The organism is Streptomyces sp. NPDC088745, from assembly GCF_044751045.1.
Classification (GTDB): Bacteria; Actinomycetota; Actinomycetes; order Streptomycetales; family Streptomycetaceae; genus Streptomyces; species Streptomyces cremeus.
On record NZ_JBIVLB010000003.1, the window covers coordinates 682,389 to 737,701 of the forward strand.

Annotated in this window: 54 protein-coding genes and 2 pseudogenes (1 of these 56 only partly in view); 31 read left to right on the forward strand and 25 right to left on the reverse strand. The window is 73.4% G+C overall.

Annotation, left to right across the window (positions count from 1 at the left end; genetic code table 11):
- The first annotated feature begins 13 nt into the window (after positions 1-13).
- The 3 genes from ACIP93_RS12290 (at position 14) to ACIP93_RS12300 (ending at position 2,585) form a co-directional block, all read left to right on the forward strand.
- Positions 14-964 (forward strand): heme o synthase, encoded by a 951-nt coding sequence (locus tag ACIP93_RS12290; protein ID WP_345224133.1) that lies wholly within the window; start codon positions 14-16, stop codon positions 962-964.
- Between the two features lie 92 nt (positions 965-1,056).
- Entirely contained in the window at positions 1,057-1,410 is a 354-nt protein-coding gene (locus tag ACIP93_RS12295) for a hypothetical protein (protein WP_345224135.1), read from the forward strand.
- A 95-nt stretch (positions 1,411-1,505) separates the two neighbouring features.
- A complete protein-coding gene (locus ACIP93_RS12300; RefSeq protein WP_345224137.1) occupies positions 1,506-2,585 on the forward strand; it encodes an amidohydrolase in 1,080 nt (359 codons plus the stop codon).
- Between the two features lie 65 nt (positions 2,586-2,650).
- Here the strand turns inward: ACIP93_RS12300 and ACIP93_RS12305 are convergent, their stop codons facing one another.
- From ACIP93_RS12305 to ACIP93_RS12320, 4 genes are all read right to left on the reverse strand, one after another.
- On the reverse strand, positions 2,651-3,625 hold the full coding sequence (locus ACIP93_RS12305; RefSeq protein WP_345224139.1) for a COX15/CtaA family protein: 975 nt from the start codon (positions 3,623-3,625) through the stop codon (positions 2,651-2,653).
- A 76-nt stretch (positions 3,626-3,701) separates the two neighbouring features.
- Positions 3,702-4,484 carry an ABC transporter permease gene (locus ACIP93_RS12310; RefSeq protein WP_345224141.1) on the reverse strand — a complete coding sequence of 261 codons (783 nt, stop codon included), beginning with the start codon at positions 4,482-4,484 and terminating at the stop codon, positions 3,702-3,704.
- Complete coding sequence (locus tag ACIP93_RS12315) at positions 4,481-5,407, reverse strand: ABC transporter ATP-binding protein (protein WP_401757778.1); 927 nt, start codon at positions 5,405-5,407, stop codon at positions 4,481-4,483. Before ACIP93_RS12315 ends, ACIP93_RS12310 begins: the two co-directional genes overlap by 4 nt.
- A 105-nt stretch (positions 5,408-5,512) precedes the next feature.
- Entirely contained in the window at positions 5,513-6,313 is an 801-nt protein-coding gene (locus ACIP93_RS12320) for an aminoglycoside N(3)-acetyltransferase (RefSeq protein WP_401757780.1), read from the reverse strand.
- Between the two features lie 160 nt (positions 6,314-6,473).
- Between ACIP93_RS12320 and ACIP93_RS12325 the strand changes: the two genes are divergently transcribed.
- The 8 genes from ACIP93_RS12325 to ACIP93_RS12360 all read left to right on the forward strand — a co-directional run bounded on the left by ACIP93_RS12325 (position 6,474) and on the right by ACIP93_RS12360 (position 13,019).
- Positions 6,474-7,199, forward strand: coding sequence for a helix-turn-helix transcriptional regulator (locus ACIP93_RS12325; protein WP_401757782.1), 726 nt, complete (start codon positions 6,474-6,476; stop codon positions 7,197-7,199).
- Positions 7,196-8,620: a Fe-S cluster assembly protein SufB gene (gene sufB / locus ACIP93_RS12330; RefSeq protein ID WP_345224149.1), complete on the forward strand. Its 1,425-nt coding sequence runs from the start codon at positions 7,196-7,198 to the stop codon at positions 8,618-8,620. Before ACIP93_RS12325 ends, sufB begins: the two co-directional genes overlap by 4 nt.
- Before the next feature lie 66 nt (positions 8,621-8,686).
- Positions 8,687-9,865 carry a Fe-S cluster assembly protein SufD gene (sufD, locus tag ACIP93_RS12335; RefSeq protein WP_345224152.1) on the forward strand — a complete coding sequence of 393 codons (1,179 nt, stop codon included), beginning with the start codon at positions 8,687-8,689 and terminating at the stop codon, positions 9,863-9,865.
- A complete protein-coding gene (locus ACIP93_RS12340; protein WP_189821526.1) occupies positions 9,865-10,182 on the forward strand; it encodes a non-heme iron oxygenase ferredoxin subunit in 318 nt (105 codons plus the stop codon). Before sufD ends, ACIP93_RS12340 begins: the two co-directional genes overlap by 1 nt.
- Positions 10,183-10,189: 7 nt before the next feature.
- The gene (gene sufC, locus ACIP93_RS12345) at positions 10,190-10,954 is read left to right on the forward strand and encodes a Fe-S cluster assembly ATPase SufC (protein ID WP_345224156.1); all 765 of its coding nucleotides are present in this window, start codon (positions 10,190-10,192) and stop codon (positions 10,952-10,954) included.
- Complete coding sequence (locus ACIP93_RS12350) at positions 10,951-12,207, forward strand: cysteine desulfurase (protein WP_345224158.1); 1,257 nt, start codon at positions 10,951-10,953, stop codon at positions 12,205-12,207. The genes sufC and ACIP93_RS12350 overlap by 4 nt, the downstream gene beginning before the upstream one ends.
- 12 nt (positions 12,208-12,219) lie before the next feature.
- Positions 12,220-12,687, forward strand: a complete 468-nt coding sequence (gene sufU / locus ACIP93_RS12355; RefSeq protein WP_345224160.1) for a Fe-S cluster assembly sulfur transfer protein SufU — start codon at positions 12,220-12,222, stop codon at positions 12,685-12,687.
- Positions 12,684-13,019: a metal-sulfur cluster assembly factor gene (locus ACIP93_RS12360; RefSeq protein ID WP_189821522.1), complete on the forward strand. Its 336-nt coding sequence runs from the start codon at positions 12,684-12,686 to the stop codon at positions 13,017-13,019. Before sufU ends, ACIP93_RS12360 begins: the two co-directional genes overlap by 4 nt.
- 75 nt (positions 13,020-13,094) lie before the next feature.
- On the opposite strand, the gene ACIP93_RS12365 is transcribed toward ACIP93_RS12360, so the two are convergent.
- Entirely contained in the window at positions 13,095-14,108 is a 1,014-nt protein-coding gene (locus tag ACIP93_RS12365) for a hypothetical protein (protein ID WP_401757786.1), read from the reverse strand.
- 362 nt (positions 14,109-14,470) lie between these two features.
- On the opposite strand from ACIP93_RS12365, the gene ACIP93_RS12370 reads away from it, so the two are divergent.
- The 3 genes from ACIP93_RS12370 (at position 14,471) to ACIP93_RS12380 (ending at position 16,226) form a co-directional block, all read left to right on the forward strand.
- On the forward strand, positions 14,471-14,791 hold the full coding sequence (locus tag ACIP93_RS12370; RefSeq protein WP_345224167.1) for a multidrug efflux SMR transporter: 321 nt from the start codon (positions 14,471-14,473) through the stop codon (positions 14,789-14,791).
- 116 nt (positions 14,792-14,907) lie between these two features.
- Complete coding sequence (gene dapD / locus ACIP93_RS12375) at positions 14,908-15,912, forward strand: 2,3,4,5-tetrahydropyridine-2,6-dicarboxylate N-succinyltransferase (protein ID WP_401757788.1); 1,005 nt, start codon at positions 14,908-14,910, stop codon at positions 15,910-15,912.
- Between the two features lie 77 nt (positions 15,913-15,989).
- Positions 15,990-16,226 (forward strand): hypothetical protein, encoded by a 237-nt coding sequence (locus ACIP93_RS12380; protein WP_345224172.1) that lies wholly within the window; start codon positions 15,990-15,992, stop codon positions 16,224-16,226.
- Here the strand turns inward: ACIP93_RS12380 and dapA are convergent.
- Entirely contained in the window at positions 16,217-17,116 is a 900-nt protein-coding gene (dapA, locus tag ACIP93_RS12385) for a 4-hydroxy-tetrahydrodipicolinate synthase (protein ID WP_401757791.1), read from the reverse strand. The genes ACIP93_RS12380 and dapA overlap by 10 nt on opposite strands.
- Positions 17,117-17,265: 149 nt before the next feature.
- Here dapA and ACIP93_RS12390 point away from each other — a divergent pair, with 149 nt between their 5' ends.
- Both ACIP93_RS12390 and ACIP93_RS12395 read left to right on the forward strand, forming a co-directional pair.
- Positions 17,266-17,922, forward strand: a complete 657-nt coding sequence (locus ACIP93_RS12390) for a DUF4232 domain-containing protein (protein WP_345224176.1) — start codon at positions 17,266-17,268, stop codon at positions 17,920-17,922.
- Positions 17,923-18,031: 109 nt separating this feature from the next.
- The gene (locus ACIP93_RS12395; protein ID WP_401757793.1) at positions 18,032-18,733 is read left to right on the forward strand and encodes an antibiotic biosynthesis monooxygenase; all 702 of its coding nucleotides are present in this window, start codon (positions 18,032-18,034) and stop codon (positions 18,731-18,733) included.
- A 96-nt stretch (positions 18,734-18,829) separates the two neighbouring features.
- Here ACIP93_RS12395 and ACIP93_RS12400 read toward each other — a convergent pair whose 3' ends face one another.
- Positions 18,830-20,695 (reverse strand): endonuclease/exonuclease/phosphatase family protein, encoded by a 1,866-nt coding sequence (locus tag ACIP93_RS12400; RefSeq protein WP_401757795.1) that lies wholly within the window; start codon positions 20,693-20,695, stop codon positions 18,830-18,832.
- Positions 20,696-20,938: 243 nt separating this feature from the next.
- Between ACIP93_RS12400 and ACIP93_RS12405 the strand changes: the two genes are divergently transcribed.
- Both ACIP93_RS12405 and ACIP93_RS12410 read left to right on the forward strand, forming a co-directional pair.
- Complete coding sequence (locus ACIP93_RS12405) at positions 20,939-22,426, forward strand: hypothetical protein (RefSeq protein WP_401757797.1); 1,488 nt, start codon at positions 20,939-20,941, stop codon at positions 22,424-22,426.
- 452 nt (positions 22,427-22,878) lie between these two features.
- Positions 22,879-25,086 (forward strand): methyltransferase domain-containing protein, encoded by a 2,208-nt coding sequence (locus tag ACIP93_RS12410; protein ID WP_401757799.1) that lies wholly within the window; start codon positions 22,879-22,881, stop codon positions 25,084-25,086.
- A 313-nt stretch (positions 25,087-25,399) separates the two neighbouring features.
- Here the strand turns inward: ACIP93_RS12410 and ACIP93_RS12415 are convergent, their stop codons facing one another.
- On the reverse strand, positions 25,400-27,787 hold the full coding sequence (locus tag ACIP93_RS12415) for a PQQ-binding-like beta-propeller repeat protein (RefSeq protein ID WP_401757801.1): 2,388 nt from the start codon (positions 27,785-27,787) through the stop codon (positions 25,400-25,402).
- Between the two features lie 247 nt (positions 27,788-28,034).
- On the opposite strand from ACIP93_RS12415, the gene ACIP93_RS12420 reads away from it, so the two are divergent.
- Complete coding sequence (locus ACIP93_RS12420; RefSeq protein WP_185025425.1) at positions 28,035-28,262, forward strand: hypothetical protein; 228 nt, start codon at positions 28,035-28,037, stop codon at positions 28,260-28,262.
- Positions 28,263-28,381: 119 nt separating this feature from the next.
- Here ACIP93_RS12420 and ACIP93_RS12425 read toward each other — a convergent pair whose 3' ends face one another.
- From ACIP93_RS12425 to ACIP93_RS12435, 3 genes are all read right to left on the reverse strand, one after another.
- The gene (locus tag ACIP93_RS12425; protein WP_345224189.1) at positions 28,382-28,591 is read right to left on the reverse strand and encodes a hypothetical protein; all 210 of its coding nucleotides are present in this window, start codon (positions 28,589-28,591) and stop codon (positions 28,382-28,384) included.
- Between the two features lie 98 nt (positions 28,592-28,689).
- Positions 28,690-29,925 (reverse strand): TerD family protein, encoded by a 1,236-nt coding sequence (locus tag ACIP93_RS12430; RefSeq protein WP_345224190.1) that lies wholly within the window; start codon positions 29,923-29,925, stop codon positions 28,690-28,692.
- Between the two features lie 144 nt (positions 29,926-30,069).
- On the reverse strand, positions 30,070-30,288 hold the full coding sequence (locus ACIP93_RS12435; protein WP_401757804.1) for a hypothetical protein: 219 nt from the start codon (positions 30,286-30,288) through the stop codon (positions 30,070-30,072).
- A gap of 95 nt (positions 30,289-30,383) precedes the next feature.
- Between ACIP93_RS12435 and ACIP93_RS12440 the strand changes: the two genes are divergently transcribed.
- The gene (locus ACIP93_RS12440; RefSeq protein WP_345224192.1) at positions 30,384-31,424 is read left to right on the forward strand and encodes an AraC family transcriptional regulator; all 1,041 of its coding nucleotides are present in this window, start codon (positions 30,384-30,386) and stop codon (positions 31,422-31,424) included.
- A 201-nt stretch (positions 31,425-31,625) separates the two neighbouring features.
- Here ACIP93_RS12440 and ACIP93_RS12445 read toward each other — a convergent pair whose 3' ends face one another.
- Both ACIP93_RS12445 and ACIP93_RS12450 read right to left on the reverse strand, forming a co-directional pair.
- Positions 31,626-32,438: an NAD(P)-dependent oxidoreductase gene (locus ACIP93_RS12445; RefSeq protein ID WP_345224193.1), complete on the reverse strand. Its 813-nt coding sequence runs from the start codon at positions 32,436-32,438 to the stop codon at positions 31,626-31,628.
- 84 nt (positions 32,439-32,522) lie between these two features.
- Entirely contained in the window at positions 32,523-33,728 is a 1,206-nt protein-coding gene (locus ACIP93_RS12450) for an MFS transporter (protein WP_401757807.1), read from the reverse strand.
- A 294-nt stretch (positions 33,729-34,022) separates the two neighbouring features.
- Between ACIP93_RS12450 and ACIP93_RS12455 the strand changes: the two genes are divergently transcribed.
- Positions 34,023-34,616, forward strand: coding sequence for a TIGR03086 family metal-binding protein (locus tag ACIP93_RS12455; protein ID WP_345224195.1), 594 nt, complete (start codon positions 34,023-34,025; stop codon positions 34,614-34,616).
- 145 nt (positions 34,617-34,761) lie between these two features.
- A complete protein-coding gene (locus ACIP93_RS12460) occupies positions 34,762-36,099 on the forward strand; it encodes a S28 family serine protease (RefSeq protein ID WP_345224196.1) in 1,338 nt (445 codons plus the stop codon).
- Positions 36,100-36,192: 93 nt separating this feature from the next.
- Here the strand turns inward: ACIP93_RS12460 and ACIP93_RS12465 are convergent, their stop codons facing one another.
- From ACIP93_RS12465 to ACIP93_RS12490, 6 genes and pseudogenes are all read right to left on the reverse strand, one after another.
- The gene (locus ACIP93_RS12465) at positions 36,193-37,653 is read right to left on the reverse strand and encodes a peptidoglycan D,D-transpeptidase FtsI family protein (protein WP_401757810.1); all 1,461 of its coding nucleotides are present in this window, start codon (positions 37,651-37,653) and stop codon (positions 36,193-36,195) included.
- 118 nt (positions 37,654-37,771) lie between these two features.
- Positions 37,772-38,239, reverse strand: a pseudogene (locus ACIP93_RS12470) (LuxR C-terminal-related transcriptional regulator); the annotation flags it as partial.
- 151 nt (positions 38,240-38,390) lie between these two features.
- Positions 38,391-38,615: pseudogene (locus tag ACIP93_RS12475) on the reverse strand (response regulator transcription factor); the annotation flags it as partial.
- Positions 38,612-39,907 (reverse strand): sensor histidine kinase, encoded by a 1,296-nt coding sequence (locus ACIP93_RS12480; RefSeq protein WP_401757812.1) that lies wholly within the window; start codon positions 39,905-39,907, stop codon positions 38,612-38,614. The pseudogene ACIP93_RS12475 and the gene ACIP93_RS12480, both read right to left, overlap by 4 nt.
- Entirely contained in the window at positions 39,904-40,875 is a 972-nt protein-coding gene (locus ACIP93_RS12485) for a hypothetical protein (protein ID WP_401757814.1), read from the reverse strand. Before ACIP93_RS12485 ends, ACIP93_RS12480 begins: the two co-directional genes overlap by 4 nt.
- A gap of 131 nt (positions 40,876-41,006) precedes the next feature.
- Positions 41,007-41,495, reverse strand: a complete 489-nt coding sequence (locus ACIP93_RS12490; RefSeq protein WP_345226580.1) for a GNAT family N-acetyltransferase — start codon at positions 41,493-41,495, stop codon at positions 41,007-41,009.
- Positions 41,496-41,689: 194 nt separating this feature from the next.
- On the opposite strand from ACIP93_RS12490, the gene ACIP93_RS12495 reads away from it, so the two are divergent.
- On the forward strand, positions 41,690-42,388 hold the full coding sequence (locus tag ACIP93_RS12495) for a DsbA family oxidoreductase (RefSeq protein WP_401757958.1): 699 nt from the start codon (positions 41,690-41,692) through the stop codon (positions 42,386-42,388).
- Between the two features lie 172 nt (positions 42,389-42,560).
- Positions 42,561-43,538, forward strand: a complete 978-nt coding sequence (locus ACIP93_RS12500) for an aminotransferase class V-fold PLP-dependent enzyme (protein ID WP_401757960.1) — start codon at positions 42,561-42,563, stop codon at positions 43,536-43,538.
- Between the two features lie 49 nt (positions 43,539-43,587).
- On the opposite strand, the gene ACIP93_RS12505 is transcribed toward ACIP93_RS12500, so the two are convergent.
- Both ACIP93_RS12505 and ACIP93_RS12510 read right to left on the reverse strand, forming a co-directional pair.
- Complete coding sequence (locus ACIP93_RS12505) at positions 43,588-44,484, reverse strand: SCO1860 family LAETG-anchored protein (protein ID WP_401757816.1); 897 nt, start codon at positions 44,482-44,484, stop codon at positions 43,588-43,590.
- A gap of 381 nt (positions 44,485-44,865) precedes the next feature.
- Positions 44,866-45,963, reverse strand: coding sequence for an amidohydrolase family protein (locus tag ACIP93_RS12510; RefSeq protein WP_401757818.1), 1,098 nt, complete (start codon positions 45,961-45,963; stop codon positions 44,866-44,868).
- Between the two features lie 129 nt (positions 45,964-46,092).
- Here ACIP93_RS12510 and ACIP93_RS12515 point away from each other — a divergent pair, with 129 nt between their 5' ends.
- The 5 genes from ACIP93_RS12515 (at position 46,093) to thpD (ending at position 50,969) form a co-directional block, all read left to right on the forward strand.
- On the forward strand, positions 46,093-47,202 hold the full coding sequence (locus ACIP93_RS12515) for an aminotransferase class V-fold PLP-dependent enzyme (protein ID WP_345224204.1): 1,110 nt from the start codon (positions 46,093-46,095) through the stop codon (positions 47,200-47,202).
- Positions 47,203-47,538: 336 nt separating this feature from the next.
- Positions 47,539-48,075 carry a diaminobutyrate acetyltransferase gene (gene ectA, locus ACIP93_RS12520; protein ID WP_345224207.1) on the forward strand — a complete coding sequence of 179 codons (537 nt, stop codon included), beginning with the start codon at positions 47,539-47,541 and terminating at the stop codon, positions 48,073-48,075.
- 255 nt (positions 48,076-48,330) lie between these two features.
- Positions 48,331-49,599, forward strand: coding sequence for a diaminobutyrate--2-oxoglutarate transaminase (ectB, locus tag ACIP93_RS12525; RefSeq protein ID WP_345224209.1), 1,269 nt, complete (start codon positions 48,331-48,333; stop codon positions 49,597-49,599).
- A 50-nt stretch (positions 49,600-49,649) separates the two neighbouring features.
- The gene (locus ACIP93_RS12530; RefSeq protein WP_345224211.1) at positions 49,650-50,048 is read left to right on the forward strand and encodes an ectoine synthase; all 399 of its coding nucleotides are present in this window, start codon (positions 49,650-49,652) and stop codon (positions 50,046-50,048) included.
- A 6-nt stretch (positions 50,049-50,054) separates the two neighbouring features.
- Entirely contained in the window at positions 50,055-50,969 is a 915-nt protein-coding gene (gene thpD / locus ACIP93_RS12535) for an ectoine hydroxylase (protein ID WP_401757821.1), read from the forward strand.
- Positions 50,970-51,039: 70 nt separating this feature from the next.
- Here the strand turns inward: thpD and ACIP93_RS12540 are convergent, their stop codons facing one another.
- On the reverse strand, positions 51,040-52,119 hold the full coding sequence (locus ACIP93_RS12540; RefSeq protein WP_401757823.1) for an alkene reductase: 1,080 nt from the start codon (positions 52,117-52,119) through the stop codon (positions 51,040-51,042).
- A gap of 127 nt (positions 52,120-52,246) precedes the next feature.
- Here ACIP93_RS12540 and ACIP93_RS12545 point away from each other — a divergent pair, with 127 nt between their 5' ends.
- Entirely contained in the window at positions 52,247-52,714 is a 468-nt protein-coding gene (locus ACIP93_RS12545; RefSeq protein ID WP_345224217.1) for a MarR family winged helix-turn-helix transcriptional regulator, read from the forward strand.
- A 127-nt stretch (positions 52,715-52,841) separates the two neighbouring features.
- On the opposite strand, the gene cobC is transcribed toward ACIP93_RS12545, so the two are convergent.
- Both cobC and ACIP93_RS12555 read right to left on the reverse strand, forming a co-directional pair.
- On the reverse strand, positions 52,842-53,885 hold the full coding sequence (cobC, locus tag ACIP93_RS12550; protein WP_345224220.1) for an Rv2231c family pyridoxal phosphate-dependent protein CobC: 1,044 nt from the start codon (positions 53,883-53,885) through the stop codon (positions 52,842-52,844).
- Positions 53,875-54,300, reverse strand: coding sequence for a cobalamin biosynthesis protein (locus ACIP93_RS12555; RefSeq protein ID WP_401757825.1), 426 nt, complete (start codon positions 54,298-54,300; stop codon positions 53,875-53,877). The genes cobC and ACIP93_RS12555 overlap by 11 nt, the downstream gene beginning before the upstream one ends.
- Positions 54,301-54,383: 83 nt before the next feature.
- Here ACIP93_RS12555 and ACIP93_RS12560 point away from each other — a divergent pair, with 83 nt between their 5' ends.
- Positions 54,384-55,112: a ZIP family metal transporter gene (locus ACIP93_RS12560; protein ID WP_345226587.1), complete on the forward strand. Its 729-nt coding sequence runs from the start codon at positions 54,384-54,386 to the stop codon at positions 55,110-55,112.
- Between the two features lie 8 nt (positions 55,113-55,120).
- Here ACIP93_RS12560 and ACIP93_RS12565 read toward each other — a convergent pair whose 3' ends face one another.
- Positions 55,121-55,313: the 3' end of a cobyrinate a,c-diamide synthase gene (locus ACIP93_RS12565; protein WP_401757827.1), read on the reverse strand. 1,205 nt of this gene lie beyond the right edge of the window; 193 of the gene's 1,398 nt are visible here — the last part of the coding sequence; its start codon lies beyond the right edge, outside the window — the gene reads right to left on this strand; it ends in the stop codon at positions 55,121-55,123.

Sequence of the window (55,313 nt, forward strand, 5' to 3'; positions counted from 1 at the left end):
GTCAGGGGTGTGCGTGACGGCCGTCGAGTCCCGACCCGCAGGGGTCGCTTCGACTCCCAGCCCGGGGGGCCATCGGCCGTTCGGAGCCCGGGTCAAGGCGTTTGTTGCACTGACCAAGCCGAGGATCATCGAACTCCTGCTGATCACCACCGTCCCGGTGATGTTCCTGGCGGAGCAGGGTGTCCCCGACCTGTGGCTGGTGCTGGCCACCTGTCTCGGCGGGTATCTCTCCGCCGGTGGCGCGAACGCGCTCAACATGTACATCGACCGCGACATCGACGCGCTGATGGACCGCACGTCGCAGCGTCCGCTGGTCACCGGGATGGTCAGTCCGCGCGAGTGCCTGGTCTTCGGCATCTCGCTCGCGGTGATCTCCACGCTCTGGTTCGGACTGCTGGTCAACTGGCTGTCCGCGGCCCTGTCGCTCGGCGCGCTGCTCTTCTACGTCGTCGTCTACACGATGATCCTCAAGCGCCGCACCGCGCAGAACATCGTCTGGGGCGGCATCGCCGGCTGCCTGCCGGTCCTCATCGGCTGGTCCTCGGTGACCGACTCGATGTCGTGGGCGGCGGTCATCCTCTTCCTCGTCATCTTCTTCTGGACGCCGCCGCACTACTGGCCGCTGTCCATGAAGGTCAAGGACGACTACGCCCGCGTCGGCGTGCCGATGCTGCCGGTGGTCAAGGGCAACAAGGCGGTCGCCCGGCAGATCGTGGCGTACAGCTGGGTCATGGTCGCGGTCTCCCTGCTGCTCCAGCCGCTCGGCTACACCGGCTGGTTCTACACGATCGTCGCGGCCGTCACCGGCGGCTGGTGGCTGTGGGAGGCGCACGGTCTCCAGGCCCGTGCCAAGGCGGAGGTCACGGGCGCGAAGCTGAAGGAGATGCGGCTGTTCCACTGGTCCATCACCTACGTCTCGCTGCTGTTCGTGGCGGTCGCGGTGGACCCCTTCATCCGCTTCTGACCGCCCCGCTCCCCACGACGGGCGGGACACGTGGTCAAGGCCACGTGTCCCGCCCGTCGCCAGTTTCCCTACTCGTCGGTAGCATCCTGCTCATGGCAGACACCAAGCAGGCAGAGCGGCCCACCTCGGTGGAGAAGTCGGCGGCGCGCCGGACGGCGAAACTGGCCAAGCAGATCACCGCCTTCGCCGGCCGGCACGGCGGCGCCGAGGGCCAGCTCGCGTACATCGGCCAGTGCGGCACCCGGATCGTCCTCGTCGGCGACGACGGCGCCTGGGGCGACCTGGTGGCCCCGACCTACGACGTGGCCAGGGCGGCCACCGAGCAGGCCGGGATCACCGTCCACGAGGACTTCGACGGCGAGTTCGCCGCGAAGGTCGAGACCGGCCCGTACGAGTGGAAGCGGATGGCCGGGATCCAGCTCGGCGGCACCCCCGACAAGCGCTAGCGGCACCCGGCCCGCCCGCGGTACCCGGGGCGGGCCTCACCCGTTAGGCCCTGTGGAAGCGTCACACGCGTCACGCCACCCACAGGGAGTACCCGATGTTCGTCACCCCGCCGTCCCTGGTGGACCAGTACTGCCACGGCGTGCTCCGCACCGAGCTGGGCCTGGGCACCTTCGAGGCCCACCTCGGCCGCACGCCCGCGCCGCCCGCGCCCGGCACCACCTTCTTCGACACCCAGACGGGGTTCGCGGTGCGCCGCTGGTGCCCGCCCCTGCTGGGCCTGGAGCCGCACTGCCCGCCCGCCGGCTACCTGGCCCGGCGCCGCGAACTGGGCGTGCTGGAGGCGGGGCGACGGCTGCTGCGCGGCACCGGCATCGCCGCCTACCTGGTCGACACCGGTCTCCCCGGCGACCTCACCCGCCCCCGGGAGCTGGCCGCCACGGGAGACGCCGAGGCGCACGAGATCGTACGGCTCGAACTGCTGGCCGAGCAGGTCGCCGACACCTCGGGGACGGCGGAGGACTTCCTCGCGAACCTCGGCGAGGCCATGCACGCGGCGACGAGGACCGCCGTCGCCTTCACCTCCGTGGCCGGCGTACGGCACGGGCTCGCCCTCGCGCCGCACCCGCCGGGGCCCGGCGAGGTGCGGGGCGCCGCCGGGCGCTGGCTGGCCGGGCGCCGGGCCGGCGGGCGGCTGTCCGACCCCGTGCTCCTGCGGCATCTGCTGTGGAACGCGGTGAGCTGCGGGCTGCCGCTCCAGTTGCACGTGTCGGGGGACCCGGAGCGGCTGACGGAGTTCGCGGCGGCGAGCGCGGGCCTCGGCACGGACCTGGTGCTGCTGCACGACCACCCGTACCACCGGCACGCGGCGCACCTGGCGGGCGTCTTCCCGCACGTGTACGCGGACCTGGGGCCCGCCCTGTCGCACACGGGCGCGCGGGCCGCCGCCGTGCTCGCGGAGATGCTGGAACTGGCGCCGTTCGGGAAGGTGCTCTTCTCCAGCGGCGCGCGCGGGCTGCCGGAGCTGCACGTGGTGGGGGCGCGTTCGTTCCAGGAGGCCCTCGGCCGGGTGCTCGGCGGGTGGGTGGCCGAGGGGGCCTGGTCCAAGCCGGACGCGGAGCGGGTCGCGGGGATGATCGGGGCGGGGAACGCGCGGCGGGTGTACCGGCTGGCGTAGGCGCCGTACGCACGGCGAAGGGGCCCGGGATCTCGTCCCGGGCCCCTTCGCCGTGCCGCGTACGGTCAGGCGCTCGCCGGCACCTGCACGACGGGGGAGTCCGCGACGGCGTCCGGCGTCTCCACCGGGCGCTCGCGCAGGCTCAGCAGCAGGCGGATCACCGCGATCCACATGAGGGAGGAGAGCAGCATGTGCAGGGCCACCAGGATCTCCGGCACGTGCGTGAAGTACTGCACGTAGCCGACGGCGCCCTGGGCGGCCAGCACGATCAGCAGGTCGCGGGAGCGGCGGCGGACGTCGTCCGGCGCGTCCACCACCCGCAGCACCAGGAACATCGCGATGGCCAGCGCGCAGACCACCCAGGCGGCGATCGCGTGCACGTGCGCGGCGGCGGTCCAGTCCCACGGCATGCGCGGCACCTCGCTCTTGTCGCCCGCGTGCTTGCCGGAGCCGGTCACCGAGGTGCCGAGCACGATCAGGACGCCGGTGGCGGCCACGATCCCCCAGGCGAGCTTGCGGACCGGGCGCGGCACGCGCGGAACGGGGGCGCCGTCGCCCTCGCGGGTGCGCTGCCAGGTGACGGTGGCCAGGGCGAGCAGGGCGTTGGCGGCCAGGAAGTGACCGGCCACCGTCCAGGGGTTGAGGCCCATCCACACGGTGATGCCGCCGAGCACGGCGTTGCACATCACCAGCCAGAACATGCTCCAGGCGGTGCGGGTGAGGCCGCGCCGCCAGGGCTTGGTGGAGCGTGCCGCGATGATCGCCCAGCCGACGGCCGCCGACAGGACGTACGTCAGCATGCGGTTGCCGAACTCGACGAAGCCGTGGAAGCCCTGTTCGGGCGTCACGAAGAGGCTGTCGTCCGTGCACTTGGGCCAGGTGTCGCAGCCGAGACCGGAACCGGTCAGCCGGACCGCGCCGCCGGTCACGATGATGAGAACGCTCATGACGACCGCGGAGAGCGCGGCGCGCCGGAGCGTACGGGGCGTGGGCGTCCATCGCTGGGCGATGAGGGCGAGGGGGGTCAACACGGCAACCATGGTAGGCCGGTGCTTGTGCGAGTTTTCACGAGGGGGGCGGTGGCGGCGTGTGACCTCACTCCCACGTGCGTACGGCTCACTCCCAGCGGAAGAACTTCGCCGCCGCGCCCAGGCCGAGGACCGCCCACACGGCGAGGACGCCGAGGTTGCTCCAGGGGAGGGAGGCGCCGTGCTGGAGGACGTCGCGCAGTCCTTCGGAGAGCGCGGAGATCGGCAGCAGGCCGAGCACCTCCCGCACCGCGTCCGGGAACTTGTCCAGCGGGACGATGACGCCGCCGCCGACCAGGAGGAGCAGGAAGACGAGGTTCGCGGCGGCGAGCGTCGCCTCCGCCTTGAGGGTGCCCGCCATCAGCAGGCCGAGCCCGGAGAAGGCCGCCGTGCCGAGGACCAGCAGGAGGAGCACGGAACCGGGGCTGCCCTGCGGGGACCAGCCGAGGCCGAGGGCGATGGCGGTCAGCAGGATCACCTGGAGGACTTCGGTGACCAGGACGGAGAGCGTCTTCGCCGTCATCAGCGCCCAGCGCGGGAGCGGCGAGGCGCCGAGCCGCTTGAGGACGCCGTAGCGGCGCTCGAAACCGGTGGCGATGGCCTGGCCGGTGAACGCGGTCGACATCACGGCGAGCGCCAGGACGCCGGGGGCGAGGAAGTCGACGGACTTGCCGGAACCGCCCGGCGAGACGGGCACCGCGATGATGTCCACGGCGGAGAACAGGACCAGCAGCAGCGCCGGGATGATCACCGTGAGGAGCAACTGCTCGCCGTTGCGCAGCAGCATCTTCGTCTCGAGCGCGGTCTGCGCGGCGATCATCCGGCCGAGCGGGGCCGCTCCCGGCCTGGGGGTGTAAGGGGCGGTGCTCATGGACGCAGGTCCTTACCGGTGAGTTCCAGGAAGACGTCTTCGAGGGTGCGGCGCTCGACCGAGATGCCGTCCGGCAGCACGCCGTGCTGGGCGCACCAGGTGGTGACGGTGGCCAGCAGCTGCGGGTCGATCTTCCCGCCGATGCGGTACGTCCCCGGGATCAGCTCCTCGGCGACGGTGTCGGCGGGCAGCGCCTTGAGGAGGGACGTCACGTCGAGCCCGGGGCGGCCGGTGAAGCGCAGGGTGTTCTCGGCGCCGCCGCGGCACAGCGCGGCGGGGGAGCCCTGGGCGATGACCCGGCCGGCGTCCACGATCGCGACGTCGTCGGCGAGCTGCTCGGCCTCGTCCATGAAGTGCGTGGTGAGGACGACGCTCACGCCGGACGCGCGGAGCTCCCTGACCAGGTCCCAGGTGGAGCGGCGGGCGTGCGGGTCGAGGCCCGCGGTCGGCTCGTCCAGGAAGACCAGTTCCGGGCGGCCGACGACGGCCATCGCGAGCGCGAGGCGCTGCTGCTGGCCGCCGGAGAGCCTGCGGTAGGTCGTCCGGCCGCAACCGCCCAGGCCCAGGCGCTCGATGAGGGCGTCCACGTCGAGCGGGTGGGCGTGCAGCTTGGCCATGTGGCGGAGCATCTCGTCGGCGCGGGCGCCGGAGTAGACGCCGCCGGACTGGAGCATCACGCCGATGCGGGGGCGCAGCCGCGCGGCGTCGGCGACCGGGTCGAGGCCCAGGACGCGCACGGTGCCCGCGTCGGGCTTGCGGTACCCCTCGCAGGTCTCGACGGTGGTGGTCTTGCCTGCGCCGTTGGGGCCGAGGACGGCGGTGACGGTGCCGGCGGCGACGGTGAGGTCGAGGCCGTCGACGGCGGTCTTGGATCCGTACCGCTTGACCAGGCCGGTGACCTGGACGACGGGCTGATGTGACATGGGAGCGAGTCTAGGCGGCGGCGGTCCGGGGCCCGGCGGGGGGCGGCCCCGGCCCGAGCACCGCGCGGACGCCGCCGGGCGGGTGCGGTCCGTGGCCTTCGGGGGCTACGGCCGGGGCCGGTTCTCCCGCAGCCAGTCGACCGCGTACGCGACCGCCTGCCGCAGCGGGAAGAGGCGGGCCGCGGCGCCGCCGACCCGGCCCCGGACCACCGGGTGGGCCCGCTCGTACGCCGCTCCCAGCTCCGCGAAGCCCTCCTCGTCGACGGACGTGTCCCGGACCGTCAGCCAGCGGCGGCCCCCGGGGGTCGTCACCGGGAAGGAGTTGTCCGCCCGGGGGGAGGGGACGCGGTACTCGGCCAGGTGGAAGGCCGTGCAGGTGGCCCAGCCGGTGCCGAGGAAGAGGACCCGGGCGTCGACCGACTCCAGCCGGGCCAGCGGGCTGCGCTCGCCCAGGCGGCAGTCCAGCGCGTGGTCCTCGGTCAGGAGGGCGGCGCGCGGGCCGACGGCCGCGAAGGAGGTCTGGGGGTGCGCGCTGCGCAGGGCGCCCGGCCAGGTCCGCACGGCTTCCGGCAGCGCGCCGACGCCCCGGGTGGGCGCGGTGGCCGGGTCGTACGCGGGCATCGACGCCCGGATCGGCTCCCACCACTCGCGCGGCACCGGCGGGTTCCCCCACCCGGCGGGATCGGAGTAGTCGCTCGAATGGGCGGGGACGGCCAGGGTGCCCCGCGGGCCGAGCGCGTCCAGCAGGGCCTCGACGACGGCCACCCGGCCTCCGCTCACCCAGCCCAGCGAGCTGAGCGAGGAGTGGGCGAGGAGCGTCTCGCCCGGGCGCACCCCCAGGCCGCGCAGGTCCTGGGCGAGGGAGTCACGGGTGCACAGCGGGGCGCGCACGGGGCTGGTCGACATGGCCGGGGAGTCTGCCACGGCGGCCCGCCGCGCGCCCGCGGATTTTCCTCCGGTGATCGTTTCCGCAGGTCAACTTAGGTTTGCCTAAGTGATGCAGTCCACCGATCTTGCTCACGGTCCCGGGTTGTCAGGCTCTGAGGAATTACGCAACAATGGCGTTGTGAAATACGAAGGCGAGGTCCCCCAGGCGGACGTCGCGACCGGTGAGCGGTCCACCCGCAACCGCGTCGCGCGCTCCATCCTGGACCACGGCCCGTCGACGGTCGCCGATCTGGCGAAGCGCCTCGGCCTCACCCAGGCCGCCGTGCGCCGCCACCTCGACGCGCTCGCCGCCGACGACGTGGTGCAGGCGAAGGAACAGCGGGTGTACGGCGCGCGCACGCGCGGACGCCCCGCGAAGGTCTTCGCCCTCACCGACTGCGGTCGGGACGCCTTCGACCAGTCGTACGACAAGCTCGCGGCCGACGCCCTGACCTGGATCTCCCGGGCGGCCGGCGGCGGCGAGCAGGGCGAGGCGGCCGTCACCGCCTTCGCCCGCGCCCGGATCGCCGCGCAGGCGCACGCGTACCGCGAGGCCGTCGAGGCCGCGCCCCCCGAGCGGCGCACGGAGGCTCTGGCGAGGGCCCTGAGCGCCGACGGGTACGCTGCTACGGCGCGTAGCGCACTGGTCGGAGAGCAGCTGTGCCAGCACCACTGCCCTGTCGCCCACGTCGCGGAGAAGTTTCCGCAGCTCTGCGAGGCGGAGACCGAGGTCTTCTCCGCACTGCTCGGGACCCACGTCCAGCGGCTGGCCACCATCGCCCACGGCGACGGGGTCTGCACGACGTACATCCCCAAGACCGCACATTCAGCATCAGCAAGCACGGCCGGGAGGAACCCCGCATGACTCTCCCTATCGAGGAGACTGCCCACCCCGAACTCGAGGGCCTGGGTACGTACGAGTTCGGCTGGGCCGACTCCGACGCGGCAGGCGCCGCGGCCAAGCGTGGCCTGTCCGAAGCTGTCGTCCGCGACATCTCGGAGAAGAAGAACGAGCCCGAGTGGATGCTGAAGCTGCGTCTCAAGGGGCTCAAGCTGTTCGGCAAGAAGCCCATGCCGAACTGGGGCTCCGACCTGTCGGGGATCGACTTCGACAACATCAAGTACTTCGTGCGCTCGACCGAGAAGCAGGCCGCTTCCTGGGAGGAGCTGCCCGAGGACATCAAGAACACGTACGACAAGCTCGGCATCCCGGAGGCGGAGAAGCAGCGCCTCGTCGCCGGTGTCGCGGCCCAGTACGAGTCCGAGGTCGTCTACCACCAGATCAACGAGGAGCTGGAGGCGCAGGGTGTCATCTTCATGGACACCGACACCGCGCTGAAGGAGCACCCGGAGCTCTTCCAGGAGTACTTCGGCACCGTCATCCCGGTCGGCGACAACAAGTTCGCGTCGCTCAACTCGGCCGTGTGGTCCGGCGGTTCGTTCATCTACGTGCCCAAGGGCGTCCACGTCGAGATCCCGCTCCAGGCCTACTTCCGCATCAACACGGAGAACATGGGCCAGTTCGAGCGCACCTTGATCATCGTCGACGAAGACGCCTACGTGCACTACGTCGAGGGCTGCACCGCGCCGATCTACTCCTCGGACTCGCTGCACTCGGCCGTGGTCGAGATCATCGTGAAGAAGGGCGGCCGCTGCCGCTACACGACGATCCAGAACTGGTCGAACAACGTCTACAACCTGGTCACCAAGCGCGCCGTGGCGTACGAGGGCGCGACCATGGAGTGGGTCGACGGCAACATCGGCTCCAAGGTCACCATGAAGTACCCGGCCGTCTACCTGATGGGCGAGCACGCCAAGGGCGAGACCCTGTCCATCGCCTTCGCGGGCGAGGGCCAGCACCAGGACGCCGGCGCGAAGATGGTGCACATGGCGCCGAACACGTCGTCCAACATCGTCTCGAAGTCGGTGGCGCGCGGCGGTGGCCGTACGTCCTACCGCGGTCTCATCGAGATCGGCGAGGGCGCGCCGGGGTCGAAGTCCAACGTGCTGTGCGACGCGCTGCTCGTCGACACCATCTCGCGCTCCGACACGTACCCCTACGTCGACGTGCGCGAGGACGACGTGTCCATGGGCCACGAGGCGACCGTCTCCAAGGTCTCCGAGGACCAGCTCTTCTACCTGATGAGCCGCGGCATGACCGAGTTCGAGGCGATGGCGATGATCGTGCGCGGCTTCGTCGAGCCGATCGCCAAGGAGCTCCCGATGGAGTACGCCCTGGAGCTCAACCGGCTGATCGAGCTGCAGATGGAGGGGTCGGTCGGCTGACGCCGGCCACCCCCCGTCAGCGGCAACCGACTTCTTCTGATGCAGAGAGAGAGCTACACGACAGCCATGGCTGAGGCTCAGAACATCCCGGCCGGTTCGACGACCGCCGGTTCCCTCGCGGTGGCGGCGGAATCCACCACCGCCACCCGCATGAGCGCGCCGCCGTCCTTCGACGTGGCGGACTTCCCCGTGCCGCACGGCCGCGAGGAGGAGTGGCGGTTCACCCCGCTCGCCCGGCTGCGCGGTCTGCACGACGGCACCGCCGAGGCCGGCGGCGAGCTGACCGTCGAGGTCGAGGCCCCCGAGGGCGTCACCGTCGAGACGGTCGACCGCGCGGACGCCCGCCTCGGCAAAGCCGGGAAGCCGGTGGACCGCGTGGCGGCCCAGGCGTACAGCTCCTTCGAGAAGGCCTCGGTCGTCTCCGTGCCCAAGGAGACCGTGCTCACCGAGCCGATCCGCGTCTCGGTGCGGGGCGGCGGCGGCACGGCGTACGGCCACCAGGTCTTCGAGCTCGGCCAGTTCGCCGAGGCCGTCGTGGTCATCGACCACACCGGCGACGGCGTCCTCGCCGCCAACGTCGACTACGTGCTCGGCGACGGCGCGAAGCTGACCGTCGTCTCCGTCCAGGACTGGGACGACAAGGCCGTCCACGTGGCGCAGCACAACGCGCTCGTCGGCCGGGACGCGTCGTTCAAGTCGGTCGTCGTCACCTTCGGCGGCGATCTCGTACGGCTGCACCCGCGCGTCACGTACGCCGGTCCCGGCGGCGAGGCCGAGCTGTTCGGCCTGTACTTCACCGACCGGGGCCAGCACCAGGAGCACCGCCTCCTGGTCGACCACAACGTCCCGAACTGCAAGTCGAACGTGGCCTACAAGGGCGCCCTCCAGGGCCAGGACGCGCACGCGGTGTGGATCGGCGACGTCCTGATCCAGGCCGCCGCCGAGGGCACCGACTCGTACGAGATGAACCGCAACCTGGTGCTGACCGACGGCGCGCGCGTCGACTCGGTCCCCAACCTGGAGATCGAGACCGGCGAGATCGCCGGAGCGGGCCACGCCTCGGCGACCGGCCGCTTCGACGACGAGCAGCTCTTCTACCTCCAGTCCCGCGGCATCCCCGAGGACGAGGCCCGCCGGCTGGTCGTCCGCGGCTTCTTCGCCGAGCTGGTCCAGCAGATCGGCGTCGCCGACGTCGAGGAGCGCCTGCTCGCGAAGATCGACACGGAGCTGGAGGCGTCGGTCTGATGGCGTTCGTGAAGGTGGCCTCACTGAGCGAGCTGGAGACCGACACCCCCAAGCGGGTCGAGGTCGACGGCACGCCGGTGTCCCTGGTGCAGACCGAGGGCGAAGTCTTCGCGATCAACGACATCTGCTCGCACGCGAACGTCTCGCTGTCCGAGGGCGAGGTGGAGGACTGTGCCATCGAGTGCTGGTTGCACGGCTCCAGCTTCGACCTGCGCACCGGCAAGCCGTCCGGTCTTCCCGCGACGCGCCCCGTCCCCGTATACCCCGTAAAGATCGAAGGGGACGATGTGCTCGTCTCCGTCACCCAGGAGTCCTGAGTACCCCATGGCAACGCTTGAAATCCGCGACCTGCACGTCTCCGTCGATGTCGAGAACGGCACCAAGGAGATCCTCAAGGGCGTCGACCTGACCGTGAAGCAGGGCGAGACCCACGCCATCATGGGCCCCAACGGCTCCGGCAAGTCCACCCTCGCGTACTCGATCGCGGGTCACCCCAAGTACACGATCACCAGCGGCACCGTCACCCTCGACGGCGAGGACGTCCTGGAGATGTCCGTCGACGAGCGCGCCCGCGCCGGCATGTTCCTCGCCATGCAGTACCCGGTCGAGGTCCCCGGCGTCTCGGTGTCCAACTTCCTGCGCACGTCGGCGACCGCCCTGCGCGGCGAGGCGCCCAAGCTGCGCACCTGGGTGAAGGAGGTCAAGTCCGCGATGGAGCAGCTCCAGATGGACCCCTCCTTCGCCGAGCGCAACGTCAACGAGGGCTTCTCGGGCGGTGAGAAGAAGCGTCACGAGATCCTCCAGATGGAGCTCATGAAGCCGAAGATCGCCATCCTGGACGAGACGGACTCCGGTCTGGACGTCGACGCCCTGCGCCAGGTCTCCGACGGCGTCAACCGCGTTCGCGGGACCGGCGAGGTCGGCACGCTGCTGATCACGCACTACACGCGCATCCTGCGCTACATCAAGCCGGACTTCGTGCACGTCTTCTCGGCGGGCCGGATCGTCGAGTCCGGCGGCCCGGAGCTGGCCGACCAGCTCGAGGCCGAGGGCTACGAGAAGTACACGAAGGGTGGCGTCACCGCGTGACACAGTTGCCGGGCCTCCTCGACACGGACGCGATCCGCAAGGACTTCCCCCTGCTGGACCGGATCGTCCACGGGGACAAGAAGATCGTTTACCTGGACTCCGCTGCGACCTCGCAGAAGCCGCGCCAGGTGCTCGACGCGCTGAACGAGTACTACGAGCGGCACAACGCGAACGTGCACCGCGGTGTGTACACGGTCGCCGAGGAGGCCACGGCGCTGTACGAGGGCGCCCGCGACAAGGTCGCCGCCTTCATCAACGCGCCGAGCCGCGACGAGGTCATCTTCACGAAGAACGCCTCGGAGTCGCTCAACCTCGTGGCCAACATGCTGGGCTGGGCCGACGAGCCCTACCGGGTGGACCGCGAGACCGAGATCGTCATCACGGAGATGGAGCACCACTCCAACATCGTGCCGTGGCAGTTGCTCTCGCAGCGCACGGGCGCGAAGCTGAAGTGGTTCGGGCTGACCGACGACGGCCGGCTCGACCTGTCGAACATCGAAGAGATCATCAACGAGAAGACGAAGATCGTCTCGCTGACGCTGGTCTCGAACCTGCTGGGCACGGTCAACCCGGTCGAGACGATCATCCGGCGCGCGCAGCAGGTCGGCGCGCTGGTCTGCATCGACGCCTCGCAGGCCGCCCCGCACATGGTGCTCGACGTGCAGGCCCTGCAGGCCGACTTCGTGGCCTTCACCGGTCACAAGATGGTCGGCCCGACGGGCATCGGCGTCCTCTGGGGCCGCCAGGAGCTGCTGGAGGACCTTCCGCCGTTCCTCGGCGGCGGCGAGATGATCGAGACCGTGTCGATGCACTCCTCGACGTACGCCCCCGCGCCGCACAAGTTCGAGGCCGGCACGCCCCCGATCGCCCAGGCCGTCGGCCTCGGCGCGGCCGTGGACTACCTCTCGGCGATCGGCATGGAGAACATCGCGCGCCACGAGCACGCGATCACCGAGTACGCGGTCAAGCGCCTCCTGGAGGTCCCCGACCTGCGGATCATCGGTCCGGCGACGGCGGAGGACCGCGGCGCCGCGATCTCCTTCACCCTCGGCGACATCCACCCGCACGACGTGGGCCAGGTCCTGGACGAGGAGGGCATCGCGGTCCGCGTGGGACACCACTGCGCGCGCCCGGTGTGCCTGCGGTACGGGGTTCCCGCGACCACGCGAGCGTCGTTCTACCTGTACTCCACGCCCGGCGAGGTCGACGCCCTGGTCGACGGCCTGGAGCACGTACGGAACTTCTTCGGTTAAGGGCTGGGGATCGTGAAGCTGGATTCGATGTACCAGGAAGTCATCCTGGACCACTACAAGCACCCGCACGGGCGCGGCCTGCGCGACGGCGACGCCGAGGTGCACCACGTCAACCCCACCTGCGGCGACGAGATCACGCTCCGGGTGAAGTACGACGGCGACCGCGTCGAGGACGTCAGCTACGAGGGGCAGGGCTGCTCGATCAGCCAGGCCAGCGCCTCGGTGCTGAACGACCTCCTGGTCGGCAAGGACCTGGAGACGGCCCGGAAGATCCAGGAGACCTTCCTGGAGCTGATGCAGTCCAAGGGCGCCGTCGAGCCCGACGACGCGATGGAGGAGGTCCTGGAGGACGCCGTCGCGTTCGCCGGGGTCTCGAAGTTCCCGGCCCGGGTCAAGTGCGCCCTGCTGAGCTGGATGGCATGGAAGGACGCGACCGCCCAGGCTTTGGGCGAGAGCGAGAAGAAGGAGAAGTCGGCATGAGCGAAGAGACCCTGACGACCAAGCCGGCCTCCGAGGAAGAGGTCCGCGAAGCCCTGTACGACGTGGTCGACCCCGAGCTGGGCATCGACGTCGTCAACCTGGGCCTCATCTACGGCATCCACGTCGACGACGCCAACATCGCCACCCTCGACATGACGCTCACCTCGGCGGCCTGCCCGCTGACCGACGTCATCGAGGACCAGGCCAAGTCGGCCACCGAGGGCATCGTCAACGAGCTCAAGATCAACTGGGTCTGGATGCCGCCGTGGGGCCCGGACAAGATCACGGACGACGGCCGCGAGCAGCTCCGCGCGCTCGGCTTCAACGTCTGAGTCCTCCCGCACGGACCGCACGGACACGGCTGTGCCCCCGGCGCTCCTGGTGAGCGCCGGGGGCACAGCCGTTTCTCAGTGCCGCGGGGGCGGCGGCGGGCCGTACGCCGCCTCGGCCAGGGCCGGGGCCAGGTGCTCGCGGCGGATGCGCTGGTCCACGTACAGCAGCCCGGTGGCGAGCTGGGGGAAGAAGATCACCACGATCTGGCTGACGAAGCTGCCCACCAGGACGATCAGCACGTAGCCGCCCACTGCCAGCGCCATCTGCACCAAGGACATCTCCTCGCCGGTGTCCGGGGCGACCGCCATGCTCGGGACCAGCGAGAACATGCCCAGCAGGCTGAACGGGATCTGGATCAGCCAGCTCGCCGTCCACGCCATCGCGTACACCAGCAGCGAGATCCCGAAGATCCGCCACCAGGAACCCCGCACCAGCCTGGCCGAGCGGCGCAGCGCCTGCATCGCGCCCGCCGACTCGAAGACGGCGACCGCCGGGGCGAAGGCGAAGCGCACCCACAGCCAGACGACCACCGGCACGAGCAGCAGCCCGCCCAGGAGCCCCACGGCGGCCAGCCAGTTCGCCGCGTCGCCGCCGACGTCCTCCACGACCGCCATCATCAGCCCGACGTACCCGATCATCAGCAGGACCGTCAGGACGGCCGCGGCCAGGGCCGGAAGCAGCAGCGCGCCCGCGACGGCGGGAACCCGGCGCACCGCCCTGCGCCACACCGCGCGGAACGTGGTGGGACGGCCGAGCACCGCCTCCTGGAGGGCGACCGCCGAGGCCGCCTGCGTCGTCGCCGTGGCGAACAGCAGGCACACCGCGCCCAGCACGGCCACCAGGCCGAAGCTCACGGCCAGGGACGTGACGTGAGACGCGACGGCCGTGCCGTTGCGGTCCGCGCGCTCCAGCGCGTCGAAGGTGTCCACGTTGCCCCAGAACGCCAGGGCCGCCGCGCCGCCCACGAGCAGCAGGGCCGCCGCGTGGACCACGGCGGCGACGCCGACGAGCGGCTTCCAGTGGCGGCCGAAGGCGGCGAAGGTGCCGCCCAGGACGTCACCCACGTCCAACGGCCGGAGCGGGATCACGCCGGGCTTCGGCGGGGGCGGGGGAGGCGGGGCCCAGCCGCCGCCCCAGCCGGGGCCGGGAGGGGGGCTCTGGTGGGGGCCGCCGGGGTGTGTCACTGCGTGCTCCGTGAGGTCGGGGTTGCGGGCGGGGGGTGGGGGGTCACCGTATCCGGGTGCCCAGGATCCGCGGAATGACGGACGCGGGCAGGGATCGGGACCAGAACGTTGCCGGGCTCGGAACGTGGCGGACGCGGGTGCGGCGGCCGGAGTGCGGGGACGTTCGTGCGGCGGCCGGTGTGCGGGAACGTTCGTGCGCCGGCCGGCCGGTGATGACGCGCGCTGCGGCCCGGTGGCGGGGCGGGCCCGAACGTACGCTTCGGGGCATGCCCTACGTTCTGCTGGCCGCGGCGATCGCGGCGGAGGTGGCCGGGACCACGGCCATGAAGTTCAGCGACGGCTTCACCCGGCTGTGGCCCTCGCTCCTCACCGTCGTCGGGTACGTGGTGGCTTTCGGGCTGCTGTCGGTGACCCTCAAGTCGCTGGAGGTGGGCACCGCGTACGCCATCTGGGCGGGCGTCGGAACGGCCGCCGTCGCGGCCATCGGGATGCTGTTCCTCGGCGAGCCGGCGACCGCCGTCAAACTGCTGGGGATCGTGCTGGTGATCGCGGGCGTGGTGCTGCTGAATCTCGGCGGGGCGCACTGAGGGCGGCGGCGGGGCGCCCGGCCGGGCAGGGCGGGCGCGGGCTGCCGGGGACGGCGTGCTTCCGCAGGCCGAGACCGGTTCGCCCGGGCGGGCCGGGGCCGGTTAGGTTTCCTGTCATGACCGATACGACTGCTTCTCGTACCTCCGGCGCCGTCGCCGCCGGACTCGCCACCCTCGCCGCCGACGGCACCGTCCTCGACACCTGGTTCCCCGCCCCCGAGCTGGTCGCACCGCAGGAGGCCGACGCGGCGGGCCCGGCCGGGACCGAGCGCCTCACCGCCGAGCGCGCCGCCGAACTCCTCGGGGCCTCCGCGCCCAGGGCACTGGGCCCCGACGCCCGCCGCGGCGTCGAGGTCGTGGCCGTCCGTACGGTCATCGCCTCCCTCGACGACAAGCCGCTGGACGCCCACGACGCGTACCTGCGCCTGCACCTGCTCTCGCACCGTCTGGTGCAGCCGCACGGGCAGAACCTGGACGGTCTTTTCGGGCTGCTCGCCAACGTGGCGTGGACCTCGCTGGGGCCGGTGGCCGTGGACTCGGTGGAGGAGGTACGGCTCAACGCGCGCGCCGAGGGGCTGCACCTCCAGGTGACCTCGATCGACAAGTTCCCGCGCATGACGGACTACGTCGCGCCCAAGGGCGTGCGGATCGCCGACGCGGACCGGGTGCGGCTCGGGGCGCACCTGGCGGCCGGGACCACGGTGATGCACGAGGGGTTCGTGAACTTCAACGCCGGGACGCTCGGGACCTCGATGGTCGAGGGGCGCATCTCGGCCGGTGTCGTGGTCGGCGACGGCTCCGACATCGGCGGCGGCGCGTCGACGATGGGCACCCTGTCCGGCGGCGGCAACGTCCGGATCACCATCGGCGAGCGCTGCCTGGTGGGTGCGGAGGCCGGGGTCGGCATCGCGCTCGGGGACGAGTGCGTGGTGGAGGCGGGGCTGTACGTCACCGCCGGGACCCGGGTCACGATGCCCGACGGGCAGATCGTGAAGGCACGCGAGCTGTCCGGGGCGTCGAACATCCTGTTCCGGCGGAACTCGGTCTCCGGCGCGGTGGAGGCACGGCCCAACAACGCGGTGTGGGGCGGCCTGAACGACGTGCTGCACAGCCACAACTGACCCACCGGCGGCCGGAGGACCGCAGGACGCGTCGTCGGCCCAGTGACCTTTGGGCCGTACGAGTGGTTAAGCCGATCATGAATCTGCCGATCATGCGCACGGTCCTGGCCGTCGCCGCAGCCCTCGTCCTTCCGGTCCTCGCCGGCTCCGCCGCGTACGCCGACGAGACGCACCACAACTCCCACAACGCGCCGAGGGTGTCCCTGCTGAGCACCGGGCAGATCGACGACCCGCTGGAGGACGTGCTGGAGCACGCCGCGATCCTGGGGCGGACGTACGTCGTGGAAGGGGCGGAGGCGCCCGATCAGTCCTGACGCGTCAACTCCTCGTACGCGGCCAGCAGCCCGTCGACCACCTCGGTGGCGGCGGGCTGCAGCGGTTCGCGGAGCGGGCCCGCGGGCAGCCCGAGCGCGTTCAGGAGGGCCTTGGCGGTGACCGTGCCGGGCAGGCCGGACGCCATCATCAGCTCCGCCAGCGGGAGCGTGCGGTGGTGCAGGCGGGCCGCCGCGGCCACGTCGCCGCGCGCGTGGGCGTCCAGCGGGGCCCGCACCGCCCGCGGCGCGACGTTCGCGACCGTGCTGATGAAGCCCGCGCCGCCCACCGAGCGCAGCGGCAGGTTCGTCTCCTCGCAGCCCGAGTAGTACGCGAGATCCGTGCGGGCGATCACCTTCGCGCTGCCCAGCAGGTCGTACGCGCAGTCCTTCACGCCCGCGATGCGGGGGTGGGCGGCGAGGCGCAGCAGCGTCTCGGGTTCGATGCGCACTCCGGTGCGGGCCGGCACGTCGTACAGGACAACCGGGATGCCGACGGCGTCCGCGACCCGGCGGAAGTGCGCCTCCAGGGCCGCCTGCGGGGGCCGGCTGTAGTACGGGGAGACCACCAGCAGGCCGTCCGCGCCCGCGCGTTCGGCGGAACGGGCCAGTTCCACGGTGTGCGCGGTGTGCGCGCTGCCGACCCCGGCGAGCAACGGGACGTCCGCACCGACCGCTTCCCGTACCGCGCGCAGCAGGGCCGACTTCTCGGCGTCGGAGGTGGTCGGCGACTCCCCGGTGGTGCCGTTCAGCACCAGGCCGTCGCAGCCGCCGACGGTCACCAGGTGGTCGGCGAGCTTCTGCGCGCCGGGCAGGTCGAGGGCGTCGCCGGTGGGGGAGAAGGGCGTGATCATCGCGCAGAGGGCGGGCCCGAAGGGGGCAGGGGTCGTCATGGACGCAGTCTCGGGGACACGCACTGTTCAGGTCCACTTAGAAATTCTTTGCTCGAAAGGTAAGCAGAGGTTGGCTGTTGGGTACCGTCTGGCATGATCCCGGCAGGGGAGGCGCGGGGCGTTCCGCGCGGGGGCAGGGGAGTGGTGGCGTGGATTTCCGTACGCGTGCGAGTACGGGCAGGGGTGCGGGCGCCCGGGCGGGTGCGGTGGTGCTGCTCGGGGTGCTGGTGCTCACCGGCTGCGACGGCTTCCTGGTTCCGCCGGGAGAGGGGGAGCGCCGGCCGACGCCCAGCGCCGGGGCGCCGTCGCCCTCGGCCGTTCCGACGGCCCCCGTCCGCACCGGCGCGCCGCCGCAGGCCGTGGCGCCGTCCGCCGGGGCGACGTACCGCCCGCCCGTCGAGCACGACTGTTATGCCGGTGTGCGGGTGGACCTGGGGGGAATCCAGTCGGCGCTGATGCACCGGTCGGCCGTCGTCACCCTCACCAACTGCGGCGACGTGCCCTACCGGCTCTCCGGCCGGCCGGACGTCAGGGCGTTCGCCGCCGACGGCAGGGTCCGCGACATCGAGGTGGACGTACGCGAGGAGGGGAAGCGGGCCGACGAGGTGGTGCTGCTGCCGCCGGGCGCGGTGGCGTACTCCCGGCTGGACTGGCGGCCGTACGACGGTGTCGAGAAGGCACGCGCCCTGGAGATCGCCGCCGGGCCCGGCCAGCCCGCGCGCAGCTTCTCGCTGGAGGAGGAGGGGGACGTGGAGATGGTCGACGCCTTCGACGTGACGCCCTGGGCGCTGACCCGGCCGAAGTGAACCCGGCCCGGGGCCGGGACGCTTGACCTCGACCTGGCTTGACGTTTCAGGATGATCCCGGAAGCCGCCCCGGGGGAACCGCTCCCGGCGTTCGGACGAGAGGACCGCCATGACCGCAGCCGTCGTCAACAGCCGACCGGACATCACCCGTTCAGGGGTGCGGGTCGTCAAGGTCAGTACCTGGGACGTGGGTTCGCCGGAAGGGCAGCGGGCGGCCGTCGGCGCGATCGAGCGGGCGTGGCTGTCGCGCCCGTGGCCCGAGCGGGGGCCGCTCTCGTACAGCGTGTACGCCGGCGAGGACGGCCGGACGCTGCTGCACTACAGCCAGTGGGCGGACGAGGACGCCTACCGGGCGTTCTTCGCCGAGGGCCGCGACGAGCGGAACGAGGAGATCGACGCCGCCGTGCCCGGGGTGCGGCGGCTCGGGCTGCACTCGTACGAGCTGTACCGCAGCAGGATCACCGAGGGCGACGACCGCCTCCCGGGCAGCGTCGCGGTCGTCGAGGTGGACTTCGCCTCGCCCGACCCGGCGCGGGCGCGGAAGTGGGTGGACACCGTCTTCGCCGCGCTCGACGCCTCGGCCGGCGAGGACGAGCCGGACGGCGGCCTCTCCGCGCACTTCCACGTGGGCCTCGACGGCTCCCGGGCCCTCAACTTCGCCGAGTGGACCGACGCCGCCTCGCACGCCGCGATGATGAACGCGCCCGGGGAGACGCCCGTGGAGTGGCAGCGCGTCCACGGCTTCGACGGGCTGACGGGCAGCAGGGTGCGGCGGTACGCCCCCGCGCTCAGCCTGAGCGCGGGGGCGTGACGGGCGCTGCCGGTGCCACGGGCACTCCCGGGAGCGCCGGTGCCCCGGGCGCGGCCCAGGGCTGCCGGTGCTCTCCGGCGGCGGCGCTCCCCCCAGCTACGGGCGGAAGCGGAGCACCTGGGGGTCGTGGTCGCTGTTCTGGTCGGCGAACTCGGCGTTGATGTGCACGCTGTCGTAGGAGAAGTGCTTGACGGCGGGGCTGGTCAGGATCTGGTCGAGCACCTGGCTGTTGCCCTGGAAGACGTACGAGTAGCGCTCGGAGCGCGGCAGGGACTTCACGGCCGCGCGCAGGGCGCCGCCGTCGGTGAGGGCCTCCGTGGTGGCGGAGAACTCGAAGTCGTTGATGTCGCCGAGGACCAGGACGTTCGCCCGGCGGTCCGCCTTCAGGACGTCCTTCACGAAGGCGTTCACCGTCTGCGCCTGTGCCAGGCGGCGGACCTCCGAGGAGCGGACCGGCGGCTGGTGGTGCGAGGTCAGGGCCTCGTCCCCGCCCTTGGAGCCGAAGTGGTTGGCGACCACGATCACCGGCTCGCCGCGGAAGCGGAACTCGGCCGCCAGGGGCTTGCGGCTGTTCTCCCAGGCGGCGTTCGCCGGGTCGACGCGGCCGGGGGAGAGGGTGAGCGCCGCGCGGCCCCGCTCGCGGACGACGCCCGTGGCCTTCGTCGCGTCGCCGCCCGCGCGGTGGGTGAGGGAGACCCGGGCCGGGTTGTAGAGGAAGACCTGACGGATGTTGCCGCCGGGCTCGCCGCCGTCCTTGTTGTTCTCCGGGTCGATCGAGGTCCAGGCGTACGCGGGACCGCCCGCCGCGGCGATCGCGTCCGTGAACTTCTTGACCGTCGCCCCGGCGGCGACCGTGCCGTCGTTCTGCTTCCCGTTGTCGTCCTGGATCTCCTCCAGGGCGACGACGTCGGGCGAGGCGAGGTTCTCCACGACCGCCTTCGCGAGGGCGTCGAACTTCTCCTGCGGGTCGGTCGGGTCGAGGTTCTCCACGTTGTACGTGGCCACCGCCAGCTCGCCGCGCGACTGCTTGCGGGTCTGCTCGCGCTTCAGGCCCCGGTCGACCACCGTGCCGAGGGTGTTCGCGGTGAGCGTGTAGCCGCCGTACTGGTTGAAGTCGAGCGGGCCGGTCGCGCCGCCGGACAGCACGTCGCCGACGTTCGCCTTCGGGAACGGCCGCTCGGCGAGCGGGGCCAGTTGCTGGATCTGTATGCGGCCGGTGTTCTGGGCGGCGTACGAGCCGTAGACGGCGCCGCCGCGCCGGTTGTCGTTCTCCCCGGGCTTGACCGTCACCCACAGTTCGGCGTGCGCGTCGGTCGCGCCGACGACGCGGGAGGTGCCGACGCGGACATTGCTGCCCTCCAGGGACTCGTAGAGGTCGAGGGCGTAGCGGCGCGGGTTCAGGGCCAGGCCGTTGATGCTGCCGCCGGCCGCCGGGTCGCCGTCCGGGGCGTACCGGGAGGGCACCGTGCGGGAGTCGATGAGGACCGGGGCCGGGACCGGGTTGCCGGAGGAGAGCACCGTCACCGTCGGCTTCGAGAGCTGGGTGAGGGACTGGTTGCCCGAGGTCGGGCCGCCCGGCACGTACTCGGTGACGGTGCCGGAGACCTTCACCGCGTCGCCGGGCCGCACGGTCGGGGCGGCGGAGGTGAAGACGAAGACGCCCTCGCTGGTGGCGGCGTCGCCGTCGCCCTTCGGGTCCTGGAACCAGAAGCCCTTCGAGCCGTACGTGCGGACCCCCGTGACGATGCCCTCCACGTCGGCGACCGGCCGGCCGGCCAGCGGGGACAGGCGGGTGGAGCCCTGGATGTCGTGGATGCGGACCGGGGCCGCGGCCGCGTCGTCGGCGGAGGCGGCGGCCGTGGCGGAGGCGGCGCCGGTGAGCAGGCCCGCGGCGAGGGCCGTGGCGAGGAGGGTGGCGACCGCGGTGGTTCTCGGCAGGGAGGGGGACGGGCGGGACGTCATCAGGGGACTCCGGAAGTGAGGGTTGCGCGCGGGCGGCAGAGGTCCGCACGGGAAAGGTTCTACGCGCGTCAATCTCTTTCCTGCGCACGGGTGTTGTCAAGGCTCCGGGGGCGAGCGGCCGATGCACGGAACCTGACGGGTGCATGAACCCCGGGGGACCGGTGCGGATACGTCTACGCTGGGGGCCGCTCCACCCGCTCCACCCCCTTTTGCCCCACGTGCGTCACCGAGGAGAACCCCCAGATGTCCGAAGACCGCCCCACCCTGCCGCCGGTGCGGCTGCACTCGGACGCGGAGCTGGCGCGGGACGCGCTGGCCGCGCCGCTGTTCGCCCGCGCCGTCACGCTCGCCCGCTGGGCCTCGCCCGACACCAGGGTCGGCGCGGGCGGCGAACTGGTGGAGGAGCAACTGCCGGAAGCGGCAGCCGTGTTGAAGCTGGGGCCGGCCGACGGGGTGGAGGACGAGGAGGACGCCGCCGCCTGCGCGAGCGAGGCCTGGCGCACGGCGGTCGACACCGGGCTCGTGGACGTCACCGACCCGCCGGACCCCGCCGGTTCCGCGGCGGACGCGGCGCACGGCACGGCCGCGCCCGGCGAGGCGCTCGCCGTGGTCGCCGGGGGCAGCCCGCAGGACGTGCTCGGGCTGTGGCTGGAGGCCTTCGAGACGGCCTTCGCCGATGCCACCGCGCCCGTGCTCGACGACCTCGGCGCGCTCCTCGGCGACGACGGCGAACTCGACTTCGACGCGCTCGACTGGGACCCGCAGCAGGAAGCGGAGTTCCTGGAGGCCGTCCTCGGCAACCTCTACCTGCTCACCGTCTCCGGCGGCGGGCCCGAGGACGGCTGGGTGCCGCTGCCCGCGCTGGCCGCCTCGATGATCGTGCCCGACGACATGGGCGAGCCCACCGATGACGTACTGGAACAGGTCTCCGACGCGATGATGCGTCTCGACGACCAGTTCCGGGTGCTGGAGCCGGTGGGCCTGGTGGCGTACCGACCGGTGGACGAGGCGTTGATGGCGGAGGAGCCCGAGGGTTCGCCCGCCGACGGGGAGCTGGACGAGGAGGACGTCGCCCGTTACGGCATGGTGCGTCTGACCCCGCTCGGTCTCTACGGGGTGCGCGCCCGGATGCTGGAGGCCGGGGTGGACGCCCCGGCGGTCGGCGATCTCGCCGAGAAGGGCGCCGACGTCCTCCTCGCCTCCCTCGCGTACTACCCCGAGCAGGCGGGGCGCGCCGAGCTGGAGCAGTGGCTCGCCCGGCGCGAACCGGCCGCCGCGGCCGAGGAGTTGCTGTCCGCCGCCCGTGGCCAGGACCCGGCCGCACCGCTGCGCAGGCTGCGCTGCCAGCAGGGTCTGCTGCTGGTCGACGCCGCGGCGGAGCCGTCGGTGCGCGCCGTGCTGGACGACCGGGAACTGGGCGGGCTCGCCCGGGTGTGGCTCGCCGAGCGCGGCGCGGCCGACGTGCCCGCGCCGCCGCAGGAGATGGTCTTCTGGCTCGCCGTCGACACCATCGCCGCCCAGTTGGACGCCGACGGCGAGACGCCTGAGCTGGAGGAACTGGTGGTGGGCCTGATCGGCCAGCACACCGGGTTCCTCGACTCCGCCTGGCGCGTCGACCACCCGGCGACCGCGCCGGTGCTGGAGGCGATGGGACGGCTGCACCCCGAGAAGAAGATCGCGAAGGAAGCGAAGAAGGCGGCCTTCAAGGCGCGCTCGCGGACGGGCGCGTAGCGCCGCGTTGTCCTGAACCGCCCCCGTGTGCACGGCACTCGGGGGCGGTCCCGTGCCCGGGGCATGTGCCCGTCGCCGCAGGCCGGGACGGGAGCGGGCCGTTCCGGGTGGCTGGAAGAAAACGGCGCACCGGGGGCGCGTGATGACTGGTTCACGCCTCCTCGTGTTGGGTATCGGTTGGATGCCGCAGGGTGTGGCGTACCTCCGATGGCTGTGCGTCGGCCGAGAGGCAGTGTTCGATGACGATGGCCCCGGCCCATGGCCCCCCACCGTGGGACCGGTAGCGGAAGGGCTCCGTCGTCCCTCCCCCTGCACGGCTGTTCGGCGCTCGGGAGCCGGTCGGTTCCGGGCGCCCGTCCGCTGCTCGCCCCCGGGCGCTTTCGCGCGAGCGAGCGGCCCGGCGCGGCCCCGGCCGCGCATCCGTGTCGTCCACGCCCCGAGAAGGACTCTCCATGACGCCCGCCACCGCAGGCCCGGCCCTCATCGGCCGGACGGGATTCGATCCCGGCCAGGTGCCCCAGTACTACACCCGCAAGACCTCCGACATCCTGCACAAGTACGGGCCCGGACCCCGTACGCACTTCCACGTCGGCATGTTCGGACCCGGCGAGCACCCGCAGACCACCGTGGCGCAACGGGTTCTCAAACGCCGCATCGTCGACTCCCAGGAAGCGGTGCTCGCCCGCGCGGCACAGCTGTGGGACGTGGCGGCCGCACCGCCCGAGACCCTCCTCGACGTCGGCTGCGGACTCGGCGGCGGCTCGCTGTTCTGGGCGCAGGAGTACGGGGCCCGGGTCACCGGACTGACCGTCACGCCCGACCATATACCGGTGATCGAGGACTTCACCCGCAGGGCGGGCGCCCAGGGGCAGGTCACCGCCGTGCTCGGCGACGTGCACGACTGGGAGCGGGACCGGGAGTACGACGCCGCGGTGGCGATCGAGAGCTCCGGCTACATGGACCGTGAGCGGCTCTTCACGGTGATGGCCAGGACCTTACGGCCGGGCGGCTGGTTCGGCATCCAGGAGCACTTCCTGTGCCGCCCGGAGTGGACGGAGTTCGTCGACGGCTACTACCGGACCCGGCTCGGCACCCTCACCGAGTACATCCGCGCGGCCCGCGCGGCGGGCTTCGAACTGGAACTGGACGAGGACATCACCGACCGGGTGTCCGAGTTCTGGGTGCAGTCCATGGCGTGGACGACGGCGGAGATCGAGGGCATCGACGAGGGGCGCGGCTCCCCGATAGCCCGGGACCGCCTGGTCGAATCGGCCCTCACGCACGGCAAGTTCTACCGGGTCTGGCGCGACCACGCCCTGGAGACCCGCCTCCTCCTCTTCCGGCTGGCGGGCGGGCCCACCGCCTCCCCGGCCCCGCCCCGCGGCGCCCCGGAGCACACCGGGGCGCCGGTGCCGGAACGCGCCCAGGCCCCGGCTCCGGGCAGGGCCAAGGCCCCGGCCCCCGCCCCGGTCCCCGCGCCGCCCCCCGAGGCCGCCCCCCGCGCCGGGGCGGTCACCGCCCAGCGCTTCGGGCGGACCGCCGCCGACGCCGCCCGGCGCGGCACCAGCGGTCCCCGGTCCGCGCTCGGCGAGAGCCTGCCGCCGTTCTACTGCCCGCTGCCCGACGCGGGCGCGCACCCCGACGCCGAGGCGCTCGGCGCGCACGCCCTGGCCTGGGCCGACCACTACGACCTGTACCCGAACGCCACCGAACGGGCCTGGGCGCAGGCCATCCACAACCCCGACTTCGTCTGCCGGGCCATCCCGCACGGCGACACCGAGACCCTGCTGCTCTTCATGGAGTGGAACTACTGGGCCTGGGCCGTCGACGACTGGCAGGACTCCGGGAGCGCCGCCGGACGCACGGCGGTCGTCGTCGACCACGGCCAGCGGGTGCTGCGCGCCCTGGAGGCTCCCGGCTCCGGACTGCTCCCGGCCGGTGCGCTCTCCGCCGCCCTGGACGACCTCGTCACCCGCACCCGGGCCCGCTTCACACCCGCCCGGCTGCACCGGCTGACCACCGGCACCCGGGACTGGCTGGCTGGGGTCGCCGGCCAGACCGCCAACACCGAACGCGGCCGGATGCCCTCCCTCAACGACTACGTCGCCCAGCGCGTCTCGGTCAACGGCACCCGCTTCTCGCTCGCCTTCAGCGAGGCCGCCAACGGGATCGAGCTGCCCCCGGACCTCCACTTCTCCCCGCCGGTCCAGGCCCTGACCGACGCCGCCGGGTTCATCGTCTCCTGCGACAACGACCTCTTCTCGTACGCCATGGACGACCACCTCACCCCGCCGGCCCAGAACCTGGTCAACGTCCTCGCCCACCAGCGCGGCCGCACCCCGCGCGAGGTGCTGCCCGAGGCGGTGGTCCTGCGGGACCGGGCCATGACGTACTTCACCACCCGCGCGGAACGCCTCACCGCCGGACACGGCCATCCCGAACTCCCGCGCTACGTGCAGGCGTTGGAGACGTACGTCGCCGGATGCATGCGGTGGATGAGCAACGCCCCCCGGTACGCCAGCCCCCGCAACCGGCATCCGATGCCGGTCGAGGGCGCCTCGTACGGCATCACCGTCACCGACCGCCCCGCGCCCGGCGGCGAGCAGGACGGCCCGGTCCCCGGGGTGCCCGCGCTGGACTGGTGGTGGGGGCAGGAGTGAGACACGGGTACGGGTCCGGGGCGGGCGGCCCCGGGCCCGTACGGCATGCGGCGCGGCGGCCCCGGCCGGCCCGCCCGGCGGCAGGGCGGTCGCGGCCGGGCCCGGTCGGCCGCCCGCGCGGCGGCGGCCTCCCGGCGGAACCGCTCCCGGTGGTGCGGCTCGGCGGCGGGACGCGCGTGCACCGTCTGCACGGCGACCGGGCGGCCCTCGGCCGTCCGCCCCGGGAACACCTGCCCCGTCCCGCCGGAACCGGCCCGCCCCGACAACCGGAGCGGGCCGAGTCGCCGGAGGCAGCCGGGCGCCGGCGGACCGCTCACGCCGCCCCCGGGCCGCGCAGCGTCAGCAGGGTGCGGCCCACGCACAGGTGGAGGAGCCCGCCGCCCGCCGCCGCCTGCACCCCGCTCATCCGCTCCACCGGCACCGCCCACACCAGCTTCCCCGTCCGGGGGTCCAGGGCGTGCACCCCCCAGCCGGTCGAACGGCCGCCGTCGGCGGCCGGCACCGAGGGGTCCGAGCCCGCCGCGTAGAGCAGGCCGCCCGACACCAGCGGCACCGCGTCGTCCCCGTCGTCCAGGCGGCGCACGTCCGTGCGCATCCACACCTGGTGGCCGGTGGCCGCGTCCAGGGCCCGCATATCGCCCCCGCCGGCGTGCACCAGGCCGTCCGTCGCGCGGGGCGTGATCGTCGCCCCGCTGCCCGCCGGGCGGGACCAGCGCCGCTCACCGGTGGCCAGGTCGACGGCGGCGACCGCCTCCGGGCCCGGGTAGTGCCGGACGCCCGAGGAGCCGGGGTGCGCCTGCGGATACGCGGAGCCGCCGGGGATCTCCCGCTCGGGCGTGCCGTCGCGGTCGCGCAGGACGACCAGCGGGCCGTCGGCCGGCTCCCGGGCCGGCACCCGGTGCTCCGACACGGCCACCGCGAGCCGTCCGCCGCCCTGGTGGACGGCGGGCACGCCCGTCGCCGTGCCCGCGCGGTGCCAGAGCGGCCTGCCGTCGCGCGCGTCGAAGCCGTACGCCCGCCACCTGCGGCCCTGTGCCGTGCGCCGTTCCCACAGGGTGCCGGAGGCGGCGAAGGTGACCAGGCAGACCACGGCGCCGTCGGCCGTCAGGTGGGCCGACTGGCCTTCCAGTTCGCTGACCGGCCGGTTCGGGGAGGTGTCCCGGAACGGGTTCGTCACCAGGTCCCGGGTCGCCCAGCGGCGCGCTCCGGACGCCGCGTCCAGGGCCACGACCCCGGTGTCCGTCAGCGGCTGCCGCAGCACGAACACGGTGTCGCCCACCGGCCGCACGTCCCGGAGGCGGTCCTCCCCGTACCGCCAGCGCACCTCGCCCGACGCCGCGTCGTAGCAGGTGAGGAGGCGTGCCGTGCGCACGTACAGCGCGTCGCCGTGGCGCAGCACCGCGCCTCCGTACGCCGGCGCGTCATCCAGGTCGCGCGACCACACCGTGCGGCCGGGCGTCCACGCGAGGGGCGTCGCCGCCTTCGCCCCGGGCGTGCGCCCGCCGTCGTCGCCCAGCAGCATGCCCGCCGCGGCGGAGCCGGCCACGGCGGTCACGGCCGCTCCCGCCCAGGCGAGGAAGCGCCGGCGGCGGGGCCCGGCCCCGGGCTCCCGGCCAGCGGCCGCGCGCGCGTCCCGGCGCGCCGCCGCGTCAGTCGTACCGCTCGCGTCGGTCGTACCACTCGCGTCCGTCGTACGGGTCCCAGTGGCCGCGTCGACGGGGGCCGGGGCGGTCTGCGTCGCGGAGGGGGGCTGCCGGGACGTGGGCGGGGCGAGGAAGGCCGCCGGGATCTCGTCCTCCCACTCCTCCTGCACCTCCACCAGTTCCGCCGTCGCCTCCTCGTGCTCCCGTACGAGTCCGGCGACCGGCTCCTCCTCCCACCAGGGCCGCGCGGCGGCCCGCCCCGCACACCACTCCAGGGCCCCGGCGACGGTGGGCCGCTCCGCCGCGTCCAGCGCGAGACACCGGCGCAGGAAGGTCTCCCACTCCGCGTCCGGCACCCCCAGCAGGCACGGCGGCTCGTGCAGGGTGCGGTGCAGGACCTGCGGGGCGGTGCCCGACCCGTACGGATTGCGGCCCGTGCTCGCCAGCACCAGCAGCGCGCCGAACGCGAACACGTCGGCGGCGGGCCCCACTTCGCCGTCGCGGGCCAACTGCTCGGGTGCGACGAAGCCGAGCGTGCCCGTCGGCTCCCCGTCGTCCTGCGCCGCGCCCTTCGCCAGGCCGAGGCCGAGGCCGAGGACCTTGGGGCCGTCGCGAGTGACGACGACGTTGGCGGGCTTGAGGTCCCGGTGCACCAGACCGGCCGCGTGCACGGCGGCCAGCGCCTCGGCGAGCGCCGCCCCGAGCGTGCCGAGCGCCGCCGAGTCCAGCGGGCCGAGCGTGCTGATGACGTCCACCAGGGCGGGGCCCGCGCAGAACTCGCTCACCAGCCAGGGGAGTTCGGCCTCGGTGTCCGCGTCCAGGACGGCGGCCGTGAACACGTCCTTCACCGCGCGGGCCGCCGTCACCTCCCGGCGGAACCGCTCCCGGAAGCGCGCGTCGGACGCCAGCCGGGGGTGCAGGGTCTTCAGCACGACCAGCCGCCCCGCCGGGGTGCGGGCCAGCTCCACGTGCCCCGTGCCGCCCTCCCCGAGCGGTGCGACGACGTGGTACCGGTCCGAGGACCGTCCCGGCCCGGCTTCGGACGCTGAGGCTGACATTCCTACGGCTCCCCTCCCGCTCGCCCCCACGGCGCCGGACGCTGACTGCGACGCCCGGGACGGGGCGCGCGGTTGCGCCGGTGCGCGGGCTGTGACGCAACGCACCGAGGAGCGGCCGTCCTGGCCGTCGTGGGCCTGACGAGGGGCGGGTCACGGGGCGGGCGGGAGGAGCGCGGCGGGGCGGACGGGAGTGGCGGGCGGGAGACGGGCATGGCATCTGGTCTCCGGTGGGCGCATACTGAAGGTGATGACAAAGCCAGCCGGAGCCCGGCGACACCTGCCGTCCAGTCCCTTCAACGTCCCGGCCCCGGCCGCCCCGCCCATTGAGAACTACGAGGTGGGAGACCGGGTTTCGCATGATCAATTCGGACTCGGAAGAGTCGTGGGAGTCGAGGGAGACCTCGCCGTGCTCATCGACTTCTCCGGACGTCAGGGGCGGATCCTCAGCCCCTACTCCAAGTTGACCAAGCTCTGAGCCTCCGCGGCTCCGGGAAAACGCTCCGCCCCGTGTCCCGATCATCACGATCGGGACACGGGGCGGAGGCGTTTCGGCGCTCCGTCAGCGCGGAGTTCCGGTAGGAGGCGGGGGCGCGCTCAGGACACGGGCTCGGTCGCGGCGTCGTGCGTCGCGGCCGCCCACTCGACGAGGAGCAGTTCGTACTCCTCCGAGGGCCAGGCCCCGTCCGTCGTCTGCGCGTCCACGAGGCGGCGGATGGCCGCGTTCGTCTGGTCCGCGCCGGGCGCTTCGGATCCCTCGGGGCCCGAAGCCTCCGGGCCGGGGGCGGGCGGAGAGGTGATGGACATGTCTTCCAGGCTACGTCCGGCTCCGCCCCGCCAAACCGCTGCGGCACGTGGCTTCCGTCACGCCCCCGGCCCCCGCGCGCCGCGCCTTCCGCCCGCCCCTACAGCGCCTGGGCCGCGGGCTTCACCATGCCGCGCACCGTGCGCGACTTCACGAAGTCGCCCATCGCGGTCATCTCCCACTCGCCGCTGAACTGCTTGATCAGCTTCGCCATCATCACGCCCGTCTGCGGCTCGGCGCCCGTCAGGTCGAAGCGGACCAGCTCCTCGCCGGTCGCGCCGTCGAGCAGCCGGCAGTAGGCCTTGGCGACCTCGCTGAACTTCTGGCCGGTGAAGGAGTTCACCGTGAAGACCAGGCCCGTGGCCTCCGCCGGGATGCGGCCGAGGTCCACCGTGATCACCTCGTCGTCGCCCGCGCCCTCGCCCGTGAGGTTGTCGCCGGAGTGCTTGACGGCGCCGTTCAGGATGGACAGCTTGCCGAAGTAGCAACTGTCGATCATCTTGCGGTTGCCGTCGTAGGCGATGACCGAGGCGTCCAGGTCGATGTCCTTGCCGCGGAACGCGGGCTCCCAGCCCAGCCCCATCTTGACCTGCGAGAGCAGCGGGCGGCCGCCCTTGACCAGGGAGACCGTCTGGTTCTTGGTCAGGCTCACCCGGCCCTTGTCCAGGTTGATCTTGCCGGAGCCCGGGGCGGGGGCGGCAGGGGCCGCGGGCGCCGGGGGAGCGGCCGGGGCCGCCGGGGCGGCCGTCCGGGGGTCGTACGACGGCGTGGGCGCCGACGGCGGGGCGGCGGGTGCCTGCGGGGCCGCCGGGGCGGCCGGGGCCTGCGGGGCGGCGGGGGCGGGTTCCTCGACCGAGACGCCGAAGTCGGTGGCGATGCCGGCCAGCCCGTCGGCGTACCCCTGGCCGACCGCGCGGACCTTCCACGCGCCGTTGCGGAGGTAGACCTCGACCACGACCAGGGCGGTCTCCGAGCCCAGTTGCGGCGGCGTGAACGAGGCGATCACGGCGTTGTCGTCGGCGCCGCGCACGGTCGCCGTGGGCTCGATGCCCTGGAAGGTCTGGCCCGCGGCGTCCGGGCTGGCGGTCACCACGACCCGCTCGATGCCCGGCGGCAGCGCGCCCGTGTCCACCAGGATCGAGTCCGGCGCCGTGCCGCCGCCCGAGCGGTAGGTCACACCGGGCCCGGCGGGCTGGTTGTAGAAGATGAAGTCGTCGTCGGAGCGCACCTTGCCGTCGGCGGTGAGCAGCAGGCCCGACACGTCGAGCCGCACCGGGGCGGCGACGTCCACGGCCACGCGGGCGGTGGGAAGCGGAATGTTCGAGCCGGGGGTCATTGCGGTCATGTCACAGCTAACGACCCGGGGCGCTTTGCCGTTCCCTTACCTTCGGACGAATTTGCGCACGTCGCCCGGACGGCCCCGCGCCGGGCTCCGCACCGGGCTCCGCACCGGCCCCCGGTCCGCGGGACGCGGACGCGCTCAGCGGTTGCGCGGGTGGCTGCGGGCCGTGCGTTCGTTGCCGAACTTGTACGCCCCCGTCCAGCGGGCCATCACGAGCTGCGCGTCGCCGCCCGTCACCTCCGCGAGGAACTTCTCCGCCCGGCCGCCGCGCAGCGTGGTGGCGGCACGCTCGCGGTGGCTGATGACGACCGTCCCGTCGCCGCGCTGTTCGTATCGGAATCCCCGGGGTCTCGGCATGGGCACAAGAGTCCCGCACCGGAAACCGCCCGCGCGAGTGAATTTAGCCAGAAGCCCCGTCGGCGGGAGGCGGCACCGGTCCTAACCTGACGCCCGTGCACACCTTCAGGTCCGCCGATCTGGACGAGACGCGTCAGGCCATCGGCGAGCGTTTCTACCCCACCCGCATCGAACCGCTGGGCGATCCGGGCGGGTTCGAGTCCCGGATGGACACCGCGCGCCTCGGCTCCCTCACCATCGGCGACCTCGTGCTCGGCGCCGATCTGCGGATGCGCTTCGGGGAGCTGGGCCACTACCACGTCAACGTCCTGCTGGGCGGCACCCTGGCCTGGCGGCAGCAGGGGCGGGCCGAGGCCGTCGCCACCCCGCAGCGCGGCTGCGTCCTCGACCCGGCGTCCGTCACCCGCATCGACCGCTGGAGCAGGGACTGCCGCCTGCTCGCCCTGAAGATCGAACCGGACGCCCTGCACCGGCAGTTGGAGCTCCTGCTCGGTCGTCCGCTGCGCGGCTCCGTCGATTTCGCGCCGGAAATCGACGTCACCCGGGGCGCGGGGCGGAGCTGGGCGCGGCTGCTGTCCTGGGCCGTGGACCAGGCCCGCGACGCCGACGCCCTGGCCGCCCACCCCGTGATGGCCGCACCCCTCCAGGAGACCCTGCTCAACGGGTTGCTGCTGGCGTCGGACCACCCCTACCGGGAGGAACTGGCCGCTCCCGCGCCGCCGTTGCGGCCCGCTCCCGTCAAGCGGGTCCTCGACCTCCTGCACGCGCACCCCGAACACCCGCACACCGCCGCCTCGCTCGCCGCCGTCGCCCAGGTCGGCGTGCGGCGGCTCCAGGAGGGCTTCAGGGACCACGTGGGGACGACCCCGACCGCGTACCTGCGCGGCATACGGCTCGACCGGGCGCGCGCGGACCTCGCCGGGGCCGCGGCGGGCGGGGCGGCCGGCGTCACCGTCGCCGACGTCGCGTTCCGGTGGGGCTTCGGGCACCTGGGCCGTTTCGCGGCGGCCTACCGGGCCCGGTTCGGGGAGTCCCCCTCGTACACGCTGCGCCACCGCGCGGACCGGCCGCCTTCGCCGCGCAAAGCGGACGAGGACCGCGCGGAGCGGATCGCGCCGCTCCGGGCCGCCCTCTAGGTTGTCCGTATCGCGGGCGTGCTCGCTCTTTTCCGGTTCCCCCCGGGCGGGCTCGTCGGCGATGCTCTCCGGCCGGTCCCGGAAGCGCCGGGCGCGGAAGGTCCCGCGGTTCCGGGCCGGCCGCCCCTCACCGGGCGGCCGGACCCGTATCCCGTCCCGCCGGTGGGCCTTGGCCCGGCCGGCACGCCGCCCGCGTTCCCGTCAGTACGGCCACTGCGGCGGATCGGTGCAGAAGGCCCCGCCGAGGAAGTCGTGCTCCGGGTCGCCCGGACGCGGCTCCCCGTGCTCCGCGATCAGCTTCTCCGCGTACTGCTCCGCGTCGTCCTGCGGTGCGTATCCCAGCGCCCGCGCGGTCGACAGGTCCCAGCACAGCCGGGTGTTCGCGGAGGACCCGTACACCACCGTGTGCCCGACCCGCGGGGCGGTGAGCGCCGCGTCGAAGAGGCGGGCGGCGTCGCCCGGGCTCAGCCACATCGACAGCATCCGCACCGTGGACGGCTCCATGAAGCACGCGCCGAGGCGCACCGACACCGTCTCCAGGCCGTCCCGGTCCCAGTAGAGCTGGGCCAGGTCCTCGCCGAACGCCTTGGACAGGCCGTAGAAGGTGTCCGGGCGGTGCGGGGCGTCGGCCGGGATCAGCGGGCCGTGCGGGCCGGGCATCGGGGTGAAGCCCACCGCGTGGTTGCTGGAGGCGTGCACGATCCGCCGCACGCCCTCCGCGCGGGCCGCCTCGTAGAGGTTGTACGTCCCCTCGATGTTGGCGCGCAGGATCTTCTCGAAGGGCGCCTCCAGCGAGATGCCCGCCAGGTGCACGATCGCGTCCACCCCCTCGACGGCCTCGCGCAGGGCGTGCTTGTCGCCGAGGTCGGCGGTCACCGCCGCCGGTTCGCCCTCGATGGGCGTCGCGTCGAAGAGCCGCAGCTCGTATCCGTACGCCGGCAGCAGCCCCCGCATCAGGGTGCCGATGCCGCCGGCCGCGCCGGTGAGCAGGATGGTGCGGGAAGCAGCGGGCATGGGAGGGGCTCCTCAGGGGTTCCGCGACGGGGCGCCGCTGGGGGCGGCGGCCGTCGCGACGCTAGGGAGCGGGACGCGGCCGCGTCAAGTAATGGGCGCAGTACGGCGGTTCGTGCTACGGGCACCCGAAGCGAGCGCGCCCGCCGCGGCGAGTCCCGCCGCGCCCGTCGCCGCGAGCACCGCCCGGTGGCCGGTCACCGCGACCAGTGCCGAGCCGAGCGCGATGGCGGCCGTCATCGGCCCGTACACCAGCGTGGTGACGGTCGCGGAAGTACGTCCCAGGAGCGCGTCCGGCGTCTCGCGCTGCACCGCGGTGAACACCACGATCAGCACGCACGGCAGCCCGAGCCCGATGCCCGCGCTGCCCGCCAGCACCGCCGCCTCGTACGGCAGCGCCCGCAGCGCCGCCGACAGCGCGAACAGCGCGATGCCCGCCGCGGCCAGCGCCCGCTCGGGCGTCCGGCGCAGCAGGGGCCCGGCGAGGACGCCGGTGAGGACGGTGCCCGCGCCCTGGACCGCGTACAGCACGCCCGTGTACGCGGGGGAGCGGCCGAGGCCCTGGTCGACGACGGCGAAGACCATGGCCCCGCCGAGGCCGGAGAGCACCATCGTCGCGGAGGCCGCCGCCACCAGGGGCCGCAGCACGGGGGAGCGCCGCAGGAACCGCGCGCCGTCCGCCCAGGACCCTTCCGCCCGGGGGCCGGGAGCGTCCTCGCGCACCCGCAGCAGCGCGATCAGCCCGGCGGCGACGGCGAAGGTGAGGGCGTCCAGGAGCGCCACCGGCAGTCCGCCGAACCGGGCGAACAGCGCGGCCCCGGCCAGCGGGGCGAGCAGCTTCATGCCCTCCTGGGCGGTCATCCGCAGCCCGTTGAAGTCACCGAGCAGCCGCTTGTCGACGGCCCCGGCGACCAGCGCGGACTCGGCGGCGTCCGCGAGCGTCCCGGCCGTCCCGTACAGGAAGAGCACCCCGAACAGGATCCACACCCGGTCCGCCGCGTCGACGGTCGCCAGCGAGACCAGGAGCGCCGCCGTCGCGAGGTTCACCGCGATCAGCAGCGGCCGCCGGCGGAACCGGTCGGCGACCGTGCCCAGCAGCGGCCCGGCCAGCACCGGCAGCCACAGGCAGAAGGTGGTGAGCGCGGCCAGGGCGTCGGAACCGGTCAGGTCCTTGACCCAGATCCCGGCGGTCAGCCACATCGCCGAGCTGCCGAACCCGGACACCACGACCACCGTGAGGAAGAGGGCCGCGTTCCGGTCCCGCAGGACGTGCGTTCGTACGGAGGTGATCACTGCCGGGCCGCCTTCGTTTTGTTCGGGTGGGGCGGCGTCAGCGTGGCAGCGCGGACGGGGCCGAGGCATCGGGAAGATGCCCTAGATCCCGCCTCCCGCAGGGCCTTGGGCCCGCCGGGCAGGTGCCGCCCGGACAGTGGGGACCACCGCTCCGACCTGGGAAGTCGCCCATTTCCAGAAGAACTTCGAGCCGTTTCGATGAGTTTTCCGGCGGCCGTGAGTCTTCCCTTCGTCGCTGCCGCGACGGCGTACTGCTGCCGTCGCCGCTCCGGGACGCAACAGGGAGGGACCTTGATGACGACCACCACGACCGCCGCCCCCACCGCCGTCGTGTTCGACCTCGAACCGGCGGCCCGACGCCTCGTCCGGCTGCTCGACGGGGTGACCGAGCAGCAGCTCCAAGGGCCCACGCCCTGTGCCCGGTTCACCGTCCGGGACCTCCTGGCGCACCTCGTGCACCGCACGGCGGCGTTCCGCGACGCCGCCCGCAAACGGCCCGAGCCCCCCGCCGGGGACGCCCTGCCGGCGGACTGGCGGCGGCGGCTGCCGGGGCAGCTCGCCGCGCTCGCCGGCTCCTGGCAGCAGCGCGACGCCTGGACCGGGGCCACCACCGTCGGCGGCACCCCGCTGCCCGCCGGGGTCGCCGCGCAGATCGCCCTGGACGAACTGGTGCTGCACGGCTGGGACCTGGCCCGCGCGACCGGGCAGCCCTTCGTCTGCGACCGGCGGAGCCTCCAGGTGGTCTACGCCCTGCTCGCCCCGGAGGCGGACAACCCGGCCCGCGCCCCCATGTTCGGCCCCGTCGTGGACGTACCGGACGGATCGCCGTTCCTGGACAGGGTGGTGGGGCTCGGCGGACGGGACCCCCGATGGGTCCCCGCGGCCTGAGAGTTCACCACTCAGTACGCATGTCGGACACCGGAATCCGATTCGGTGGCCGTGAGGGGCTGACGACGGGCGGGCCGGCGTGCTTACGATGCGGGGCTGCGGCGCATCGATCAACGCGTCACCATCCGCCCGAGGGGAATTCAGCGTGCGTACGAAGGTACTTCCCGCCCTGTTCTGTGCCGGACTCATAGCCACGACCGGCGTGCTCGCCGGAAACGCCGCCAGCGCGGCGCCCCGTGGCAGCTCGGCCGTGGCGCAGGACGCCACCGTCCGGGAGAAGCTGGAGAAGATCCCCGGCCTGCGGATCGTCTCGGAGACCCAGAAGGAGGGCCGGCCCTTCTTCACGCTCATGCTGAGACAGCCCGTCGACCACGACCGGCCGTGGCGCGGCAGCTTCGAGCAGCAGTTCACCCTGTGGCACAAGGCCGAGACCGCCCCCGTCGTGCACTACACCGGCGGCTACACCCTCTCCTCCAGCACCCGCGAGATCACCCGCCTGCTGGACGCCAACCAGGTGAGCGTCGAGCACCGCTTCTTCGGCAAGTCCGTCCCCGCCGGCCGGACCGACTGGAGCAAGCTCACCATCCAGCAGCAGGCCGCCGACGAACACAACATCGTGCGGGCCCTGAAGCGCATCTACCCGGCCAAGTGGCTCGGCACGGGCGCCAGCAAGGGCGGCATGACGCAGACCTACCACGAGCGCTTCTACCCGGAGGACCTCGACGCCGTCGTCGCGTACGTCGCCCCCAACGACGCCGACAACCGCGACGACCGGGTCTACGACGAGTTCTTCGCCACCGTCGGCACCGCCGAGTGCCGCACCGCGCTGGACGCCGTGCAGCGCGAGATGCTGGTGCGCCGCGAGACGATCCGGCCGCTGTTCGAGGCCACCTCCAAGGAGCAGGGCCTCACCTTCCGGCAGCTCGGCTCCACCGACCGCGCCTACGAGTTCTCGGTCCTGGACCAGGTGTGGAACTTCTGGCAGTCCGGCTCCGCCGCCGACTGCCCGACCGTCCCCGACGCCAAGAAGGCCACCGACCGGGAGCTGTACGACTGGTCGCTGGGCCACGGCCTGTCGATCTACTCCGACGCCGACGCGGGCCCCGAGGGCACCGGCCCCTACTACCGGCAGGCCGCCGCCCAGCTCGGCTGGGCCGACCTGAAGTTCAAGCACCTGCGCGACGTCCGCAACCACCCGGACATCTACCAGCCCAACTCCCTGCTCGCGGCCGACATGCGCACCCGCTACAGCGGCTGGGACGCCAAGGACGTCGACCGCTGGGTGAACAAGAAGGGCCAGCGGATGATGTTCGTGTACGGGCAGAACGACCCGTGGAGCGCCGAGCGCTACCGCCCCTCCAAGCGCGACTCGCACCTGTACGTCGCCCCGGACACCAACCACGGCGCGCTCATCTCCAAGCTCACCCCGGAGCAGCGCGCCGAGGCGGAGGCCACGGTCAAGCGCTGGGCAGGCGTGAAGTAGCCCACCGGACGCACGCGTCGAGCGCGGCCCGCGCGGGCCGCGCTCGACCCGTCGCCGTCCGGCACGGGACCGCCGGGCTTCCGTGCCCGCGGCTCACCCGCCCAGTGCGGCCTGCATGGTCTTCCGCGCGACCGGCGCCGCCAGACCGTTTCCGCTGACCTCCGAGCGGGCCGCGCCCGAGTCCTCGATCAGGACCGCCACCGCGACCTCCTTGCCGGTCCTCCGGTCCTTCGCGTACGAGGTGAACCAGGCGTAGGGCGTCTTGCTGTTCTTCACGCCGTGCTGGGCGGTGCCGGTCTTGCCGCCGACCTCCGCGCCCGCGATCCGCGCGTTGGTGCCGGTGCCGTCCTCGACGACCGTGACCATCGCGCTGCGCAACTGCTCGGCGGTGCGCCCGGAGACGATCCGCCTGCTGTCCGCGCCGTCCTCGTGCTTCTCCAGCACGTCGCCGCCCGCGCCGGTCACCTCCGACACCAGGTGCGGGGCGGGCAGCTCGCCGTTGTTGGCGAGGGCGGCGGAGACCATTGCCATCTGCAGCGGGGTCGCCGTCACGTCGAACTGGCCGATGCCCGTCAGCGCCGTCTGCGCCTTGTCCATGCCCTGCGGGTAGACGCTCGCGTAGGCGCGCACCGGCACGTCCAGCTCGTCGGTGTTGAAGCCGAACTTCTCCGCCATCGCCTTCACCTTTTCCTGCCCCAGGTCCACGGCGAGCTTCGCGAAGACGTTGTTGCAGGAGTACTTGAGGGCGGTGCGCAGGGTGGCGTTCTCGCACGGCGCGGACCGGTTCTCGTTGTGCAGGACCGTGCGGGTGCCGGGCAGGGTGTACGGGTCGGGGCTGGCCGTCGGGGCGTCCACCGAGTCGTACAGGCCGTCCTCCAGCGCGGCCGACGCGACGACCAGCTTGAACGTGGAGCCGGGCGGCAGCGGCTGGCGCATCGCCCGGTTGGTCATCGCCTTGTCCTCGTCGTCGCCGGAGGTCAGCTTCTTCCAGGCCGCGCCGTCGTGCGATCCGGTGATCGTGGAGGGGTCGTACGACGGGGTGCTGACCATGCCGAGGATGCGGCCGGACTTCGGGTCGAGGGCGACGACCGCGCCCTTCTTGTCGCCGAGCGCCCGGTAGGCGGCCTTCTGGACGGCCGGGTCGATGGTGGTGACGACGTTGCCGGGGCGCGGGCGCTTGCCCTGGACCAGGTCGGACGGGTTCTTCAGGCGGTCGTCCGTGCCGTCGAGGACCTTGCGGTAGATGCCCTCCAACTGGGTCGCGCCGTACACCTGCGAGGTGTAGCCGGTGACGGGCGCGTAGAGCGGCCCGTCGGTGTAGGTGCGTTTGTACGCGAGGTCTCCGCCCTCCGTCTTCGCCGAACCGGTGACCGGCGAACCGGCCACGATGATGTTCCCGAGCGGACGGGCGTACTGCTGCACGATGTTCCGCCGGTTGTCCTTGTCCTCTGCGAGCGCCTTGCCCTGGTACGCCTGCACCCATGTCACCCGCACCAGCAGCGCGAGGACGAGCAGCAGGCAGAACACGGCGGCGCGCCTGATCGTCTTGTTCATCCTGTGGGGAAGGACGAACGGGGGCCGGACGGGAGTTCCGTCCCGCGGTGGTTCTCATCCTTTCTTCAGGTACGGGGCCTCGGGCACGGGCCTCGGGCACGGGGCGGCCGTGCCGGGCTCAGCCGGGCTGGATGTAACCCGTCTCGTACGCGAGGATCACGGCCTGCGTACGGTCCCGGGCCCCCGTCTTCGCGAGGACCGCGGCCACATGGGTCTTGGCGGTGGCCGCGCCGAAGCCGAGGGCGGCGGCGATCTCCGCGTTGGTGAGGCCCTTGGCCATCAGCCGCAGCACCGCCGCCTCCCGCCCGGTGAGCCGGGACGCCCACGGGGGCGGGTCCGCCGCCCGGCCGCGGCCGTACTCGGCGGCGAGCGAGCGGACCGCCGCGGGGAACAGGAGGCTGTCGCTGCGCGCGACCAGCCGCACCGCCCGCACCAGGTCGTCGGCGCCGGCCCGCTTCAGCAGGAACCCGGCGGCGCCCGCGCGCAGCGCCTCGTACACGTAGGCGTCGTTCTCGAAGGTGGTGACGACGACGATGCGCGGCGGGTCGGGAAGGGTGGCCAGGAGCTGCTCGGTGGCGCGGGTGCCGGGGCGCGACCGCCACCGCCCCGCCCTGAGGGGCCCGGCGGGGGGCGGGGGCCGGGCCCCCGGGGCCGCCGCCGCCGCGGGCGGGGGGGGGGGGGGGCTGGGGGGCCCGGCGGGGGGGGGGGGCGGGCCGGCCGCCCCCCCCCGCCCCCCCCACGTCCATGAGGACCACGTCGGGGCGCGCGGCACGGACCACCGAGACCGCCTCCGCGCCGGTCGCGGCCTCGCCGACGACCTCCAGGTCGGGTTCGGCGTCCAGGATGACGCGCAGCGCGGTGCGGACCATGCGTTCGTCGTCGGCGACGACGAGGCGGACGGGAGCGGGCAGGGGGTGCTCGGCGGCGGGGGCGGGCGGGGGCTGTCGGGGCGTGGTGTTCATCGGGGGTCCCTTCCGGTCGTCTCGGCCAGCGGCAGCCGGGCGGTGAGCCGCCAGACCCCGTCGGACGCGTGTGCGCCCGCCTCGGTGTGTCCGCCCAGCAGCACGGCCCGTTCGGCCATGCCGCGCAGGCCCCGGCCGCCGCCGGGGCGGACCGGGGCGGGGCGCCGCGGCAGCGGGTTCTCCAGCACGATCTCCAGCTCCCCGCCGTGCACGGCGGCCCGCAGCGAGACGGGCCGCGCGCCGCCGTGCCGCAGCGCGTTGCTCAGGCCCTCCTGGACGATCCGGTACGCCTCCCGCGACACCGGGCCCGGCACCCTCGCCAGGACGTCGTCGCCGTCCCCGGCGCGCGTCACCGGGACGCCGCTGCGGGCGAGCAGGCCGGCCAGCGAGTCGAGCGCGGGCCCCGTCCGGTCCCCGGGGGCGTCCTCGCCGCGCCGCAGCACGCCGAGGACGGCGTCGAGTTCGCCGACCGTGCGCCGGGTGGTGTCCTCGATCGCGGCGAGTGCCTCCCGTACGAACTCCACGTCGTCGGGCCGCCCGCTGTCCAGGACCTTGCGGGCGGCCCCCGCCTGGAGGGTCACCGCGCTCAGCGCGTGTCCCACCGAGTCGTGCAGCTCGCGGGCCAGCCGGTTGCGCACGGCGAGGTCGGCGGCCCGGCGCTCGGCCGCGGCCAGCCGGTCGGCGGGGGTGGGCCCGAGCAGCACCGGCGCACACCGGGCCAGCAGCGCGGAGGCCGCCGCGCTCACCGCGGCCAGCAGCAGCATCGACAGGACCCCCGCGACCGGGGCGAGCGCCAGTGCCCAGGGCTGCCCGGCGAACTCCGGCAGCCCGTACCGGGACTCCCGCAGGGCGGGCACGAACGGCAGGGCCACCAGCACGCCCGCGAAGGGCGTCAGCGCCAGTGAGGCCCCGCTGACGATCCCGCCGAGCGCCAGGTGCAGCGTGAACCACCCCGAGGTCCGTACCCGGGCCGCCCGCGTCCTGGCCGGCCCCTCCGGGAAGCCGTCGCCCCGCGCCGGGGCGAGTCCCAGCGAGCGGACCGTCGCCACCGACAGCGGCCGCGCCGGGGCCAGCAGCCCGAACACGGCGACCAGCGGCAGCACCGCCGCGAAGGCGGAGAGCTGGCCGGCCGCCGACAGGAACGGGTTGCCGCCCCCGGCCAGCGGGCCCACGACCACGGTCCCCACGAGGTGGAACGGCATCAGCAGCGCCCCGCCCACCACCAGGTGCAGCCAGCCGAGCCGCGCCGGCCGCCCGAACAGCCATGTCCGCAGGGACCGTTGCCCGCTCATCCGGTGTGCTCCCGCTGCTGCCTCAGCCGGGCGAACAGGGACCTGCCGCCCACCAGGGCGAGGAGTCCGGTGATCACCTGGACAGCGTAGGCCAGCAGGTCCGCGAGCGGGGCCGCCTCCGCGTTCCCGGCCATGGTTCCGGTGGCCAGCATCCAGCCGCCCCAGCAGCCCAGCACGCCCGACCCCGTCCAGACCGCCGCCAGCACCGCCCGCAGCGGGATGCGGCCGCCGAGCCGCAGCGCGAGCACCAGCAGGCCGGTGGCCGCGGTGAGGGCGAAGGCCCCGTGCACCCCGGAGACCAGCCGGGCGTTGACGGAGAGCGCCTGCCCGGCGGCGCTCCCGTGCCCGGTGCAGGCCGCCAGCAGATGCGGTACGGAGCAGGCGGCGGCCAGCACGGCCCCGGCCACCCCGGCGGCCCCGGTCCGGCCGGCCGGGCGCGGCAGCCCGGCGACGGGGCCCTGCCACAGGTGCCCCCAGCGCTCCTTCGCGTACCGGACGAACAGCGCGCCCAGGGCGAGCCCCTGGAGGATGAACCCGCCGTAGACCACCGTGAACACCCACGGGTCGAGGAAGGGCGTCTCGTCGGGCGGCGTGACGCCGGGGGAGTCGCCGAGGAGCAGTTGCAGCGGGAAGGCGGTCATGATCGGCGCGAGCAGCCCGGCCGCCGCCCACGTCGGCAGGACCAGCAGCGCGGCGGGCACCCGGCGGCCCCAGGTCTGGGTCAGCAGCAGGGCCAGCGCGATGACGGCGGCGTCCATCAGGACGGTCACGGAGTTGGCGAGGGCCATCAGCGCCGGCATCTCCAGCAGCGCACTGCCGTCGGGGATGCCGAGCCGGCCGCCCGCGATCCAGGAGACCTTCAGGGCGAGGTACGGCACGCAGGCGACGACGGCCACGGCGCGCAGGGCCCGCACGGCGGCGGAGGGCGGCCGGACGGCCGGGGCGAGCGGTGCAGTGAGGGTGGTCATGCCTCCACACTCCCGTCCGGGCCGCCCGCGTACCTCCTGCTCACGGCGGAACCGCCTCCCCCGCGCGGGGGAGGCGGCCCGGGAGGGCGAGGGGGAGGGAGACGGCTCGGGCGTGCGCCGGTGGAGCCGGTTCAGGAACCGAGTTCGAGGACGACCTCCTCGATCTCCACGCCCCGCGCGTTCGCATACCCCCGCTCCCGGTGCGAGAGCACGAACCCGCACTTCTCCATCACTCGGATCGACGCGCTGTTGTCCGCCGCCGCCCGCCCGTACAGCGGCCGGTCCGCCACCAGGTCCAGCAGCGCCCGCAGCGCCCGGGTGGCCAGCCCGAGGCCCCAGTGCTCGCGGCCGATCCAGTACGTGATCTCCCGCTCGCCGGCGGGCCCGAACACGGCCGCGTTCCCGACGACCACCTCCTCGCCGTCCGCCCCGTGGGCCACCACGGTCCGCGCCACCACCTGCGGATCTTCGCGCACCCGCCGCCAGTGGGTCGCGAAGTGCTCGCGGTCGGCGGGGTCCTCGCTGGTGAAGGCGGCCATGTCGAGGGCGGCGGCGTCATTCATCTGCTGGAAGAAGACCGGCAGGTCGCTGTCGCGGACCTCGCGCAGCAGGATCCGCAGGGAGGTGGACTCGGAATGCGAGGGAAGCACAGGCGTCCTCCGGTCGGAGCGTGGATGATGCCGGGCAGGTTATCGAACAAGAGATCGAAAGAGGGTGGGAATGGGGACGGCCGCGGCGCGGTTGCCCCTGTTGTTGACAGTTGTACTTGTATGAGACCGGGAGAAGAAGAACCATGACCACCCCCGCCGCCCCCCTGCGCGTAGAGATCTGGTCCGACGTGGCGTGTCCCTGGTGCTACGTGGGCAAGGCCCGCTTCGAGAAGGGCCTCGAAGCCTTCGCGCACCGGGCCGACGTCGAGGTGGTCCACCGTTCCTTCGAGCTCGACCCGAACCGTGCCAAGGGCGACGTCGTCCCGGTCGTCGACCTGCTGGCGCAGAAGTACGGCCGCACGCCCGAGCAGGCGCGCGCCATGGAGGAGACCGTCGCCGCCAACGCGCACGCCGAGGGCCTCGGTTACGTCACCGAGGGCCGCGACAGCGGCTCCACCTTCGACATCCACCGCGTCCTGCACCTCGCCAAGGAGCGCGGCCTGCAGAGCGAGCTGCTGGACCTCGCCTACCGCACGAACTTCGCCGGGACCGCGTCCGTCTTCGACGACGAGGTGCTGGTCGGTCTCGCCGTACGGGCGGGCCTCGCGGAGGCCGAGGTGCGCGCGGTGCTGGCCGACCCGTCCGCGTACGCCGGGGCGGTCCGCGCCGACGAGCGCGAGGCGGCCGAACTCGGCGCGAGCGGGGTGCCGTTCTTCGTCTTCGACCGCCGTTACGGGCTGTCCGGCGGACAGCCCGCCGAGGTCTTCACGAAGGCGCTGGAACAGGCGTGGCAGGGCCGCTCGCCCCTGGTGCAGGTGGCGGCCGAGGGGCAGGCCTGCGACGTGGACGGCAACTGCGCCTGAAACACGGCCCGTTGGGTGAAACGGCGTGGACGGGGCGGGGCGGGCCGGGCAGAGTTCCCGTATGAACTCTTCTTCCCGTCCCGCCCCCTCCGCCCGTCCCGCCGAAACCGGGCTCGTCCCCGGCGAGTTCGCCCCCGAAGGCGCCTACCTCAACACCTCCTCCTACGGGCTCATGCCGCGCCGCACCGTCGAGGCCGTCACCACGCTCACCGAGCTGAGCGCCCGTGGGCTGCGGCCCGACGCGGGCACGTACGAGGCCGTGGACGTGGCCCGCGCGGCGTACGGGCGGCTGGTCGGCGTCGGGGCGGACCGGGTCGCCGTCGGCACGTCGGTCGCGTCCCACACGTCCGTGGTGGCGGCCGCGCTGGCGCCGGGCTCCGAAGTCCTGCTGCCCGAGGGGGAGTTCTCCTCGCTGGTGCAGCCCTTCGTCGTACGTCCGGACCTCAAGGTGCGGTGCGTTCCGCTCGACGACCTCGCGGCGGCGGTGCGGCCGGAGACCGCGCTGGTGGCGTGGGCCGTCGTGCAGTCCGCGGACGGCCGGGTGGCCGACGACGCGGCGGTACGGGCCGCCGCCGCGGCGCACGGGGCCCGCACGCTGGCCGACCTGTCGCAGGCGGCGGGGTGGCTGGCGGTGGACGCCGGGGCCTACGACTACACGGTGACGGCCGCGTACAAGTACCTGCTGTGCCCGCGCGGGACGTCCTTCCTGACCGTCTCGCAGGAGGCACAGGACGTCACCCCGCCGATCCAGGCCGGATGGTCGGCGGCCGAGGACATCTGGGCGAGCACCTACGGGCCGGTCGCGGAACTGGCCCGGTCGGCACGGCGGTACGACACCTCCGTCCCTTTCCTCTGCTACCAGGGGGCGGTGGAGTCGCTGGCCCTGCTGGAGTCGGTCGGCGTCGAGGCGGTGGCGGCCCACAACGTGGGGCTCGCGGACCGGCTCCGGGCCGGGCTGCGGGAGGCGGGCCACGAGCCGGTGGCGGCCCCGGGCTCGGGCATCGTGGCCGTGCCGGGACTGGGCGACCGGGCGGCCGGGCTGGAGCGGGCGGGGGTGCGGGTGTCCGCGCGGGCGGGGAACCTGCGGGTGTCCTTCCACCTCTACAACACGGCCCAGGACGTGGACCGCGTGCTGTCCGTCCTGGGGTGACGGGACGTCCCGGTGCCGGGGCGCGGCCCCGGCGCCGGCCGTGCCCGGGTTACGCCCGCCGGCCCCGGGCCACCGCCGCGCCGCCCACCGCCAGCAGCAGCACCCCGCCGCCCACCAGGTACGGCGTCGCCGAACTGCCGCCCGTCTCCGCCAGGTTGACCGGATCGGCCGCCACCGTCTGGGGCGCGGGAGCGGCGGCGGCGGGGGAGGCGGGGGCGGCGGGGGCCGCCTGCACCGTGCGGACGTCCGGCACCGTGCACGCCGTGGAGGCCAGGGTCACCACCCCCTCCACCTCCGCCACGTTCAGCTTCAGCGGGTTCACCGACACCTTCAGCTCCAGCGCCGCCGCGGCCGCCTCCCGCGTCGTCGTGTGCGTCCTGGCGAGGGTCAGCGCCACCTCGCCCACCGCCGGGACCCGCACCCGCGTCACCCCGCCCGCCGTCAGCGTGACCCGCTTGCCCAGCACCGTCACCCGCCCCAGCGCGTTCGCCTCGGCCTCCGGGCGGGCCCCCGCCACGCACACCGACCGCGAGGTGATCTTCTCGACCTCGATCAGCGACAGCAGGGGCAGCCCCGGCACGTGCACCTTCGCCCGGGCCAGCTCCGCGTGCGCCTCGGCCCGTTCCGCCCGCACGTCCGCCCCGGCCGTCGCCACGTCCGCCCGCAGCATCGACACCGGCCGCCCCGCGCCGACCCCGTCCACCGTCACCGTCAACGCGGTCCGCGAGGCGGTCCCGGGGGCCGTCACCTCGTTCAGGGAGGCCTTCACCGGCACGTTCAGCGACTTGTCGAGCAGGGACACGTCCAGGCCGGCCGTCAGGACGGACGCCCGCGCCGTCCCTTTGTCGTCGCCGGTGGCCTGCGCGGGACCCGCGGCCAGGGCCAGCAGCGTCAGCGCCCCGGCGGCGGAGGCGACTGCGGGCAGGCGGAAGAGAGAGCTGTTCAAGGCGGTGGACCCCCACAGAGAAGCACGCGTGAATGACGCCGCCCGACCCGCGGCCGTCCGTCACGGGGGACACCGTGGCGGCCGCGGTCGGGCGACTGAGACAGGGGAATCCTTACGCACCGAGGGTGAATGAGGGGGCGCAGAGCGTGAGTTCACCCCAAGGGGTGGTTTTCGCGCATGAGTTCGCAACTGGAGGCCCCTGAGGGCACGGGAGTTCGCTCCCTTCACCCCCGTCCGGGGGAGCGCGCGGGGGGACGCACGACGGAGAACGCCCGCTCCCCGCCACGCGTCCGTCAACCCCCCGCCACCGCGCGCCCCTGGCCTCCGCCGGCCGCTACGCGCCCCGCACCCCCGTCCCCCACCACCTGCGCCACGCGTCCGTCACCGTCCCGCCACCACGCGCCCGTTCACCACCACGTGCCGAGGCGCCCCCAGCACCCGGACGTCCGCCCTCGGGTCCGCCTCGTACACCACCAGGTCCGCCGGAGCGCCCTCCTCCAGGCCCGGACGCCCCAGCCATTCCCGCGCGCCCCACGCCGTCGCGGCGAGCGCGTCCCGGGCGGGGATGCCCGCCTTGACCAGTTCGGCCACCTCCTCCGCCACCAGGCCGTGGGCGAGGGCGCCGCCCGCGTCCGTGCCGACGAACACCGGGATGCCCGCGTCGTACGCCGCGCGCACCGTGTCGTACCGGCGCGCGTGCAGTGCGCGCATGTGCGCCGACCAGCGCGGGAACTTCGCCTCGCCGCCGTCCGCGAGGTGCGGGAAGGTGGCGATGTTGACCAGCGTCGGAACGATCGCCACCCCGCGCTCGGCGAACAGCGGAATGGTGTCCTCGGTCAGGCCCGTCGCGTGCTCGACGCAGTCGATCCCGGACTCCACCAGGTCGCGCAGCGAGTCCTCGGCGAAGCAGTGCGCCGTCACCCGCGCGCCCAGCCGGTGCGCCTCCGCGATGGCCGCCGCCACCTCGCCGCGCGGCCAGCACGGGGTCAGGTCGCCCGCCTCGCGGTCGATCCAGTCGCCGACCAGCTTCACCCAGCCGTCGCTGCGCCGGGCCTCGGCCGCGACGTACGCGACCAGGTCGCCGGGCTCGATCTCGTGCGCGTAGTTGCGGATGTAGCGCCGGGTGCGGGCGATGTGCCGGCCCGCCCGGATGATCTTCGGGAGGTCGTCCCGGTCGTCGATCCAGCGGGTGTTCGCCGCCGACCCGGCGTCCCGGATCAGCAGCGTCCCCGCGTCCCGGTCGGTCAGCGCCTGCCGCTCGCTGGTCGCGGCGTCCACGGCCCCGTGCCGGTCGAGCCCGACGTGGCAGTGCGCGTCGACCAGGCCGGGCATCGTCCAGCCCTCCAGCACCGTCGACTCCACGGCCCCCGGCGGGCGTTCGTAGGTGATCCGGCCGTCCACCGCCCACAGTTCGTCCCGTACGTCCTCCGGGCCGGCCAGCACCCGCCCCTTCACGTGCAGCACCTCGTGATCGCTCATTCGAGCACTGTACGAGGCCGGGCGCGCCCCCGGCCGGTCGTGCCGGGGACCGGCGAAAGCGCCCGGACGCGGCGGTGGGACTACCCTCGGCCGGGTAAGACCGAACACTGATCCGAAGAGAGCGCCGCCGTGACCCACAGCCTGCTGGACCTGCCCGCCCTCACCGCCGAGGACGTCGCGCGCATCGACCGCAAGGTCGCCGCCCTCCTGGACACCGAGCAGGACGTCGTGATCATGCAGGGCGAGGCGCTGCTGCCGCTGGAGGCGTGCATCCGGGCCGGCGCACCGCGCGGCTCGCACGCGCTGAACATCGTCACCGGTCCTTACGGGCAGACCTTCGGCGACTGGCTGCGCGACTGCGGCGCCACCGTGCACGACCTCGCGGTGCCCTTCCACGCGGCGGTCACCGCCGAAGCGGTGCGCGACGCGCTCGCCGCCCACCCGGAGATCGGCTTCGTGTCCCTGGTGCACGCCGAGGCCGCCACCGGCAACACCAACCCGGTCGCCGCGATCGGGGACGTCGTCCGCGAGCACGGCGCGCTGTTCTACCTCGACGCCGTCGCCTCCGTCGGCGCGGAGCCGGTGCGCCCCGACGCGTGGGGCGTCGACATGTGCGTCATCGGCGCGCAGAAGGCGATGGGCGGTCCCGCCGGGGTCTCCGCCGTCGCGGTCAGCGCCCGCGCCTGGGAGCGCTTCGCCGCCAACCCCGACGCGCCCCGCGCCTCGTACCTCTCGCTCCTGGACTGGAAGGCCCGCTGGATCGACGGCGGCCGCCGGACGCTGATGTTCGCCCCCGCGCAGTTGGAGATGCTGGCCCTGGAGGCCTGCCTGGACCGCATCGCGGCGGACGGGCTCGACGCCGTCATGGCCCGCCACGCCCGGGCGGCCGGGGCGGCCCGGGCGGGCGCGCTCGCGCTCGGCGGCGGGATCGAGCCGTTCGTGTACGAGGCCGGGGCCGCGGCCCCCGTCGCCACCACGCTGCGGGTGACCGGCGGGCTCGACGCGTCCGAGGTCGTCGCGGAGGCCCTCGCGCTCGACCCCTCCGTGCCGCTGATCGCGGGCGGCGGCGCGCTCGCCAAGGAGATGATCCGGGTCAACCACTACGGCACGGACGCCACCCGTGAGGCCGTGCTCGCCTCGCTGGAGGCGCTGGGCGGGGCGCTGGAGCGGCTCGGCGCACCGGGCGTGAAGACCGCTTCTGCCCGGGCGGCCGTCGCGGAAACCTGGCCCGGCGAATAATTCACACGTAATTGCCGATGGAATTGCCGGGCATTCCCCGGAATTAACGGAGGCCCACAGATAAACGGGAAGCTGCTTGTTCACCGCAGCTTCCCGTTTTCTTCTGCCCGCGATCATGGAGCCTAAACACCAGGATTCCGCAGAGGTCACACCGGTGTTTCGGACGTGTGACCGACCCCACATGCAAGCCGATTTGCCCGGAAATTACCGGGCAAATCGGCTTCATTCGCGACCGGTTCACCAGCGGTTCGCGCTCGCGCGATAACACGGAAAGCGCCATCAGCCAACCCCGTCCCTCCATGCATTTTTTGAATTCCCTCGGTAAATTTCACCGACATGACTGCCGCACAAGCAGACCCAGTAACCACGTCAGTTTTGGAGATCGACAGCCCGCGAGTGGAGGACGGAGCTGCGATCTGGCGCATTGCCCGCGACTCCGAGGTCCTGGACCTGAACTCCTCGTACAGCTACCTCCTGTGGTGTCGCGACTTCGCGACGACCTCGGTGGTCGCCCGCGACCGGCCCGGCGGCGACCCGATCGCCTTCATCACCGGCTACGTCCGCCCGGAGCGCCCCGAGACGCTGGTCGTCTGGCAGGTGGCCGTCGACGACGCGCACCGCGGCCGGGGACTGGCCGGAACCCTGCTGGACGCGCTGACCCTGAAGGTCGCCGCCAGCCACGGCATCACCGCCGTCGAGACGACGATCACGCCGGACAACGTCCCGTCCGACCGGTTGTTCACCTCCTACGCGGAGCGCCGCGGCGCGACCGTCAGCCGCGAAGTCCTCTTCGACGAGGGCGTGTTCCCCGCCGACTCGGGCGAGAGCCACCTGCCCGAGGTGCTGTACCGGATCGCGCCGGTGGCGGCCTGAGCCGCACGCGCGCCGGCAGCGGCCCGAGCCGCGTGCCCGCCGGTGGCGGCTCCGGACCGTACGCGCGCCGGCACCGGTCCGAGCCGTTCGTACGCCGGTAGCTGCGTGGCCCGCGGGCGCACCGGCCCGGTCCGAGCCGTACGCACGCCGTCCCGCGACGACCGGGACGGCCCCGTCCCGCCCCGTCCCACGACGGCCGGGACCCCCGAACTTCTTCTTCGCACATCCGCCCTCTCCCCATCCCAGGAGACCGCTGTGACCATCACGCCCCCCGCCCTGAGTGTCTTCGAGACCGTTGAGTCCGAGGTCCGCAGCTACTGCCGCAGCTGGCCCGCCGTGTTCGACCGCGCGCAGGGCTCGCGCATGTACGACGAGGACGGCCACACCTACCTCGACTTCTTCGCCGGCGCCGGCTCCCTCAACTACGGGCACAACAACCCGGTCCTCAAACGCGCCCTGATCGACTACATCGAGCGCGACGGCGTCACCCACGGCCTGGACATGGCGACCACCGCCAAGCGCGCCTTCCTGGAGACCTTCCAGAACGTGATCCTGCGCCCCCGCGACCTCCCCTACAAGGTGATGTTCCCGGGCCCGACGGGCACCAACGCGGTCGAGGCCGCGCTGAAGCTGGCCCGCAAGGTCAAGGGCCGCGAGTCGGTCGTGTCCTTCACCAACGCCTTCCACGGCATGTCGCTGGGCTCGCTCGCCGTCACCGGCAACGCCTTCAAGCGCGCCGGGGCGGGCATCCCCCTCGTGCACGGCACGCCGATGCCGTTCGACAACTACTTCGACGGCCAGGTCCCGGACTTCCTGTGGTTCGAGCGCCTCCTGGAGGACCAGGGCTCGGGCCTCAACAAGCCCGCCGCCGTGATCGTCGAGACCGTCCAGGGCGAGGGCGGCATCAACGTCGCCCGCGCCGAGTGGCTGCGTGCGCTCCAGGAGCTGTGCCACCGCCAGGACATGCTCCTGATCGTCGACGACATCCAGATGGGCTGCGGCCGCACCGGCGCGTTCTTCTCCTTCGAGGAGGCGGGCATCCAGCCGGACATCGTCACCCTCTCGAAGTCCATCAGCGGCTACGGACTGCCCATGTCGCTGTGCCTGTTCAAGCCGGAGCTCGACGTCTGGGAGCCCGGCGAGCACAACGGCACCTTCCGCGGCAACAACCCGGCCTTCGTCACGGCCGTCGCCGCGCTGAACGCCTACTGGGCCGACGGCCAGATGGAGAAGCAGACCATCGCCCGCGGCGAGCTGGTCGAGCGCGCGCTGCTCGCCATCGCCGACGAGAACGCCGAGTCCGGCGTCAGCTTCCGCGGCCGCGGCCTGGTCTGGGGCATGGAGTTCACCGACAAGAACCGCGCCACGGCCGTCTGCCGCCGCGCCTTCGAGCTCGGCATGCTCCTGGAGACCTCGGGCCCGGAGAGCGAGGTCGTGAAGCTGCTTCCGTCGCTCACCATCTCCGCCGAAGAACTCGACGAGGGGCTGCGCATCCTGGCCCGCGCGGTCCGCGAGACCGCCTGACCCCCCGTCACCTCTCAGCCGACGTACGCAAGAGAAAGGCCCAACCCACCGTGATCGTCCGCTCGTTCAAGGACATCGAAGGAACCGACCGCCATGTGAAGGCCAAGTCCGGCACCTGGGAGAGCAAGCGCATCGTCCTCGCCAAGGAGAAGGTCGGCTTCTCCCTGCACGAGACGACGCTCTACGCGGGCACCGAGACCCAGATGTGGTACGCGAACCACATCGAGGCCGTGCTGTGCGTCGAGGGCGAGGCGGAGCTCACCAACGACGAGACCGGCGAGACCCACTGGATCGAGCCCGGCACCATGTACCTGCTGGACGGCCACGAGCGCCACACCATGCGCCCCAAGACCGACTTCCGGTGCGTGTGCGTGTTCAACCCTCCCGTGACCGGACGGGAGGACCACGACGAGAACGGCGTCTACCCGCTGCTGACCGAGGAGGTCTGAGCCGAAATGACCGACGTACTGACGAACCCGACGGGCTCCGCCACCCGCGACCTCTACCCCACCCGCGGCGCGACCGAGGTCACCACCCCCCGCCAGGACCCGGTGGTCTGGTCGGCCCCCGGCGCCGAGGGCCCGATCACGGCCGGCGACCTGTCCGGCTACGAGCGGGACGGCTTCCTCACCGTCGACCAACTGATCACGGACGAGGAGGTCGCCCTCTACCGGGCCGAGCTGGACCGGCTGGTCGCCGATCCGGCGGTGCGGGCCGACGAGCGCTCCGTCGTCGAGCCGGCGTCGCAGTCCGTGCGGTCGGTATTCGAGGTGCACAAGCTCAGCTCCGTCTTCGCGCAGCTCGTGCGGGACCCGCGCGTGGTGGGCCGGGCCCGTCAGATCCTCGGCTCGGACGTCTACGTCCACCAGTCGCGGATCAACGTCAAGCCCGGCTTCGGGGCGTCCGGCTTCTACTGGCACTCCGACTTCGAGACCTGGCACGCCGAGGACGGCCTGCCGAACATGCGCACCGTCTCGGTCTCCATCGCGCTCACGGAGAACTTCGACACCAACGGCGGGCTGATGATCATGCCCGGCTCGCACCGGCACTTCCTGGGCTGCGCGGGCGAGACGCCGAAGGACAACTACAAGAAGTCCCTCCAGATGCAGGACGCGGGCACCCCGTCCGACGAGGCGCTGACCCGGATGGCCGACGCGCACGGCATCAAGCTCTTCACCGGGCGCGCCGGTTCGGCCACCTGGTTCGACTGCAACTGCATGCACGGCTCCGGCGACAACATCACGCCGTACGCCCGCAGCAACGTCTTCATCGTGTTCAACAGCGTGGAGAACACGGCGGTGGAGCCCTTCGCGGCCCCCGTGCCGCGCCCCGACTTCATCGGCGCGCGGGACTTCACCCCCGTGCGGTAGTTCCCGCCGCGCGTACGCCGTGGGGCCGGCCTCCGTCACGGAGGCCGGCCCCACGCGGCAGGTCCGGGGGCTAGCCGGCCAGGGCGGGGTAGTCCGTGAAGCCCTTCGCGTCGCCGCCGAAGAAGGTGGCCGGGTCGGGGGCGTTGTACGGGCCCCCGGTGGCCAGCCGGGCGGGCAGGTCCGGGTTGGCGAGGAACAGCGCGCCGAACGCGAGCACGTCGGCGGCCCCCTCGTCGAGCAGCGGCAGCGCGCGGTGGTCGGTGGGCCCGTCAGTGTACGGGTTGAGCACGAAGGTCCCGTCGAAGGCCGCGCGCAGCACCGGGGTCAGGGCGCGGAACTCGTCCGTGGCCTCGGTCACGTGCAGGTAGGCCAGGCCCAGCGGCGACAGCGCGGCGACCAGGGCCTCGTACGTCGCGGGGACCTCGGTCTCGGTGATGTCGTTGTACGGGTTGCCGGGGGAGAGGCGGATCGCGGTGCGCTCCGCGCCGATCTCGGCGGCGACCGCCTTGACGGTCTCCACGGCGAAGCGGATGCGGTTCTCCACGGTGCCGCCGCCCCATTCGTCGGTGCGCAGGTTGGCGTTGGCGGACAGGAACTGGTGGATCAGGTACCCGTTGGCGCCGTGCAGTTCGACCCCGTCGAAGCCGGCGTCGACGGCGTTGCGGGCGGCCCGGGCGAAGTCCCCTACCGTCTCGCGGATCTCGTCGGCGGTGAGCTCGCGGGGCTCGGTGAAGTCGGCGGGGCCCGTGGCGGTGAAGAGCTGCCCGGCCGGGGTCACGGCGGAGGGGGCGACCGGGGTCAGGCCCTCGGGGAGCAGGCTCGGATGGCCGATCCGGCCGCCGTGCATGAGCTGGGCGAAGATCACGCCGCCGCCGGCGTGCACCGCGTCGGTGACCTTCCGCCACCCGGCGACCTGCTCCTGGCTGTGCAGGCCGGGGGTGAACGGGTAGCCCTGGCCGACCACGGAGGGCTGGATCCCCTCGGTGACGAGCAGCCCGGCGGAGGCGCGCTGGGCGTAGTACTCGGCGACCAGCTCGGTCGGCACACCGCCCTCCCCGGCGCGGCTGCGGGTCATGGGGGCCAGGGCGATGCGGTTGGCGAGAGCGGTGCCGGCGAGGTCGTGCGCGGTGAAAGCGGTGGCGGTGGTCACGGTGAGCCTCCGAGGCTGATTGTTGGTCGGCCAAGTAATTCTCGACGGCGTCACTGTAACCCATTACTTGGCCGACCAAGTTAAAGTGGTGGAAAGTTTTCGCCGTCCCCTGGAACGAGGCACCGCCATGACCCCGGACGAACCCGCCTGCCCCAGCGCGGGCCCGGTCAGCTTCTCGCTGTCGACGGTGGCCCGGCTGCACCGGATCGCCGCGGGCAGGGTCCTGCGGTGCCTCGGGCTCTACCCGGGGCAGGAGTTCGTGCTGATGCACCTGTGGGAGGCGGGCCCGGTCCGCCAGGCGGAGCTCATCAAGGCCGTCGGCCTGGACCCCTCCACGGTGACGAAGTCCCTCCAGCGCCTGGAGCAGGCGGGGTACGTCCGCCGCCGCCCGGACCCGGCGGACCGCCGCGCCTCCCTGGTCGAGGCCACGGACCGGGGCTGCGCGCTGCGCGAGCGGGTCGGGGAGGCGTGGGCGGCGCTGGAGGCCCGCACCCTGGACGGCCTGACCCCGGCGGAGCGCGAGACGCTCCTGCTCCTGCTGGGCAAGGTCGAAGGCAACCTGTGCCCGGAGGCCGCGCCGGAGGAGTGCGGCTGACCTGCCGGCCCTGTTCCGCCCGGCGTCCGGCGCCGGGCTCGTTCCCGTCCGCGCGGGTGCGTCCCGGCCGTCCGCGCGGTTCCCCGCGCCCCCGACGGGACGCCGAGCCCCCACCGGCCCGCGCGGCTCACCCCTCCGCCAGCACCTTCCCCAGCTCCGTCAGGAAGCGGTCCGTCGTCTCCCGGTCCCGCACCGCGACCCGCACCCACTCCTGCCCGAGCCCCGGAAACGTGTCCCCCCGCCGCACCGCGAACCCCCGCTCCCGCAGGGGCTCCCGCACCTGCGTCGGCACCCGCACCAGGACGAAGGGGGCCCGGGCGCCCCCGACCACGCTCACGGACCCCAGTCCGGCGAGCCCCGCCACCAGGTGGTCCCGGTCCGCCGCGATCCGCACTGCCGCGTCCGCCGCCTCCTCCTGCGCCAGGGGCGACACGCACACCTCCGCCGCCACCAGCGCCGGCGCCGACACCGGCCACAACGGCTGCGCCCGCTCCAGCAGCGCGATCACGTCCGGCGCGGCCGTCACGTACCCCACCCGCAGCCCCGCGAGGCCCCACGTCTTCGTCAGGCTCCGCAGCACCACGAGGCCCGGCACGTCCGTGCGCCCCACCAGCGCCTCCGGCTCCCCGGGCACCGCGTCCAGGAACGCCTCGTCCACCACCAGCACCCGCCCGGGACGGGCCAGCCGGGCGATCTCCGCCGCCGGGTGCAGCACCGACGTCGGGTTCGTCGGATTGCCGATCACCACCAGGTCCGCGTCCTCGGGCACCGCCGCCGAAGCCAGCCGGAAGCCCTCCGACTCCCGCAGCAGCACCCGCCCCACCTCGTGCCCCGCGTCCCGCAGCGCCGCCTCGGGCTCCGTGAACTGCGGGTGCACCACCACCGGCCGCCGCACCCGCAGGGCCCGCGCGAGCAGCACGAAAGCCTCCGCCGCGCCCGCCGTCAGCAGCACCCGCTCCACCGGCAGCCCGTGGTGCGCGGCCACCGCCGCCCGCGCCGCCCGCCCGTCCGGGTACGCGGCGAGCGTGTCCAGCGAGGCCGCCAGCCGTGCCTTCAGCCATTCCGGCGGCGTGCCGGACCGTACGTTCACCGCGAGGTCCACCAGCCCCGGCGCCGCGCCCCGCACCTCCGCGTCGCCGTGATGCCGCAGGTCATGGCCGTCAGACGTCATCGACAACATCCATTCCGGTACGGGCCACCGCGCACGTCGCCATGGCCGGACGCCCCGCGGGGCTCGACTTCCTCTTCGGCACCAGGAGCTCGCCCCCGGGGCCGGCCGCCGCGAGCGCCGCCGCCTCCGCCACCGACGGCGTGCCCACCGCGCTCAGCGCCCGCCCGGACGGATTCGGCACCGTGACCGAGGCCAGCACGTCCGCCCCGTACGACAGCACCGGCACCCCGAACCTCCGCCCGCACTCCACGATCGCCCGCTCGTCCGCCTTCACGTCGACCGTGGCCAGCGCCCCGACCGAGGCCGGCGGCAGCCCGGCCGCGCCGAGGGCGTCCACCACCAGCGCGTACAACTCCTCGACGGGCGCGTCCTCGCACGCCCCGACCCCCACCGTCACCCGTGCGGCAGCACTCACCGGACATCCTTTCGCGCGGCGAATCGGCCCATTCCGACATGCGCCGCACCGCGCCCATCGACTAGCAAGGGCTCATGGCGTACATGGCGGTCCTCGTCGCGCTCGGCGCGTTCCTGATGACGCTGTTCGGTGGCTGGGTCGCCCAGCGCGTCACCGACCGGCGGCACCTCGTGCTGGGCCTGGCGGGCGGGCTGATGCTCGGCGTGGTCGGCCTGGACCTGCTGCCGGAGGCCCTGGAGGCCGCCGGCAACGAGGTGTTCGGCGTGCCCGCCGCCCTGCTGCTGTTCGTCGGCGGCTTCCTCGCCGCGCACGTCGGCGAGCACCTCCTCGCGGGACGACACGCCGCGCACGGGGGAGAGGAGCAGGACCGCGTCCCGGAGGTCGGACTCACCGCCGCCGCCGCGATGGTCGCCCACAGCCTGATGGACGGCATCGCCCTCGGCGCGGCCTTCCAGGTGGGCGGCGGCATGGGCGCGGCCGTGGCCCTCGCGGTCGTCGCGCACGACTTCGCCGACGGCTTCAACACGTACACCCTGACCAGCCTGTACGGCAACGCCCGCCGCAAGGCCCTGGCGATGCTGTTCGCGGACGCGGCGGCCCCGGTGGTGGGAGCGGCGTCGACGCTCCTGTTCACCCTCCCGGAGGAACTCCTCGGCTGCTACCTGGGCTTCTTCGGCGGCGTCCTGCTGTACCTGGCCGCCGCCGAGATCCTTCCCGAGGCCCACCACGACCACCCGGGCCGCTCGACCCTGCTGTGCACGGCGGCGGGCGCGGGCTTCATCTGGCTGGTGGTGGGCATCGCGGCGGAGTGAGTGCGGGCTCATGACGCGGCGCACCGCTCCACGAACCGGTACGCCAGCCCAGGAGCGGCAGCCCAGTGCGTGTGCAGATAACTGGCGTGCACATTTCCCTGTACGAAGCCCTCCACCCGGCGCCGCGGATGCGTGAACCCCCACGCGGGCGCGGCCCCGGCCCCCGGCTCGATCACGGTCCGGTGGAACTCGTGCCCGCGC

Excerpts from the sequence above, each read along its gene's own strand:
- ACIP93_RS12295 (WP_345224135.1), top strand. The coding sequence starts at position 1,057 with ATGGCAGACACCAAGCAGGCAGAGCGGCCCACCTCGGTGGAGAAGTCG.
- ACIP93_RS12300 (WP_345224137.1), top strand. The coding sequence starts at position 1,506 with ATGTTCGTCACCCCGCCGTCCCTGGTGGACCAGTACTGCCACGGCGTG.
- ACIP93_RS12305 (WP_345224139.1), bottom strand. The coding sequence starts at position 3,625 with ATGGTTGCCGTGTTGACCCCCCTCGCCCTCATCGCCCAGCGATGGACG.
- ACIP93_RS12310 (WP_345224141.1), bottom strand. The coding sequence starts at position 4,484 with ATGAGCACCGCCCCTTACACCCCCAGGCCGGGAGCGGCCCCGCTCGGC.
- ACIP93_RS12315 (WP_401757778.1), bottom strand. The coding sequence starts at position 5,407 with ATGTCACATCAGCCCGTCGTCCAGGTCACCGGCCTGGTCAAGCGGTAC.
- ACIP93_RS12320 (WP_401757780.1), bottom strand. The coding sequence starts at position 6,313 with ATGTCGACCAGCCCCGTGCGCGCCCCGCTGTGCACCCGTGACTCCCTC.
- sufB (WP_345224149.1), top strand. The coding sequence starts at position 7,196 with ATGACTCTCCCTATCGAGGAGACTGCCCACCCCGAACTCGAGGGCCTG.
- sufD (WP_345224152.1), top strand. The coding sequence starts at position 8,687 with ATGGCTGAGGCTCAGAACATCCCGGCCGGTTCGACGACCGCCGGTTCC.
- ACIP93_RS12340 (WP_189821526.1), top strand. The coding sequence starts at position 9,865 with ATGGCGTTCGTGAAGGTGGCCTCACTGAGCGAGCTGGAGACCGACACC.
- sufC (WP_345224156.1), top strand. The coding sequence starts at position 10,190 with ATGGCAACGCTTGAAATCCGCGACCTGCACGTCTCCGTCGATGTCGAG.
- ACIP93_RS12360 (WP_189821522.1), top strand. The coding sequence starts at position 12,684 with ATGAGCGAAGAGACCCTGACGACCAAGCCGGCCTCCGAGGAAGAGGTC.
- ACIP93_RS12370 (WP_345224167.1), top strand. The coding sequence starts at position 14,471 with ATGCCCTACGTTCTGCTGGCCGCGGCGATCGCGGCGGAGGTGGCCGGG.
- dapD (WP_401757788.1), top strand. The coding sequence starts at position 14,908 with ATGACCGATACGACTGCTTCTCGTACCTCCGGCGCCGTCGCCGCCGGA.
- ACIP93_RS12380 (WP_345224172.1), top strand. The coding sequence starts at position 15,990 with ATGAATCTGCCGATCATGCGCACGGTCCTGGCCGTCGCCGCAGCCCTC.
- dapA (WP_401757791.1), bottom strand. The coding sequence starts at position 17,116 with ATGACGACCCCTGCCCCCTTCGGGCCCGCCCTCTGCGCGATGATCACG.
- ACIP93_RS12395 (WP_401757793.1), top strand. The coding sequence starts at position 18,032 with ATGACCGCAGCCGTCGTCAACAGCCGACCGGACATCACCCGTTCAGGG.
- ACIP93_RS12400 (WP_401757795.1), bottom strand. The coding sequence starts at position 20,695 with ATGACGTCCCGCCCGTCCCCCTCCCTGCCGAGAACCACCGCGGTCGCC.
- ACIP93_RS12405 (WP_401757797.1), top strand. The coding sequence starts at position 20,939 with ATGTCCGAAGACCGCCCCACCCTGCCGCCGGTGCGGCTGCACTCGGAC.
- ACIP93_RS12410 (WP_401757799.1), top strand. The coding sequence starts at position 22,879 with ATGACGCCCGCCACCGCAGGCCCGGCCCTCATCGGCCGGACGGGATTC.
- ACIP93_RS12415 (WP_401757801.1), bottom strand. The coding sequence starts at position 27,787 with ATGTCAGCCTCAGCGTCCGAAGCCGGGCCGGGACGGTCCTCGGACCGG.
- ACIP93_RS12420 (WP_185025425.1), top strand. The coding sequence starts at position 28,035 with ATGACAAAGCCAGCCGGAGCCCGGCGACACCTGCCGTCCAGTCCCTTC.
- ACIP93_RS12425 (WP_345224189.1), bottom strand. The coding sequence starts at position 28,591 with ATGTCCATCACCTCTCCGCCCGCCCCCGGCCCGGAGGCTTCGGGCCCC.
- ACIP93_RS12430 (WP_345224190.1), bottom strand. The coding sequence starts at position 29,925 with ATGACCCCCGGCTCGAACATTCCGCTTCCCACCGCCCGCGTGGCCGTG.
- ACIP93_RS12435 (WP_401757804.1), bottom strand. The coding sequence starts at position 30,288 with ATGCCGAGACCCCGGGGATTCCGATACGAACAGCGCGGCGACGGGACG.
- ACIP93_RS12445 (WP_345224193.1), bottom strand. The coding sequence starts at position 32,438 with ATGCCCGCTGCTTCCCGCACCATCCTGCTCACCGGCGCGGCCGGCGGC.
- ACIP93_RS12455 (WP_345224195.1), top strand. The coding sequence starts at position 34,023 with ATGACGACCACCACGACCGCCGCCCCCACCGCCGTCGTGTTCGACCTC.
- ACIP93_RS12465 (WP_401757810.1), bottom strand. The coding sequence starts at position 37,653 with ATGAACAAGACGATCAGGCGCGCCGCCGTGTTCTGCCTGCTGCTCGTC.
- ACIP93_RS12480 (WP_401757812.1), bottom strand. The coding sequence starts at position 39,907 with ATGAGCGGGCAACGGTCCCTGCGGACATGGCTGTTCGGGCGGCCGGCG.
- ACIP93_RS12485 (WP_401757814.1), bottom strand. The coding sequence starts at position 40,875 with ATGACCACCCTCACTGCACCGCTCGCCCCGGCCGTCCGGCCGCCCTCC.
- ACIP93_RS12500 (WP_401757960.1), top strand. The coding sequence starts at position 42,561 with ATGCCGCGCCGCACCGTCGAGGCCGTCACCACGCTCACCGAGCTGAGC.
- ACIP93_RS12510 (WP_401757818.1), bottom strand. The coding sequence starts at position 45,963 with ATGAGCGATCACGAGGTGCTGCACGTGAAGGGGCGGGTGCTGGCCGGC.
- ectA (WP_345224207.1), top strand. The coding sequence starts at position 47,539 with ATGACTGCCGCACAAGCAGACCCAGTAACCACGTCAGTTTTGGAGATC.
- thpD (WP_401757821.1), top strand. The coding sequence starts at position 50,055 with ATGACCGACGTACTGACGAACCCGACGGGCTCCGCCACCCGCGACCTC.
- ACIP93_RS12545 (WP_345224217.1), top strand. The coding sequence starts at position 52,247 with ATGACCCCGGACGAACCCGCCTGCCCCAGCGCGGGCCCGGTCAGCTTC.
- cobC (WP_345224220.1), bottom strand. The coding sequence starts at position 53,885 with ATGACGTCTGACGGCCATGACCTGCGGCATCACGGCGACGCGGAGGTG.
- ACIP93_RS12560 (WP_345226587.1), top strand. The coding sequence starts at position 54,384 with ATGGCGGTCCTCGTCGCGCTCGGCGCGTTCCTGATGACGCTGTTCGGT.